This is a genomic window from Lacipirellulaceae bacterium, from assembly GCA_040218535.1.
Taxonomy (GTDB): Bacteria; Planctomycetota; Planctomycetia; order Pirellulales; family Lacipirellulaceae; genus Adhaeretor.
Window position 1 is genome coordinate 1,326,443 of sequence record JAVJRG010000005.1, and the last position, 57,671, is coordinate 1,384,113.

General features: G+C 55.4%; 48 protein-coding genes, 1 tRNA gene and 1 riboswitch (2 of these 50 running past the window's edge). Of the genes, 34 read left to right on the forward strand and 15 right to left on the reverse strand.

Translation table 11 applies throughout. The features are described from left to right. Together ileS and RIB44_05660 are read right to left on the reverse strand one after the other, a co-directional pair. Positions 1-135, reverse strand: partial view of an isoleucine--tRNA ligase gene (gene ileS, locus RIB44_05655; protein ID MEQ8616060.1) — the start only. It extends 3,327 nt beyond the left edge of the window; only the first 135 of its 3,462 coding nucleotides appear in the window; it begins with the start codon at positions 133-135; the stop codon falls past the left edge of the window. Between the two features lie 137 nt (positions 136-272). After that, complete coding sequence (locus tag RIB44_05660) at positions 273-1,343, reverse strand: lysylphosphatidylglycerol synthase transmembrane domain-containing protein (GenBank protein MEQ8616061.1); 1,071 nt, start codon at positions 1,341-1,343, stop codon at positions 273-275. 229 nt (positions 1,344-1,572) lie between these two features. Here RIB44_05660 and RIB44_05665 point away from each other — a divergent pair. The 3 genes from RIB44_05665 to RIB44_05675 all read left to right on the forward strand — a co-directional run bounded on the left by RIB44_05665 (position 1,573) and on the right by RIB44_05675 (position 4,048). Beyond that, positions 1,573-1,645, forward strand: a tRNA-Ala gene (locus tag RIB44_05665). Positions 1,646-1,670: 25 nt separating this feature from the next. Further along, complete coding sequence (locus tag RIB44_05670; GenBank protein ID MEQ8616062.1) at positions 1,671-3,044, forward strand: MFS transporter; 1,374 nt, start codon at positions 1,671-1,673, stop codon at positions 3,042-3,044. A gap of 422 nt (positions 3,045-3,466) precedes the next feature. Continuing rightward, complete coding sequence (locus RIB44_05675; GenBank protein ID MEQ8616063.1) at positions 3,467-4,048, forward strand: hypothetical protein; 582 nt, start codon at positions 3,467-3,469, stop codon at positions 4,046-4,048. Between the two features lie 311 nt (positions 4,049-4,359). Here the strand turns inward: RIB44_05675 and RIB44_05680 are convergent, their stop codons facing one another. Both RIB44_05680 and RIB44_05685 read right to left on the reverse strand, forming a co-directional pair. Next, on the reverse strand, positions 4,360-5,391 hold the full coding sequence (locus RIB44_05680; protein ID MEQ8616064.1) for a DUF362 domain-containing protein: 1,032 nt from the start codon (positions 5,389-5,391) through the stop codon (positions 4,360-4,362). Then, on the reverse strand, positions 5,388-6,296 hold the full coding sequence (locus tag RIB44_05685; protein ID MEQ8616065.1) for a hypothetical protein: 909 nt from the start codon (positions 6,294-6,296) through the stop codon (positions 5,388-5,390). The genes RIB44_05680 and RIB44_05685 overlap by 4 nt, the downstream gene beginning before the upstream one ends. Positions 6,297-6,695: 399 nt before the next feature. Next, positions 6,696-6,798, forward strand: a riboswitch (cyclic di-GMP riboswitch). Between the two features lie 224 nt (positions 6,799-7,022). Between RIB44_05685 and RIB44_05690 the strand changes: the two genes are divergently transcribed. The 8 genes from RIB44_05690 (at position 7,023) to RIB44_05725 (ending at position 16,825) form a co-directional block, all read left to right on the forward strand. Further along, positions 7,023-7,211 carry a Flp family type IVb pilin gene (locus RIB44_05690; GenBank protein ID MEQ8616066.1) on the forward strand — a complete coding sequence of 63 codons (189 nt, stop codon included), beginning with the start codon at positions 7,023-7,025 and terminating at the stop codon, positions 7,209-7,211. 408 nt (positions 7,212-7,619) lie between these two features. Continuing rightward, positions 7,620-8,195, forward strand: a complete 576-nt coding sequence (locus tag RIB44_05695) for an A24 family peptidase (protein MEQ8616067.1) — start codon at positions 7,620-7,622, stop codon at positions 8,193-8,195. A 309-nt stretch (positions 8,196-8,504) separates the two neighbouring features. Then, complete coding sequence (cpaB, locus tag RIB44_05700) at positions 8,505-9,518, forward strand: Flp pilus assembly protein CpaB (protein MEQ8616068.1); 1,014 nt, start codon at positions 8,505-8,507, stop codon at positions 9,516-9,518. A gap of 146 nt (positions 9,519-9,664) precedes the next feature. After that, the gene (locus RIB44_05705; GenBank protein ID MEQ8616069.1) at positions 9,665-11,686 is read left to right on the forward strand and encodes a pilus assembly protein N-terminal domain-containing protein; all 2,022 of its coding nucleotides are present in this window, start codon (positions 9,665-9,667) and stop codon (positions 11,684-11,686) included. Between the two features lie 169 nt (positions 11,687-11,855). Continuing rightward, positions 11,856-13,058, forward strand: a complete 1,203-nt coding sequence (locus RIB44_05710) for an AAA family ATPase (GenBank protein MEQ8616070.1) — start codon at positions 11,856-11,858, stop codon at positions 13,056-13,058. A 373-nt stretch (positions 13,059-13,431) separates the two neighbouring features. Continuing rightward, positions 13,432-14,754: a CpaF family protein gene (locus tag RIB44_05715; protein MEQ8616071.1), complete on the forward strand. Its 1,323-nt coding sequence runs from the start codon at positions 13,432-13,434 to the stop codon at positions 14,752-14,754. A 129-nt stretch (positions 14,755-14,883) separates the two neighbouring features. Further along, entirely contained in the window at positions 14,884-15,852 is a 969-nt protein-coding gene (locus RIB44_05720; GenBank protein MEQ8616072.1) for a type II secretion system F family protein, read from the forward strand. A gap of 1 nt (position 15,853) precedes the next feature. Continuing rightward, complete coding sequence (locus RIB44_05725) at positions 15,854-16,825, forward strand: type II secretion system F family protein (protein MEQ8616073.1); 972 nt, start codon at positions 15,854-15,856, stop codon at positions 16,823-16,825. Here RIB44_05725 and RIB44_05730 read toward each other — a convergent pair. Then, a complete protein-coding gene (locus RIB44_05730; protein MEQ8616074.1) occupies positions 16,811-16,981 on the reverse strand; it encodes a hypothetical protein in 171 nt (56 codons plus the stop codon). The genes RIB44_05725 and RIB44_05730 overlap by 15 nt on opposite strands. 77 nt (positions 16,982-17,058) lie before the next feature. Between RIB44_05730 and RIB44_05735 the strand changes: the two genes are divergently transcribed. Together RIB44_05735 and RIB44_05740 are read left to right on the forward strand one after the other, a co-directional pair. After that, positions 17,059-17,610, forward strand: a complete 552-nt coding sequence (locus tag RIB44_05735; protein ID MEQ8616075.1) for a hypothetical protein — start codon at positions 17,059-17,061, stop codon at positions 17,608-17,610. Between the two features lie 121 nt (positions 17,611-17,731). Further along, a complete protein-coding gene (locus tag RIB44_05740) occupies positions 17,732-18,835 on the forward strand; it encodes a tetratricopeptide repeat protein (protein ID MEQ8616076.1) in 1,104 nt (367 codons plus the stop codon). A gap of 21 nt (positions 18,836-18,856) precedes the next feature. Here the strand turns inward: RIB44_05740 and RIB44_05745 are convergent, their stop codons facing one another. The 3 genes from RIB44_05745 to RIB44_05755 form a co-directional block, all read right to left on the reverse strand. Continuing rightward, positions 18,857-19,183 (reverse strand): hypothetical protein, encoded by a 327-nt coding sequence (locus RIB44_05745; GenBank protein MEQ8616077.1) that lies wholly within the window; start codon positions 19,181-19,183, stop codon positions 18,857-18,859. An 11-nt stretch (positions 19,184-19,194) separates the two neighbouring features. Next, positions 19,195-20,076, reverse strand: a complete 882-nt coding sequence (gene rsmH / locus RIB44_05750; GenBank protein MEQ8616078.1) for a 16S rRNA (cytosine(1402)-N(4))-methyltransferase RsmH — start codon at positions 20,074-20,076, stop codon at positions 19,195-19,197. 332 nt (positions 20,077-20,408) lie between these two features. After that, positions 20,409-20,915 carry a division/cell wall cluster transcriptional repressor MraZ gene (locus RIB44_05755; GenBank protein MEQ8616079.1) on the reverse strand — a complete coding sequence of 169 codons (507 nt, stop codon included), beginning with the start codon at positions 20,913-20,915 and terminating at the stop codon, positions 20,409-20,411. Between the two features lie 285 nt (positions 20,916-21,200). Between RIB44_05755 and queA the strand changes: the two genes are divergently transcribed. Continuing rightward, complete coding sequence (gene queA, locus RIB44_05760) at positions 21,201-22,262, forward strand: tRNA preQ1(34) S-adenosylmethionine ribosyltransferase-isomerase QueA (protein MEQ8616080.1); 1,062 nt, start codon at positions 21,201-21,203, stop codon at positions 22,260-22,262. Between the two features lie 339 nt (positions 22,263-22,601). Here the strand turns inward: queA and RIB44_05765 are convergent, their stop codons facing one another. From RIB44_05765 to RIB44_05785, 5 genes are all read right to left on the reverse strand, one after another. Then, positions 22,602-22,781 (reverse strand): Flp family type IVb pilin, encoded by a 180-nt coding sequence (locus tag RIB44_05765; protein ID MEQ8616081.1) that lies wholly within the window; start codon positions 22,779-22,781, stop codon positions 22,602-22,604. 295 nt (positions 22,782-23,076) lie between these two features. After that, complete coding sequence (locus RIB44_05770; GenBank protein ID MEQ8616082.1) at positions 23,077-23,415, reverse strand: iron-sulfur cluster assembly accessory protein; 339 nt, start codon at positions 23,413-23,415, stop codon at positions 23,077-23,079. 156 nt (positions 23,416-23,571) lie between these two features. Continuing rightward, the gene (locus RIB44_05775; GenBank protein MEQ8616083.1) at positions 23,572-24,777 is read right to left on the reverse strand and encodes a cysteine desulfurase family protein; all 1,206 of its coding nucleotides are present in this window, start codon (positions 24,775-24,777) and stop codon (positions 23,572-23,574) included. A 53-nt stretch (positions 24,778-24,830) separates the two neighbouring features. Beyond that, complete coding sequence (locus tag RIB44_05780; protein ID MEQ8616084.1) at positions 24,831-25,466, reverse strand: phosphoesterase; 636 nt, start codon at positions 25,464-25,466, stop codon at positions 24,831-24,833. A gap of 112 nt (positions 25,467-25,578) precedes the next feature. Next, complete coding sequence (locus tag RIB44_05785; protein ID MEQ8616085.1) at positions 25,579-31,860, reverse strand: MG2 domain-containing protein; 6,282 nt, start codon at positions 31,858-31,860, stop codon at positions 25,579-25,581. A 323-nt stretch (positions 31,861-32,183) separates the two neighbouring features. Between RIB44_05785 and RIB44_05790 the strand changes: the two genes are divergently transcribed. After that, on the forward strand, positions 32,184-33,596 hold the full coding sequence (locus tag RIB44_05790; protein MEQ8616086.1) for an undecaprenyl-phosphate glucose phosphotransferase: 1,413 nt from the start codon (positions 32,184-32,186) through the stop codon (positions 33,594-33,596). 56 nt (positions 33,597-33,652) lie between these two features. Then, on the forward strand, positions 33,653-33,790 hold the full coding sequence (locus RIB44_05795; protein ID MEQ8616087.1) for a hypothetical protein: 138 nt from the start codon (positions 33,653-33,655) through the stop codon (positions 33,788-33,790). Positions 33,791-33,796: 6 nt separating this feature from the next. Here RIB44_05795 and RIB44_05800 read toward each other — a convergent pair whose 3' ends face one another. Then, complete coding sequence (locus RIB44_05800) at positions 33,797-34,681, reverse strand: GGDEF domain-containing protein (protein ID MEQ8616088.1); 885 nt, start codon at positions 34,679-34,681, stop codon at positions 33,797-33,799. A 645-nt stretch (positions 34,682-35,326) separates the two neighbouring features. On the opposite strand from RIB44_05800, the gene RIB44_05805 reads away from it, so the two are divergent. The 18 genes from RIB44_05805 to RIB44_05890 all read left to right on the forward strand — a co-directional run bounded on the left by RIB44_05805 (position 35,327) and on the right by RIB44_05890 (position 57,016). After that, complete coding sequence (locus RIB44_05805; protein ID MEQ8616089.1) at positions 35,327-36,424, forward strand: sugar transferase; 1,098 nt, start codon at positions 35,327-35,329, stop codon at positions 36,422-36,424. A 55-nt stretch (positions 36,425-36,479) separates the two neighbouring features. Then, positions 36,480-37,853, forward strand: a complete 1,374-nt coding sequence (locus RIB44_05810; protein ID MEQ8616090.1) for a glycosyltransferase — start codon at positions 36,480-36,482, stop codon at positions 37,851-37,853. 68 nt (positions 37,854-37,921) lie between these two features. Then, positions 37,922-39,499 (forward strand): Wzz/FepE/Etk N-terminal domain-containing protein, encoded by a 1,578-nt coding sequence (locus RIB44_05815; GenBank protein MEQ8616091.1) that lies wholly within the window; start codon positions 37,922-37,924, stop codon positions 39,497-39,499. A 315-nt stretch (positions 39,500-39,814) separates the two neighbouring features. Then, positions 39,815-40,555 (forward strand): hypothetical protein, encoded by a 741-nt coding sequence (locus tag RIB44_05820; protein MEQ8616092.1) that lies wholly within the window; start codon positions 39,815-39,817, stop codon positions 40,553-40,555. 88 nt (positions 40,556-40,643) lie between these two features. Continuing rightward, complete coding sequence (locus RIB44_05825; protein ID MEQ8616093.1) at positions 40,644-42,050, forward strand: hypothetical protein; 1,407 nt, start codon at positions 40,644-40,646, stop codon at positions 42,048-42,050. An 18-nt stretch (positions 42,051-42,068) separates the two neighbouring features. Further along, positions 42,069-43,508, forward strand: coding sequence for an O-antigen ligase family protein (locus RIB44_05830; protein ID MEQ8616094.1), 1,440 nt, complete (start codon positions 42,069-42,071; stop codon positions 43,506-43,508). Positions 43,509-43,536: 28 nt separating this feature from the next. After that, positions 43,537-44,595: a glycosyltransferase family A protein gene (locus tag RIB44_05835; protein MEQ8616095.1), complete on the forward strand. Its 1,059-nt coding sequence runs from the start codon at positions 43,537-43,539 to the stop codon at positions 44,593-44,595. Continuing rightward, complete coding sequence (locus RIB44_05840) at positions 44,592-45,869, forward strand: glycosyltransferase (protein ID MEQ8616096.1); 1,278 nt, start codon at positions 44,592-44,594, stop codon at positions 45,867-45,869. The genes RIB44_05835 and RIB44_05840 overlap by 4 nt, the downstream gene beginning before the upstream one ends. A gap of 51 nt (positions 45,870-45,920) precedes the next feature. After that, a complete protein-coding gene (locus tag RIB44_05845; protein MEQ8616097.1) occupies positions 45,921-47,000 on the forward strand; it encodes an NAD-dependent epimerase/dehydratase family protein in 1,080 nt (359 codons plus the stop codon). Then, on the forward strand, positions 46,997-47,803 hold the full coding sequence (locus RIB44_05850; protein ID MEQ8616098.1) for a WecB/TagA/CpsF family glycosyltransferase: 807 nt from the start codon (positions 46,997-46,999) through the stop codon (positions 47,801-47,803). The genes RIB44_05845 and RIB44_05850 overlap by 4 nt, the downstream gene beginning before the upstream one ends. Positions 47,804-47,805: 2 nt before the next feature. Then, positions 47,806-48,594 (forward strand): glycosyltransferase family 2 protein, encoded by a 789-nt coding sequence (locus RIB44_05855; protein MEQ8616099.1) that lies wholly within the window; start codon positions 47,806-47,808, stop codon positions 48,592-48,594. A gap of 62 nt (positions 48,595-48,656) precedes the next feature. Then, positions 48,657-49,889 (forward strand): DegT/DnrJ/EryC1/StrS family aminotransferase, encoded by a 1,233-nt coding sequence (locus tag RIB44_05860; protein ID MEQ8616100.1) that lies wholly within the window; start codon positions 48,657-48,659, stop codon positions 49,887-49,889. Between the two features lie 181 nt (positions 49,890-50,070). After that, positions 50,071-51,090, forward strand: coding sequence for a Gfo/Idh/MocA family oxidoreductase (locus tag RIB44_05865; GenBank protein ID MEQ8616101.1), 1,020 nt, complete (start codon positions 50,071-50,073; stop codon positions 51,088-51,090). A gap of 14 nt (positions 51,091-51,104) precedes the next feature. Then, positions 51,105-51,749 (forward strand): acyltransferase, encoded by a 645-nt coding sequence (locus RIB44_05870; protein ID MEQ8616102.1) that lies wholly within the window; start codon positions 51,105-51,107, stop codon positions 51,747-51,749. After that, a complete protein-coding gene (locus tag RIB44_05875; GenBank protein ID MEQ8616103.1) occupies positions 51,749-53,167 on the forward strand; it encodes an NAD(P)/FAD-dependent oxidoreductase in 1,419 nt (472 codons plus the stop codon). Before RIB44_05870 ends, RIB44_05875 begins: the two co-directional genes overlap by 1 nt. Before the next feature lie 113 nt (positions 53,168-53,280). Continuing rightward, on the forward strand, positions 53,281-54,276 hold the full coding sequence (locus RIB44_05880) for a polysaccharide deacetylase family protein (GenBank protein MEQ8616104.1): 996 nt from the start codon (positions 53,281-53,283) through the stop codon (positions 54,274-54,276). Beyond that, positions 54,273-55,415 carry a sulfotransferase gene (locus RIB44_05885; GenBank protein ID MEQ8616105.1) on the forward strand — a complete coding sequence of 381 codons (1,143 nt, stop codon included), beginning with the start codon at positions 54,273-54,275 and terminating at the stop codon, positions 55,413-55,415. Before RIB44_05880 ends, RIB44_05885 begins: the two co-directional genes overlap by 4 nt. After that, entirely contained in the window at positions 55,412-57,016 is a 1,605-nt protein-coding gene (locus RIB44_05890; GenBank protein ID MEQ8616106.1) for a glycosyltransferase family 39 protein, read from the forward strand. The genes RIB44_05885 and RIB44_05890 overlap by 4 nt, the downstream gene beginning before the upstream one ends. Before the next feature lie 242 nt (positions 57,017-57,258). Here RIB44_05890 and RIB44_05895 read toward each other — a convergent pair whose 3' ends face one another. After that, positions 57,259-57,671, reverse strand: partial view of a DUF1559 domain-containing protein gene (locus RIB44_05895; GenBank protein MEQ8616107.1) — the final stretch only. Its footprint extends 571 nt past the window's final position; 413 of the gene's 984 nt are visible here — the last part of the coding sequence; its start codon lies off the right edge, out of view — the gene reads right to left on this strand; its stop codon occupies positions 57,259-57,261.

Here is a 57,671-nt window from a genome sequence, read left to right on the forward strand (position 1 = left end):
TTCGTAGAACACAAAGGGCGGAGCATCGGCCCGCGCTTTCAAAGTCTTCTCGTAGATGCCATTCTCTTTCCAAAAGTCGAGGATGGCTTCTTCGCGTTGCGGAAAGGTTTTGTCTTTATCGACGGGGGGAAACATAGATTCGATGTCAAGGCGAGCAACCGCGACCTAACAGGTCGCCGAAGTACTCTTGAAGGGTTCATGAACTCAAAACGCTCAGCATAACGAGATTTCAGAGCGTTCCCCAGGGGTTCTGGTTCAGCGATGGGAGCTACTTAGAGCAATTCGCCGCTAGCCAGATCGGTTGGGTCGAGCTTGCCGCTTTCCGCGTCGAGCCCCTCTTCGACGTCTTGGAGCGTCGCGTCGATGGATTTTTTCGCGCTGAGGTAATAGACAGCCCCCACGGCCGCAACCACATAGGTCATCACTCGATAGGTGAGGGCGACTAGGGTGCCGTCTCCCTTCGCGGCTCCGGTCATCGTTAGTAGCGACTCGACCGTCGCCTCGAAGGTGCCCAAACCGCTGGGGGTAATTGGCAGTGCCCCGGCGAAAAGGCTGATGGGGCCAATCAGCAGCATCGTTGCAAAGTCAGGCGAACTGACCGGGAGACCTTTTCCGATCGACCAGAGCCCCGTAGCGAGCAAGAGATGGGTGCAGAGGCCAAGAAGAATCGTCAAAAAAACGGTCCGGCGTTGGTCGCGGTATAACCTTGCCGCGTCCACGAGTTGGGCAACGGTATCCCCGACGACGGGCCACTTCTCGACCGACTCGCGAACGGAGTCGCTGGTCGTCGCCGGGACAAACAGGGCAATCAGTCCAACAGTCCCAAAAACCGCGGCCACCGCCACGATCTGGGCCATCATGCGTAGGTCTTCCGAGCCTTCTCCGAGACCACCGGCGATCACGAGGCCCAAGCTGGCCATCAGGATCATTGCGTAAAGCCCTACGATTCGATCGATGACCACACTGGCCACCGCATGGGTCTGGTGATCGGGCTGCTCCTTGGCGATGACTAGCGCTTTAAACAGGTCGCCCCCGATGCTTCCAAGCGACACCTGACTGAGCAGGAATCCGAGCGATCCCAGCCGGAAGGCATCGCTCATGTGAAACTTGATCCCCAGAGCTTTCACTAAGAAGTACCAACGCACGCAACTAATCGAGAAAGCAGTGAGTATGGCGACTTGTGCTAGAACCAGCCTTTGCCAGTCTTTGGGCTCGTTGAGCAGGCGATTGAAGACATCCTCACCTTGCAGCCGGTAGAGCAGAAACGCCATAATCCCTACTGCGAGCAGCACCTTAGCGGCGGCTATCAAGCGATGTCGGCGTTTAGCGGCAGCATCTGACAATGTGAAAGTAGCGAATAGAAAGTTGAAAGTAGGCTATTGAGTCGCAAAGGCGAAGCTAGCCCGCGAGCCACGCCTCGCGCGGCCCAGCGTCTGCTTCGGGACACGTTGACAATCCTTAAACTCGGTGATAGTTTCACCTTTCGACTCAACGGCGTCCACGCCAAGAGCCGAATTATCCCAAGTGCTGTGTTTTGCTGAGTTTGCAGCCAGCGAAATGCAGCCTTCCCGCGGGGGATTAGCTCAGTTGGGAGAGCGTTTGGCTGGCAGCCAAAAGGTCACCGGTTCGAGCCCGGTATCCTCCACTTCTTGCAATGTCCTGGTCTTCCAATGGCCTCATCGAGTTCCGACGAGGCCACCTCTACATCGACAGGCACTGGGCCGACTGAGACTGGGCCGACTGAGACTGGGAAAACCAATCTTGGCACCGAGTCGGCAGTCCGCTGGAAGCTGTGTGCTGCGATGTTCTTGCAACACTACAGCCTCGGGCTCTGGGCGGTCACGCTAGGCAGCTACATCACAGCCAATACCGGGGAACTTGGTTCAGGCATGTTCCGTCCTGGATTTGCCGGATTTGCGATGGGCGCCTCGGCAATCGGTGCCTTGGTCTCTCCCTTCGTAAGTGGTTGGCTAGCAGATCGATATATCGCTGCCGAGCGGCTTCTCGTGCTGCTGCATTTTCTAGGTGGGGCAGCCTTGATGGGGGTCGTTCTAGCGAGAAGTCAGACGGCATTTTATCTAGGGCTTGTGGGTTTCTTTATTTGCTACAGCCCGACTTACTCTCTGACCAATTCGCTGGTTTTTTATCACCGAGCCAATAGTTCGCGAGAATTCCCCATCATCCGAGCTTGGGGCACTGTGGGTTGGGTGTGTGCGGGGATCAGCGTCGGTTGGGCCTGGAAAGCTGGTTTCGGCACTTCTATCGAAGACCAAATAACTCCGCTGAAACTAGGCATTGGGGCGGAAATCGTCGCTGGTCTCTTTTGCCTGTTCCTTCCCCATACACCACCCACGCTCTCCCAAACTGGTTCGAGGAATTTTCAGCAACTACCTAGAAAGAGCTTGCTAAGTAGGCTGTTTAGCAGCGAGTCCCTCGTCCTATTTCGACAACCTACGATGCTGATTTCCCTTGTGGTTGCTTTCCTGGCAGCTTTGCCAACTCAGTTCTATTACGGGTACGGCAATCCTTTCTTCAACAAGTACGGCTTGGAGCATGCCGCGGCAAAGATGACTCTAGGGCAGGTGGTCGAGATCGCCTGCATGTTGGTGCTTCCGGCTTTGCTACTTCGCCTGGGGCTTAAGCGAATCTTGTTAGTAGGGGTTGCTGCTTGGGTAGTTCGCTATGTCTGTATGGCCGCGCTCTCAACCTCGGTTGCTGGAGAAACTGGAGTTGGGCTGATGTATCTGGCGATTCTGCTACACGGTGCTGCCTACACGTTTGTCAGCATCTCGTTGCAAGTTCATGTGAATCGGGTGGCAGGATCCTCGCATCGGGCGACGGCGCAAGGGCTTCTCGTGATCGTTTCTTCGGGACTCGGCCACCTAGCGGGTTCGTTGTTGGCCGGCTTTGCTGAGGGGAAACTTCTCTCGTCAGATCTCTCCCAAGGGTGGGACTCATTCTGGGCGGTCCCGGCTGCAATCTCAGGGATATGTTGGATTCTGATAGCGATCGGCTTTCCAGCAGGCGAAAAGGTCTCAGACTAGGCGTTCTCTAGAACAGCAGCGAGTTTTTCGTCCAGAAGCAGAATTTTTTCTCCGCCCAGGGACATATTTACCCTGCCCTGGAAGGGACAGTGTCGGGGGCTGAGAATTGTCAGAATTGTCGACAAATACAGCCTTTTTCCCCTCCAGCGGAGGTTGTGTTCAATGTTCCTAGTGACTGTAATCTCGGAGGGTTAGGGAGGATTTAGCGAAAGATTCGCGACTTTTTTCAAGCAAATCGATTGCATACTCCGCAACACATGCTTATTCTGGGGCTGTGTGAGGGAATAATCCGCGAAAGCGTTAAGTGCTAGCTTCGTTCGCTCATGCATGATTTGGGGCAAATCGCTCCTCTTGGGCCAGAAGATACGAGTTATCACAAATCATCACGGAATCTGGATCTTAACTGGAGTTGGGGAAGTCTAATGAAGACCACAAAATTTGCAGTCCTCGCAACCTTTGCGCTCGCATTGTTTGTTTGTTCCGCTGCCCACGCAGCACCGATTTCTTATCCAAATGTAGCCATCCCGCCTGCCGGGATCGTCTTTACTGACATCGTTGAAGACTCGGGCACGGACCCGACTCCTCTCTACGGTGCACCAAGTCCGTTTCTCGTCGGCCTTGATTTTAACCCAACGGCAGCTTTCTCTGCATCCAGTGTTAATGGTGGTGCGGATCTAACCGATGGCCAACTTGATTTCTCGGTACGCACTCGCCCGGAGGTTGGCATTACGTCGATCTCGCTGAGTGAGTTTGGACAGTATTCTCTGACTGGTGTTGGCACTGCAGCGACGAATGCTTTCGTTGGTGCAACCATGTTCGTGACCGTGACCCACTTGGACGGTGCACCTATCGCTCCAGTCAACCTGCCACCCGTCTCCGGGTTTGAGTCTTTTGACTTGGCTACGACTGTTCCGCCTCTGGGACCGTGGAGCCTTGACCTGACCGCTGGCGTCGCTGGATTCTTCGGAAGCCAACTCGTGACTGGTGTAGATGTAGAGTTCTAAACAACACACTGGCTGCGGCCAGCGAAGCCGGCACAACCGCCTTCATTGACAAGAAGGGCTTTGACATCATCATCATTCCTGAGAATGATCCAAACGAGATTCCCGAACCAGCCTCTCTCGCTTTGTTCGGTCTCGCCCTCTGCGGCGTCGGTACCTACGGTCGCCGCCGATAAGAAGAATCCAGTTAAGAGCAGGCTTTGCTCGCACATCCAAGAAAGCCCTGCCTTCCCCGGCAGGGTTTTTTTGTGATCTCTTGGTGTCACGGACTACGTCTTCGCTTAAACACCATTCTCCAAAACCGCGATCCTTCGCTAGGTAAAGTCAGCACCAGCAGGACGGAGCTGGCGTAGATGGGGCTCATCGAGAATCTGAAATGGACTCGCGACGCTTTTGATCGATTCGCCCCGTTGGTCAATCTGTCGGGGAACGATCGTTCCTAGCGAACGGGGGGCAATTCGCAAGTAGCTCACGGCAGTTGGATCAAGGTGCATGATGCGAGCGGCAGTGGCATCAACCGCGGGAAGGGACTGGCTCACCAAAACGAGCCCCATCTTTTTTAGGCTGCCCATGATGGGGCCGTCTCCTTCCATGCAGTCGATCGCATCGACGATTGCCAACGTGTTTGGCAGGGTGCTGTTGATATCGACGACCGTCTGGGGAATGCCATTGTGGTGCAGTACGTTCTTGGGCCAGCCGTACTTGATGCCCGGCAGAACGCCGTAAAAGTTTTTCATGGCACAGGTGAGACCGACCCAATGGTGGGTCTTCATCTTTGGCATGGAGACGACGAGGTCTGCCGTGAGCACACTTTCGGGGAAGTAGATTTCTCGCAGTGCACTCAAGCCGCCGCGATTACGCTTTGCTTTCACGGCCTGATAATTCAGGTCGGCGAAATCAAGTCCGCCATCCCGTAGTGCTTCGCCAACTCCTGACTCGACGAGCGCCATTTGCGTATCTCGCACGTGGCCGGGTGCCTCGCCAACGGTAACGGTTGCCCCCCAGGCTCGGAAGACTTCGGCCGCGGCGATAATCATCGCAGGGTGGGTCGTCATATGACGACGCTCGCGAGACGGTTCAACGAGGTTGGGCTTCAGTAAGACGCGTTTGCCCCGGTAGCGTTTCCCATCAAAACCGCAGGCGTTGAGTCCGTCGCGAATGGTTTGCACGAGCGGGCCATCGTAGGACTGGCCGCGTGCGATGAACACTTCGGCGTTCGATCGGTCTTGGCTAGGAAGGTACTTGGCGGCAGCAACGCTAGCGACGCCTGCCGCACCAGTGGCTAAAACGGTTCGGCGGCACGGCTTCCAGCTAGTTGATTGGTTTTTCCTGGTAAGATCGCTCATTGAAGTGCCTCTGCGTAAGCCGTCTGTGCCTGAACTGCTAGGCTCGACAATGAAAAAGGTTGCCTGAGTGCGGCTAGTAGCAGCAGCGACTGATGGTAGGTGCCAGGATTGCTCTTCGATTCGAGGCGTCGGAAGTGATCGGCTACAAGTTGATCTGCGTTTTGAGGCCGGCGATTAAACGCGGTCAGTCCAAGCAGAGCGAATGAAAGCGAGTTGGGTGTCACCAGATTATCTGCGACCGAGCGTTCCAGGTACTCCAAGGTCTGCTCAATACGAGAGTCGCTGACTTGATGCTCAGCGATTGCCCACATGGCGATCCCCGAAGGTTGCAGGTGTGGGAGAAGTTGTTGCCCGAGAACAAACGTATTGCCGTAGTTACATCCTCCCTCTGGGAGCAGTCGATCAGCGATCATTTGTACGCCGACTTTCACGCGCGGATGATCAGCGTAGCCCAACGCGGTGAGCGCTCTGACGAAAAAACAGGTTGGTTCCAGCCAAGAGTGCGTGTCGGCTGCCCATGACCAACCAGCCAGGGTCGTATCGTGACCGGCCTGTCCACTTCTTGGTCCGGTGCGTCCGTAGTCGTTAAGTGACCACTGGGTTGCTAACTGGATATTGGTCTGAAACTGGTCTGTCTTGCTCTGCTGATCGGCAAAGGCCCAGGCCAACGTTGCAAGACTGGTCGGCCAGCGTGGGGTACTCTGTGTTTGGCTTGCCCCAACTGAGCCGTTTTTCTGCTGACATTTGGCGAGCCAACGGGCCGATCGCTTGACTGCGGGATGCCGGTGCATGGCGAGCGCTAGCGCTGCCCAAGCCGCTGGCTCAGTCGCAGATTCATGGGGATTCGCTGCATAGTTCCAACGGTCAGCCGCCGCGAGCTTTTCGAGATGGTCTGAAACTCTCACTGTGAGATCCTTACGAAACGGCTGACGTAGGCTGCTCTTCAAGGTCGGGAGAGGCGCAGTTTGCCCACTCAAACTTACGATGCAAGATTGCAACAAGCTCAGAAACCTGTTGCATTCTCTAATCATTACCTGCTCGCTAATCGCAATATTCCGACTTTAACGACTGCCAGACAGAGAAAGCATGAGGAGTTCGCAACAACGTTTTGACTAGGGCAGCATCTGACATAGGTTTCAAGTGAGGTCCAAGGTTGCTTGCAATTGAGGACTTCAACGGTGAACGCTTGCAGGTGTTTACCAATGTGAAACGTGCTTTTCTCCTTAGTCTCGTCATGCGAGTTCTATCACGGAAGTTAGAAGGCGAGAGGCTCCGCTCACACTTTGAGCCTGCTGCGTGACCATCCTCGATAAAGGCAATCAGGCCATTTGGCTTGTGCGCAAAGCTTGGGAGCGATCTTACTGGAGAATTTGATTCTCTCGTTAGGCCGTTAGCCCGGCTGCCGAAGGGATGCTTTGCTTTAGGGCAACGCAGCACTTAGGTGAGATGGGATGTAACGCAAACTTTAATTTTCCCGGCCTTGTCGCTCGAAGAGTGCAGGCTCGCGAATCCTGAGAGCCCTTGCTCTGAGGAGACGTTGCGAGAGACAGGTCGAACAACGGGAACACAAGTCCCGACAACCATGTAGGGTGCTGATCTTCGTGATCAGCATCGAAAACGGAGAATTTGCTATGAAGAAGTTTGCACAGAAGGTACAGAAGTTTTTGGCGTCGGAAGACGGCCCCACCGCCGTTGAGTACGCTGTGATGCTCGCCCTGATCATCATCGTTTGCTTGACTGCTATTCGCTCGATTGGTACCAACGCCAGCGCTACTTTCAACGCTGTCGCAGGTCAGTTGAGCACCACGACTGGTAGCTAAGCAACTGCCGACGCCCTACATGGATTGTTCTTGGGATAGAAAAACCGACCCCTGCGGCGCTGATTGCGTCGCAGGGGTTTTTTCGGTGCGATAAGTGAAAAGAATCCGAAAAAACGGCCTGTAAATTCTAGGCGAACTGCGCCTAGAGCTGATTTGTGGGCTATTTTTTCTTGGCGAACTCCCGACCCACCATCGCGTTAGGGAGTTTTCCGCGACTGTTACCTGAGGAGGATCAGCAAATGACCTCTCTACTACCTGAAGAACTTATTCGACTAGCCTGCCACACGATCTGTTTCGGAGTTGCTTCCGTCTCAGCCGTGATGGCCTGCCTGTTCATGCCTCGCTGGTAAGCAGCGAACACTCCCTAAACTTCACTCGCAATCAATTATCTAACGAAGGTTCCCCCTCATGTTCGACGCACAAGCATTCCTGGCCAACCTCGGTGAGAACTGGCCCGTTTGGGTCGTGACGATCACGTTGGTCGTGGCCGCTGTCATTGATGGCATCAAGCTTAAAGTGCCCAATGCCATCACCTTTCCCATGATCATCAGCGGCTGGGCCTACAGTGCGATGCTCACCGGATATCCCCCGATTGAAGGGCTGTGGTGGAGCATGGTTGGCACTGCCATCGGGCTAGGATTGCTGCTGCCGCTCTACGCGATTGGCGGTATGGGAGCTGGCGATGTCAAGCTGATGGCCGGTGTTGGAGCGTGGATGTGGAGCGAAACGACCTTTTACGCTTTCGCCTGGACGGCCATCGTTGGCGGCGTGATTGCTTTCGGGATGGTGCTCTATAAGCGACAGTGGAACAAGCACAAGGACCAGTTCTGGGGCATCCTCAATGAGATTGCTACGGTGAAAGACCCCGAGAAGCTAGCGGAAATCGCTGCTGAGAGAAAGCCACGCATGTTCCTGCTGCCTTACGGAATTCCCATTGCGATTGGCTCGATTGGCTACTTCGCCTGGGAAGGAATGCTGGTCTGATCCAGCGCTAGTTGCTCCAACTTAAAAGGTAGCAGCGAACCGATGATTTCTAGTCGTTTTGATTGGACCGATTATCCGGGCGATGCCGAAGATACCGACAAGGCGCGACCTCCCGCACGTAGGGTAGTTGCGCTAGCACGAATGAAAACACAGAGATGACGCCGCTGGCAAGGTAGCCCGCACTAAGAAGTGCAGGCGGCAGTTTCACTAGAACAGTTCAAACCAAGATTAGCAGAGAGACGAATAGCCAAACCGACGAGGAAGCGTCGGCCAAAACTGGAAACTCTCGCTTTACCCCGGGGGGGTGTGATGCGTCCCAAGTCACTTGTCCTGTTAGCTCTTGCGCTCGGTTGCGGCCTTGTTGCCTCGATCGGCATTAGCCAGGTCCTCGATAGCAAAGGCAAGCCTGCCCAAGTCGAGACGGTACCGATCTACGTTGCGGTCCAGACGATTAATTTGGGCGATCCGATCGACGAGACACTCGTCACGCTTGAAGAGTGGCCCAAGGAAAAGGTTCCCGTCGGAGCCATTGCCACTTGGGAAGATCTTGAAGACCGTCGCCCTCGCGCAACGATTCTGCAGGGTTCACCTCTGCTGGACAGCCACTTGCTGGCGAAGGGACAGCACATCGACACGCTCGGCGCCATTCCCGCCGACATGCGTATCAAGACCATCTCCGTGGATGCTCGCAAAAGTGCGGCTGGTCTGATACTGCCAGGTAACCGCGTTGACCTGCAGATCTTTATCTCGCGCAACGAACGCGAGGGGATTTATACCCCACGCACGAAAGTGTTCCTTCAGAATATCCGCGTCTTCGCAGTCGATCAAAAGGTCGAACGCTCTGCCGATGGTGAGGAATCGCGAACGGTCGCTAAAACCGTCTCGCTGGTCGTAACCCCGAAGCAAGCGAATACGATCACACTCGCCGAGAATTTGGGCGATGTCAGCCTGATTCCGCGTAACGCGGACGACGAATCGATTATCAGCGAGAATGAGGTCGATATCGAAACCATTCTCGGCACGGGCAAAGGGAACAATCGCGAGATGGAACGCACCGCAGTGGCCCAAGAAACCAGTCCTAATCTCGAAGCGATGAAGGCGGCGATTCAGCAGAATATTCCTGAGCCGCAGCCAGCCTTCCAGATGAAGATCATTTATCCTGACGAAGTCTCAACGATCGAGTTCACTGCCACTGGGGAACCCATTCTCACTAGTGGCACACAAGCCCCGCTCACCACGCCTGTCGTCACGAGCGACGAGACGAGTGAGCCCATTGAGAGCGATGAAGATGCAGATTTTCCCATTGACTTGAACATCAAGTAATCAGTGGGCAAGAAGTAACTGAGATCCAAAGTCTAGAGGACTTTTCAATTACCCTTTTCCGCGGTTAGGCACGAGGCCTCGCCTGCAAAAGCACCGACACCTGATCCCGCTCGGGAGTCGAACACGACCCACAAGGAAGTACAAGGATGTACCAATCTATTTCGCCACGGACTTGGCTTTTGCGACGTTCTCACTCCGCAGGCATGGTCGCCCTTCTTGCGATTGCCGCGTTGCTACCAGCTTCTCTTGCTCAGGGGCAAGCGTCAGTGATCCGTGAGATCACGCAGCCCAACGATCGCCTAGAGATGACGGTCAATACGAGCCGGATTCTCACACTCGAGACGCGTATCCCGCGGTTGGTGGTGACGAATCCTGAGCTGGTCACTGCGACGCCTATCAGTGAGAACCAGGTGCAGATCGCCGCCCGCAAGCCCGGCGTCACGCAGATCAACCTGTGGGACGAAAACGGAAAAGTCTATACCGTTGACTTGCTGATCTTCGGCGACGTGCGTGAGTTGGACATGACGCTCAAACGGATGTTCCCAGAGTCGTCGCTTAAGGTCGTGAAGCTCTCACAGAGCCTCGTGCTTGAAGGACAGGTCGATCGTCCGGAAATCGTCAGCACGATCCGCACGCTCGCTGAAGACTACGCACCTAAGGTCGTCAACAACATCAGTGTTGGCGGCGTTCAGCAAGTGTTGCTCAAGGTGAAGGTGATGGAAGTTTCGCGAACGAAGCTACGTCGCTTAGGGTTCGACTTTGCTCAGATCAGTGGTAGTAACGTGTTCGCCTCGAGTGCGGCAGGTATCCTGTCTGCGGTCTCCAGTGCGGGTGCGACTGGCTCGGTTCCCGGCCAAGGCCAAACTGTCGAGTTCAGTGTCGTTGACGGGGGCGACTCCTTCTTTGGCTTCCTCGACGCGTTGCAACAAAACAACATGGCGAAGATTCTCGCGGATCCAACGCTCGTAGCCGTCAGCGGGCGACCTGCCCACTTCAATGTCGGCGGTGAATTCCCAGTGATCATTCCACAGGGTCTTGGTCAAACAGCCGTCGAGTACAAAGCCTTCGGCACTCAGGTTGATTTCGTGCCTATCGTACTGGGCAATGGCCGGATTCGTCTCGAAGTACGCCCACGTGTTAGCGAAATTGACGATTCTCGGAGCGTGACGCTCAATACCTTTGAAGTTCCTGCACTCCGCGTTCGTGAGGTCGATACGGGCGTTGAAATGAACGCTGGCCAGACGCTCGCTCTCGCGGGTCTTATTCAGACTCGAATTGATGCGAGCCACCGTGGTTTGCCCTTCATCTCTGACCTGCCTTACATCGGAGCCCCATTCCGTCGGGTCGTTGAAGAAGTCAACGAGATTGAACTCTTGATCATGGTGACTCCTGAATTCGCCGATGGACTCGACCCCCATGAGGTGCCTCAGTGCGGACCCGGCATGGAAACCGTTTCTCCTTCGCATTGCGAACTTTACGGCAAGGGATACATCGAAGTTCCTTCCTGCGGCCCATGTGGCAGCATGGTAGGAGCATGTGGAGCTGATTGTTCCACGAGTAGCTGTGCTACAGGTGGTTGCACCACTGGCAATTGCAACGGTTGCTACAGCGACAATTGCACTGTGAACCTGCAGACTCCACTCGGTCATGAGACCGCCGGAGGTTATGCCGAAACTGGTCCCATTGGTATGCCTACACCCGGGGCGACTGAGTACGGACCTTCCTACGGATACGTCCAAGAAGGCGATCAACCAGCAACGCCAGCGGATCAGCCTGCGATGACTTTCGAGCAGGCACCGATTGAGCCGACTGCTGGAACCGCTCCAATTGAAACAGAGCAAGTTCCGCCAGCGGCACCGAAGCCTGCAGAGCTGCAGCTGAATAACCAACCTCGCGGGGCTGGTCAGTTAGGTGAAGAGCTTCCAGACCCTAGTGCAAGCCGCTATGGGGCACCCTGGGCTATGCCGCAAGCTGCCCAGCAACCGGGCTACCAGCAACCGGGACAGCTCCAATCACCCTACCAGAATCTGAAGGTGCCTCAGCAGAATAGTCAATACAACCCGCACTTTCGCACCGCACAGCAGCCTGCGGTTAATTCGGCTACGCCACCACGGACTACGTCAACGCCAGGACTGATTGGTCCAATCGGATACGATGTGCAGAAATAGGGCATTTTGTGAGCTACGATTGCTCACAGAGAAAAACCTAGAAATAGGTTCTGTCCCTATCGAATAACGTCCGAAGCAGAAGATTGAGAGTCTCGGCTACTGGCCCCGCGAAGGGGCATCCAGGTGCATAGCCTGGTTGCTTCCTTAGCGACTCGAACTGAATCATCGAATGGCAAACGTACTCCGCATCGCTGTTGTCGACCCCGCTGACGGGAGTCGAGAAACACTAAAAAACACATTGCTCGAACTAGACACGATCTGGCTCGAAGCAGAGTGCTCGCGGTATGACTTTTTCGTTGATGTTATCGAGCAAACCAAGCCCGATATCGCGCTCATTGCGATGGACAGCGATCCGGAGCGTGCGACGCTGCTAATCAGCGAGGTGCTGGAGAAAGCACCAGACTGTTCGGTCCTGGTCGCAAGTGCATCGACCGATGGACAGCTTATCCTCAAGTCGATGCGCGCCGGGGCGAAGGAGTTCCTGACCCAGCCGCTGAGCTCTGAAGACCTTACGAACGCGCTTCGTCGCGTGAAGAACCACATTGGTGGTTCGACTTCTGGTGGCAAGAGTGAAGGCTGCAAAATTTTCACCGTTGCCGGTGCCACGGGCGGTGTTGGCTCGACAAGTGTGGCGGTGAATCTGGGTTGTACCTTAGCAGCTGACCCAGAGAATCTTGTCGTGCTGCTCGACCTTGATTTGGCACTTGGTGACGCGGATGTTTTCTTGGATGCGATCCCCGAATACACGCTCGCTGATGTGGCAATGAACGTTGCCCGCTTAGATCTCACCTTGTTGAAAAAGTCCCTGACGAAGCACTCGTCAGGCGTGCATCTGTTGCCTCGTCCGATTCAGCTCGAAGACGTTCGCTCCATCACCGCCGATGACTTGCTGCGGGTGATTGGGCTTTTGAAATCGACCTTCACGCATATTGTGATTGACACGTCCAAGAGCTTTGGCGAACTTGACATACTGGCTCTGCGTCAAGCTGACGAAGTGCTGATGCTGACCCAGTTGGATCTGCCGTGCTTGAGAAATGTGGTTCGGCTGATGATGTCGTTTGATGCCGAAGCGGAACTACGAGACAAGGTCCGGATTGTGGTGAATCGTGTCGGCCAGGAGAGCGGCCAAATTAGCCTGAAGAAAGCTCAGGAAACACTCGGACGCGACATCTTTTGGCAGATCCCGAACGACTATCGCATTATGGTCGAGGTCCGCAACAATGGCGTGCCGCTTATTGAGCATGCCCCGAAGGCAAACATCACCCGCGCGATTGGCGACCTCGGAGATACCCTCTGCGGGAAAGAGCCTGTCGAAGAGGAAGCCGGCGAAAGCAAGGGCCGTGGGTGGCTCAACTTCTTACCGAAGCGATAGCTTCAAGCTGTGAGTTCTCCTAGCCCGCGAGCACGGCAATCCTCGCATTGGCTCGCACGGAAACCCTGCGAGGACTCTCCATGCGAGACGTAGCTCGCGTTATAGGGCATTCTCTTTCTCTCTCTGCCACCTTCGATTAGCGCAACCGTCATAACCGGCAGGCGCTGCTCTGCACTTGCCCGGACCGCATAAAAGCACGGCAAACGTTGCTAAATGTGAGCTATGTTTGCATGACGCAACATCTATTCGTTGTGCCTGAGTTTGCCGGTCTGCGAATCGGTATCGAGATTCCCCGACGAGGTTCCTAGGAACTGGGACCTCAATAGGGAATAGACCGAGAACCCCCCTCAGTCCCAGAGAAGAGAGATCTGAAATGTCTACGCTTTCGACTCCCCTCCCCAACGCTGGCGAAGATCGAGCTGCTGAGTTTGAGAAGCTGAAGCAGCGTATTCACTCGAAGCTTGTCGACAAGCTCGACATGTCGCACGTGAATGATCTGCAGGGCGATGTGCTTCGTCGTGAAATCCGGTTGGTGGTCGAGCACCTTTGCGACAGCGAAGATACCTTCCTGAATCGCAACGAGCGTGACAAGCTGATTGACGAGGTTCTCGATGAAACCTTTGGCCTTGGCCCACTAGAAATGCTGCTGAAAGAGCCGGCGATTAGCGAAATCATGATCAACGGCCCGAAAGCGGTGTTCGTTGAAAATGGTGGCAAGCTCGAAAAGGCAGACTGCAAGTTCCGCGATAATAAACACCTGATGCAGATCATCGACCGCATCGTCTCGAAAGTGGGACGACGGGTCGACGAAGTCTGCCCGATGGTCGACGCCCGTTTGCCGGACGGTTCACGTGTGAACGCGATTATCCCACCGTTGGCCCTGGATGGACCGAGCGTGACGATTCGCCGTTTCGGTTCCAATCCACTCAAGCTCGAAGACTTGCTCAACTACAAGAGTATGACGCCTGAGATGGTGATGCTGCTCGAGGGAGCAATGAAGAGCAAGCTGAACATTATCATCTCTGGTGGTACTGGCTCCGGTAAGACGACGCTGCTCAACACGCTTTCAAGCTTCATCTCCAACGACGATCGTATTGTCACCATCGAAGATGCGGCCGAATTGCAGCTTCAGCAAGATCACATCGTTCGTCTCGAAACTCGCCCACCGAATATTGAAGGGAAGGGCCGAATCTCGGCGACGGACCTGGTGCGAAACTCGCTGCGTATGCGTCCTGACCGGATCATCATCGGCGAATGCCGTGGACCGGAAACGTTGGACATGCTTCAGGCGATGAACACCGGTCACGACGGCTCGCTCACAACCTGCCATGCCAACACGCCGCGCGATGCGATTGCTCGTCTGGAAACGATGATCATGATGGCCGGCTTTGAAATGCCCATGCGTGCCATGCGTTCGCAGATTTCCAGTGCGGTAGACCTGATCGTTCAAGTCAACCGACTCTCTGGCGGGCCGCGTAAAGTAACCGCCATTACCGAAGTGATGGGTATGGAACAAGACACGATCATCATGCAGGACATATTCAAGTATGTCCAAGAGGGCGTGGATGAGAATAGTCGTGCGGTTGGTAACTTCATCTCAACGGGCGTCCGTCCGACATTCATCCCACGGATGGAGTCCAACGGCGTTCGCCTCCCAGCAAGTGCCTTCCGCGAACGTGTCATGCTAAGAGACTAAAACGAATAACGATTGCCTGCCGGGGGAACTGGAGGGGGACCCCGGTGGGCCTTTTATGACAAGACTAGAGTCTGCGGCTTAGCCAGCAGCTACCTGCCAACAGAGAACAGTTATTTCCCCGAGACAATCATGCTACCCACCTACGTCATCATTGCCCTGGTGTTCGTCTTCGTGACACTGATCTTCGTCGCGGTTGCGATGATGTTGCGTGACCGTGAGGTCTCGCAAATGGAAGATCGGCTCAGCTCGCTGACCGGCAAGAACGAAAAAGATGCGGGCAGCCTTTCGGAAGTTGCGAAGTTAATCGCCGAACAGCGTGGTCAAGGTAAGGGGATCGTTGAAGAGTTCTTCTCGAGGACCTTCAATCTCCCGCGTTTGTTTGAACAAGCGGACGTCACAATGAGCGTGACTTCGTTTCTCGCGGTGTCAGCAGCGATTGGTGCGGGAGCCGGTTTCCTAGTCGGCTTTGCTGGACTGAATCTCGGTCTCGCTCCGATTGTTGGCTTTTGTTTCGCGACCTTGCCGTTGTTCTGGCTCATGTTCCGTCGCAAGCGCCGCATGAAGAAGTTCGCCGCCCAACTGCCTGATGCCCTTGAATTGGTGGCACGTGCGTTGCGTGCTGGCCATAGTTTGGCAGCCGGTTTCCGCTTGGTTTCCTCGGAAGCCTCCGACCCGATCGCCTCGGAATTCGGAACCGTCTTCGAAGAGCAAAACCTCGGTATTCCATTTGAAGAGGCCCTTGAGAACCTCTGCGAACGTGTTCCTAACCTTGACTTGAAGTTCTTCGTCACCGCCGTTGTTCTCCAGCGACAGACCGGTGGTGACCTTGCTGAGATCCTCGACAAAATCGGCCGGCTGATTCGCGAGCGATTCAAGATTTGGGGGCAGGTCCAAGCTTTGACCGGTGAGGGGCGTCTCTCAGGCATTGTGCTTCTGGCGTTGCCGCCAATGCTGTTCGTTGCCGTATACCGCCTTAACCCTGAATACCTGATGGTGCTCTTTACCGACGACCTGGGCAAAAAGATGCTCATCGGTGGAATCCTGATGCAGCTCTTCGGAGCAATAGTAATTCGCAAGATTGTTAACATCCGAGTCTGACATGACGATACTCCTCGCCGGAGTCATAAGCTCCAAAACAGTTACCATCTTCGCTATCTTCGGTGCTGCCGCCGCAGGTGCGTGGTGCTTGCTCGACTTCTTTGCACGCCACAAGCCACGCGCAGAGGAGCGGCTTGATGAGTACCGCGAGCCCAACTCGCGCCGCGGTGATAAGCTTAGCGGTGCAAAGAAGGGCGGTATGAGTAAGGCGCTCGAGAACGTTGCCCCCGCACTTGCCAAACCCTTGCAGCCCAAGACAGAAGAAGAAGTCAGCAAGGCTCGCGAAAAGCTGAACACCGCCGGTTTCCGCAGCGAAGTTGCCCCACAGGTTTACTGGTCACTGAAAGTTGCCGGCCTAATTGCCGGTTTCGTCATCGGCGGCGGCGTGATCTGCATTACCAAGGGCTTCACGATCGACTCGCTCACTTACGCGGGCATGATCGCTGGCGTCTGCTTTTACTTGCCTGAAGTGGGCCTGTTCCTCGTTCGCAAAAGTCGACAAGACAATATCTTTTACGGCCTTCCCGACGCTCTCGACCTGATGGTTGTTTGTGTCGAAGCGGGGCTTGGTCTCGACCAGGCAATGCGTAAGGTCGCTGAGGAAATGCAGAAGAGCTACAAGGTGATTTCCGAGGAGTTCGCACTCAGCAACTTCCAGTTGCAAATGGGGCGGGCTCGTAATGACGTGCTTCATGAACTCGGCTCGCGTACCGGCGTGGACGATCTGAAGGCCCTCGCCGCGATCCTGATTCAGGCGGACAAGTTCGGTTCGAGCGTTGCCCAGGCACTCCGGGTGCAGAGCGACTCCATGCGGACCAAACGGAGCCAAATGGCCGAAGAGAAGGCCGCCAAAACTGCGGTGAAGCTGATCTTCCCGCTGGTGATCTTCATTTTCCCGGCCATTTTCGTGGTCCTCGTGGGCCCTGCCGCGATCACGATGATCAACGAGCTATTCCCCTCAATGAACGGCTAGCAGTGCTCTCCCTGAGCCGACAAGCGTAAGCCGTCGGGTAGCCCCGCCCTCAAGTGCTAGCGAAATGTGGGCAATCTGGGTCCACCCTGCCGGTTGCTCCAGAAGTTGGGCAGCCCCGAGCGCGGTCGCGCCGATACTAACGACGGTAAGGCCCATGATGGGCAGATACGGCGTCCACGCGCCGTCTCGTCGCCGCTTTGTTGACCCGCAAGCCTCGTTAGGACTCAGCCGTTATGAAGACGCAAGCCTTTCTTGCTTTTGCCCTCGTTGTTTCGTTCGGTTCGATGGCCAAAGCTCAATGTGGCAATTGCAGCGTGACGCAACACTACACGTTTAAGCAGTCCTACATGGCCAATAATATCTGGCCCTCGCAGTACATCGCAGCAGCTCGCTGTGGCGTGAACGCTCCGTTCGCTGGCATGGTGAACAACGGTTGGCGACGCCAGAACCTGATGGGGCAGTACCATTTCAATCCTGAAACCCAAGAGCTGACCGAAGCCGGCCGATTGAAGGCGTCGTGGACTTTGACGCAAGCTCCAATGCATCGTCGTAACCTCTTCGTGCAGCAGACGAACACGGAAGAGAAGACCGCCGAGCGAGTCCAGTCGCTCCAAGAGTTCGCTGCGAACCTGAATACAACCGGCGAGCAAGCACAGATCAATGAGACCGCAATCCAAGAGTATGAACATCCCGCGTCGCGTGTTGATGCCACCTTTGTTGGCTTCCGCGAAGCACAGCCAGCTCCCGTGCTCCCAGCGGCAACCGCGGGTACGGGATCAAACTAAGTTCGTTTAAAACAAGAGACACCGAAGGGTTTGCAGTCGCAACCCCTTGCAGTGGCATCGACTAGGTTATCGATTGCCTCACTTTTCACTGAGTCTTATTTCGGGGTGGGGGGAAATTGTTGTGCGTAAGCTTTCCTTGAGCGTTGTTGCCTTAGCGGGCTTGACTGTTGGCTGCACCAGCACCGGGAATCAACCTCCTGGAGGCTTCGCTGGCTTTGGTGGGAACCAACAACAGCCGTCAGCACTTTCCCAGGCACTTGGAAGTCAGCAAGCTGGCGCGGTTCAGCCGGTCACGTTCACCGAAAAGGTGACCAGCGCATTCACAACGAATCCTTTCGCAAGCAAGGCTCCAGCCAAGCAAGCAGTGGACCCAATCTCTCTGGGATACGAAACCGGCCCTCCAACACCGGCTCTGTTCGTTTCAATGGCGCAGATGGCCGACCGTGGAGGGAATACTCCACAGGCACGCCAGCTTTACGAGCGTGCTCTCCAGCTCGAGAAGAACAACATGGATGCTCTACTCGGCATTGCTCGCCTTGAGGATCGGGAAGGGCGACTTGATGAAGCGTTGCAGATTTACCAGCAAGCTGCCGCTGCTCATCCGAATAATCCAACCGCGCTCAACGATCTGGGCCTCTGCTTCGCCCGCCGAGGGGACCTCCAGACAGCGCTTCATGTTCTTGACCAATCGGTTCGGCTCGATCCAGCGAAACCCTTGTATCGGAACAACATTGCCAAAGTGCTGATCGAGTTGAATATGATTGAGCCCGCACTGGCACACATGTCCGCAGTCAATCCTCCGGCGGTTGCACAATACAACATCGGCTACTTGCTAAACGAGCGAGGACGCAAGGCCGAAGCTGCTCAGCACCTGACGATCGCAACGAAACTCGATCCGCAGATGCAACCGGCTCGTGATCTTCTGGCTTCGATCAATGGCACTCAACCGTCGGCACCTCGGGTAGCGACACCGCAGCCGGGAGCGGCTCAGCCTGGGACTCAGCAGAATCGATATCAGCAGCCAGCACAGGTGGCTCACATCACTGAACGGTCTTACTCGGTACCCACCGTACAGCAGCAGCCGGGCACCCCCGTGCAACAGGTCGCTGGTCTTCCGAACTACGGGCAGCAGCCGAGCAACCCTCAGCAAGCAGCCCCACAGCAGGCGGCAATGCCGGGGGTCTACAGCCCAACGCCTGTCGGCCAACAGCCCATTCGACGCTAGTAGTTGTTCCTTACAGATTGATTACTGCTTTGCTTCGAACGTTGCCGGCATGACTTCGGAATCCTCTTGCACGTCTTCAGATTGAAAGAGCGATTCTGCGGTGACTTGCTCGCCTTCGACCTCAGTTGGGCTCGCCGCCAATGTACCTGCGCTCACCTCTGAGGGGGTGGAAGCGATCTGAGGAGTTGGAAGAACGGTTGGACCTGTTGAGCGACCGCTCATTCGGTAACCGATCGTTCCGATGAAGGCTGCAGCCAAGATGCCTAGAAGGCTCAAGCCCCAAACCGCATCGCGGCGAGGGATTTCGACGATTTCCAAGTCGTCATCTTGAGTGATTGATTCGCTCATCTTGTTCTCGATTATTGGACTCGCTGGGAAACTCTTAACTTGGCACTTCTCGCCCGTGGGTTCACGGCAAGTTCTGCCTCGGTCGCTTCAACGGGCCGTTTGGTGATCACCTCAAGTCGCTCATCATCGCGAAAGGCCCACTTTACCATACGATCCTCAAGCGAGTGGAAGCTAATAATTGCCAGCCTACCACCCGGATTTAGGCAATTTGGCAGGTCACGGAGGGCGATTCTCAAGGCGTCAAGCTCTTCATTCACTGCAATCCGCAAAGCTTGAAAGGTACGCGTTGCCGGATCAATGTTGCTCTTCACGTTCTTGGGGATGCAGTTGCGGACGAGTTCGGCCAGTTCACTTGCCGTGCGGATCGGATTCTCCTCTCGCCGCTCGATAATCTTCTTCGCAATTCGACGACTAAAGCGTTCTTCGCCGTAGTCGTAAATCAAATCCGCAAGTGGTTCCTCGCGCAGTCGTGCGAGTAACTTCCACGCAGGCTCTCCCTCCTCAGTATTGAACCGTAAATCAAGCGGCCCATCGGCTTGAAAGCTGAAGCCCCGCTCTTCATCGGCCAATTGATCGCTGGAGAGGCCGAGATCGAGGAGGATGCCATCAACGCCTGAGATATCCTTTTCGCGAAGATACTCTGGTATGTCACAGTAGTTACCCACGGCGAACTGGACCGGAAACTCGTCGATGCCGTTGGGTCGTCGTTGCAGAGCGAGAGGATCGCGATCCAAGGCTATCACCTTTCCGCCCGGCTCAACCGCCTGAGCCAGCAGCATCGTATGCCCACCACCACCGTAGGTGCCGTCGATCAACAGCTTGCCAGGCTGAGGCGCAAGTCCGGCGACAACTTCGTCGGTGAGAACGGGGATGTGGCAGGTGGTTGGGGGCATTCAGGTCGGGGATCGCCAGTATTGGAACGCAAGCAACAGCGGTGCGTACCTGAATCTATCATAACCGACGCCTCAGCCGGAGCTGACGGTCCTTGTCGCTCCGGGGGTGAGGTCGGCTGGCCTGCGGACGGTGCTTTCGCAACGTCGCACTACAGCGGGGAGACTCTCAAGATATCCATAAGTCGAGTCGCCCCATAAAGGTTCTCCTCAGGAGGACATCAGACTGTGGCCGAGTCGGATGCTGTGAGCAGAACGAAAACTAGCAATGGCGGGATAAGAGGAAGTGTCTCCAGGGTGTGAATCCAGGGGGGCTTGCTGCTAGTCGCTCAGCCTTACTTCGGCTGAGTTGTAAATTCTTGTGGACTCTTATTGGTTGTAGGTTGCACGCTCGGCAAGGTCGTTGAGCCTTGAGCGAACGCGGTTACCGCCAGGTCTTCGTACTGCTGGTCACGGCTGGCGACAAACTCCTCCCAGCGTTCGAGAGCCCAAATCTCGAAATGGTCTCGCACGCCGACAACGATAACTTCGTCAGTCGCCTCGGCCCATTGCAGGAGCTCGGCGGGGATACGTAGCCGACTCTGCTTATCGAGCTCGACACACGCAGCCTGGGAGTAGAAAAGGCGGCTGTAATCTCGCACCTCGCGAGCTGCTGGTGAGCCTTGGTCGAGTTTCTCAGCCAGTGCCGCGAAAGCTGGCTCCGGATACACGGCAATACAGCCATCTAGCCCGGGAGTGACGTACAGGGGCTGGTCTGTTAAGTTATTGATTCGTAATGGTTTAGGGAGAGCGAGACGCTGTTTCTCGTCCAGAGTTCGGCGGTAATTCCCTGTTATTAGCATGATTAATCCGAATTCAGGAACTCTGCCCCAAAACGCCCCACTGTTCCCCACAGAACCCCAACATACGGATCGTTACCGGGGAGTCAACACGACGTTTTCACGCGATTCCACAGCCGCTCGTTTTATCTAATGAGCAGGTAACGACTTCGAGCGAATTGGCCGAATCTTCATTTTCTTTGGCTCCTATTTTGTCAGAAATAGTTGTTGCGGTTTTCGTAAGATCACGTTGCAAGCACCGCGGCGAAACGCTGCCTTTTGACACACCAATTACCAGCACGAGTAACTATGGAAGAGACCTGGATCGACTATGACCTCCCCGCTGAGCTGATCGCTCAGGAGCCGCCGCAGAACCGAATTGATGCGCGTCTGATGCTGATTGATCGAAAGCGAGAGAGCATCGAGCATTTCCACATTCGCGACTTGCCGGAACTGCTTCAGGCTGGCGATCGCTTGGTGTTCAACGACACGAAGGTCATCCCGGCCCAGTTGCGGGGGGTTCGGATCGAGACTGGCGGGCGTTGGCAGGGACTTTTTCTGGGAGAAACGGACTCAGGCGAGTGGAGGATCGTCTGTAAGACCCGTGGAAAACTCAAGGAACCTGAGCCCGTTATGCTGCTAGACCGTGACGGACGTGAGACGGCCAAATTGTGGCTCGTGCAGAGAGCGGGAGCAGGGGAGTGGCTCGCGAAGCCGGAGAGCGAGACGACAACCAGCGAACTGCTAGCAAAAGTGGGAAGGGTGCCGCTGCCTCCCTATATCCGCGGTGGTGCGATGGTGGACGATGATGTCCTCAGATATCAGACCGTCTTCGCCCGACGCCCAGGAGCTGTTGCCGCTCCAACGGCAGGTTTGCATTTTACGAAAGAATTACTGCAAGCTTTAGAGCAGCACGGGGTTCAGTCTTCGGCAATCACCCTGCACGTGGGCATGGGAACCTTCAAGCCCATCTCGACCGACGACCCGGCTGACCATGAGATGCACGCTGAATGGGGCGACCTAAGCGAAACGGCAGCCAAGGAGATCCAGGCGACACGCGAAAAGCAGGGCAGGGTGATCTCGGTGGGGACGACCTCCACACGCGTGTTGGAAAGCGTCGCAGCCGCTCAGCAGGAGACTTTAAGCGAATTGATCAAACCGTGGCAGGGCGACACCAACCTCTACATTCGCCCCCCCTACGAGTACAAGCTCGTCGATGCGTTGCTGACCAATTTCCACTTCCCACGCACCACGCTGCTGCTGCTCGTTCAAGCGTTCGGAGGATCGGAACTAATCCGCGAAGCCTACGAGCGGGCTGTCGCGGAAAGATATCGCTTCTACAGCTACGGCGACGCGATGCTGATCGTTTGAGTGAACAGGCATCATGTATTCAGAGCCGAGAAGCGTAAGCTTTCGGGCACCCAGTAAGCAAGCATGGATAAAGGCCCTCCCCGAGATTCTTAGAGTTGGGGCAGGTAACTCAATCGGGATCGAGGAGAGCCGTGTACGGTGTCAATCAATGGTGTTCGGTCAATGCTGCCCCAAGCGTTCTTGCAGTCTGTCACGATGGAATCATCATCAGCACGGAACTATCCATCGGATGCTTTTGAGCGACTCATTAGCGATAATTGCGTAGAACGGACAATTGGTTGCGACTTCCCGCACTCACGAGGGGTGAGTCTCCCATGAGACTGAATTAGCCACTCGTTCCTACGAACCAAACGCAGTAGTGAGCTGAGTTGCCGAATGATCGAAGCTGTCCGCCGTGCTGTTGGCGAGCGTATTTACGGCTCCAATACAAACGATCACGATGAGCGCAAGCAGAACAGCGTATTCTACGGCCGTCGGGCCGTCTTCCTCCCAGAGGAAGCGACGTAGGTGAGTCAGCATGGTTTTTCTGGTGATCGAGTTTGATATATGGAGATCGCTTCAAGGACGAAGCGTCACAGCATATTAGAAGCCTATGTCGCAAGGGCTTGGCTCGCCGTCAGAATCGGACGTGATCGCCGAGAATCAGCCCTAGGGCTCAACTGCTTTTCGGTTTGGATCACTCGTAAGTGATTTAACGGTTACTCCGAATGTGTCGAGAGTATTGGGCTAGTTGGCCTCTTCCCAGGATAAAAAAAGCCAGCATGCACGGGGCAAGCTGGCTAGTTCGAAGTTCGTTAGATGATTCTTTAGCGGCCTATGCCTGGAACGAGCTACCGCATCCGCAGCTCTTTACGGCATTGGGATTGTCGAAGGTGAAACCGCGCTTGTCGATGCCTTCGTAGAAATCAACGGTAGTTCCGTCTAAGTACAAAGCGCTCTTTTTATCAACAACAACTGGAATCCCATGGAAGTCCATCTTTGAGTCTGCGGCTGCGTCGTAGTTTTCGCTCTTATCGAAGCCGAGGGCGTAGCTAAAGCCGCTGCAACCACCGCCGGTGACTCCGACCCGTAGGAACGAGCCTTCGTCCATTTTCTGGTCCTCCATGATTCGCTTGACTTCGGAAGCTGCTTTTTCTGTGACGATGACGCTCATTTTCGGGTACCTCTTCGTTCAGGATCTCGTTGGCTGAATTGTATGCAACAGGCCATCAAAATGGACTGGTTGAGCTCGTTTGGGGATGATTTCATTTCCTTAAGAATATACCAAAGAAGCGACTGGGGAAAGTCGGGATTGGCGACTAATCCCCTGCTATAGCTGCTTCAAGCGGGTGACCGCTGTGATTATCTGGCTGGCGGCGAAGTCAATTTCTTCCTCCGTATTGAATCGCCCCAGCCCAAAGCGAACCGTGCTTCTCGCCAAGTCTTCACTCATGCCCAGCGCCAACAACACGTGGCTAGGCGAGCCATCGGTGGAGGAACAGGCGGCACCCGAGCTGACGGCCAGATCAGGCGTTTCCAGCATGATGGCTTCCCCGTCGAGCCCGGGAAACGCCACGTTCAGGTTGCCTGGCAAACGCAGCGGATTCCCCCGCCCGTCGTCAGCCTGGCAGTCAGGCCCGCAAAGAATTACTTGGCTAGGTCCCAGTGCTTCACGTAGTTGGTTGTCGAGACGCGAACGAAGTTGGCCCAATCGTTTCGACTCTTGGGCCATCCCGCTGAGGCTTAGCTGCACAGCTTTGGCAAAGCCGACGATTCCCGCGACGTTCAGAGTGCCGCTGCGGATTCCAGATTGTTGTCCGCCACCCGAGATCTGCGGCGAAAGTCGCAAGGCGGGGCGCTTCCGCCGGACGTAGAGCGCGCCGACGCCTTTTGGGCCGTGCAGCTTATGAGCGGTAAAGCTCATCAGATCCACGCCAAGCGTATTTACATCGACGGGGAGTTTTCCGACGGCTTGAGTCGCATCGCAGTGGAAGGGGACCTCTCGCTCGTGACAGTGACTAGCAATCTCTTCCAACGGCTGAATGACACCGATCTCGTTATTCGCCAGCATCACGCTTACGAGAGCGGTCTCCTGCTTGAGGGCGTCGAAGAGCTGTTCCATATCGACTTGGCCCGCATTCGCTTTCCCGTGAGCGGCCACGTCCAGCAGTTCGATTTGGAAGCCAATCCGGCCCAGCCGTGTCAGCGGCTCAAGCACTGCTGCGTGTTCAGTCTTCACGCTGATAATCTGCTTCGCCCGTTGACGGCGATGTTCCGCGATGCCTCGGATTGCTAGATTGTTGCTCTCTGTGGCCCCGCTGGTGAAGACGATTTCTTCAGGAGTGGCCCCGATGCTTTCCGCGATGACAGCCCGTGACGATTCGACGGCTTGCTCCGCCGCGCCGCCGAAACTGTGGATCTCGCTATTTGCGTTGCCGTAATCCTCCGTGAAGTAAGGCAGCATCGCTTCGACGACGCGCGGATCGACTCGCGTGGTCGCGTGATTGTCGAGATAGACGGGAAGTTCGAGGGCCATATCGCTATTCTAAGCAGAATCACGAATGTCCGCTTGCGGTTTAGCCGCTTTGTCTATTGGTACAACGCTTCCAGCACGATCTGCGACCACGATTCAAACTGCTCGATCTGAGCAAGCAGTTCTGGCACAGGCTTGAAGCCCGCATCGCGGAGGTCTTCCTCACGCTGGGCGACTTGTGGCGAATCGACTTCGCAGAGGTGCACCACGCCCAGGTGGACCTTGCCGACCTCTGTTTCGTCGTCGTTGATGAGGCCGACGCAAGTTTCGCGGTAGGCAGTATTGATATCGATCTCTTCTTCCAGTTCGCGACGCATGCCCTCGCGATAAACGTCGTCAGCGCTGTTTGATTGGGGACTGGCTGCTGAGGCATCGTCTGAGGAGATATGACCGCCTACGCCAACGCTCCGTTTGGCATGCAAACGCTTCTCGCCTCCACTGCCACCACGGGCATACTGAAACACCTGCTTCACGCCGTCAGTATTGGTGAACTGGAACACTACGTAAGGAATCAATTGCTTGAAACTGGGGTCCTCTTCCATTTCACCACGAGGGCGATAGGAGAGATCATCTCCCTCGAGCAGGGCCGGCAGGTAGCGGTCGAGATCGTTTGAAAAACCCTGAAAGTGCCCCAAATTATGAAACTTGGAGGTTGGGACAACGAGAATCTGTTCTTCGGCGACAGTGGGCATTCGAGTAGAATCCTTTCGATAACGTGAGTGCTAGCACGCAGTTTACTCCTTGAACCAGTGACTTCACAAGCCGCCAGTCATCGCTACTACGTGAGTGATCTCGAAATGCGAACTAATCGCTAATCCTCAGCTTGAATTCGTCTGAGTTCGCTTTCAACTCAGGTGCGTACATGGCGGAAACCTCGGTTGGCAACGCACTGAATTTGCCGGGGATTTCCGCTCGCAGGCGGTAGCTGACGCTATGCTTCCCGCGAGCCAGGCGACGAACGAACAAGTTCACGCGATCGTCACGGTACTCAACGTAGGCACCTAGGTCGTTGCCGTTGTAGCCGCTGCGGACTTCGAGCGCCTCGCAACCGGCCGGCTTACGGTCTTCGAGCATTAAGTACTCGTAGTCGTTCTTGCTTTCAACAACCAACTCGACCTCGACAAGGTCGCCGCTGGTCAGTTCTTCGAGATTGACGATCGGCTGACGGTCGTACTTTTCGACCCGCTGGCTAACCGCTTGACCTCGATTGCCTGCCACGTCGATCTCCTTCTTCACAGGCACCAGCTTGTAGTAGTTTCGCTTGACCTTGACTTCTAAGCCGGCGGCTTCGATAGGGTCTTTCAGGGTGAAATTCGTCAGGTAACCGTTCCAGTAGATCGGTCCCTCGCCGCGCTTGCGGAACTGGACGGTATGCTTCCCGGTGTCGAGCCCATTACCTTCGGGCCCTTCGCCTTCGAGTACCAGCTTGTTGTCAAAGGTGAAGAGATTCTCTGAATTGATGGTGACGGTTTTCTTCAGCTCACCGTCAATCAGAACTTCAAGCTCAACTTCACCTTGCCCTTCCTTGGTGGCGGCCAGGTAATCAGCGAAGGCCTCGACAACCAATGCCGTGTCCCGCGTGCTATTCCAGTAGGTGGCGTGTTTGCGATTGTTGAGAAGGTACTTCACGAGCCGCGGCGCAACTTCGCTTTCAGGATTCTCAGCGACCAATAGCTTCAGGTAGTAGGCCTGAGCTTCGTACTCGCTTCCGTACCAATACCACCAGTAGCCTCCGGGCAAGTCGAGCCATGCGGTCTGGTTTTCGTCGTCCTGTTTGACGTACTGGCTGAGGTTTTGCATGACCATCGCCAGTTTCTCTTCTTCGCCTTGCAGCTTCAGGGCCAAACCGAACACGGCTTTGGAGTAAACGGCGAGCGTCGTGCGATCTTGGTACAAGTAGTCACGCATGCTGGCGTTTTTCTTCTTGTTCTCGGCAAGAACCAAATACACGAGTGCGTCCAAGTTGTCGGCTCGCCGCTTCGCGGCTTTCTCTACATCGCGGGCTTTGTCCTTCTCTCGATCCCAATTGTCCAGCTTCGCCAGTTCCTGTTGCTGGTACCGTTCGAGCCACTGGACGCCTCGGTCAATCACGCCCGGAACGATGGCTACATCATTCCGCTGGGCGACCAAGAGCCCGCGGACAACGGTCGCCGTGGTGTGCGGTGAGCTGTGCTCGCCCCAACCGCTGAACCAACCCCAGCCACCGTCGGAGAGTTGCATTTCCGTCAGCCGGTTCACGCCCGCTTTGACCATCTTGTTGAGTTCCGCGTCGTCGAACACCGGGTTGCGGTCAAATCTTTGCCATTCCTTTGCACGCTCGACGTCATCGCCGATTTCTTGGGCGTTCAGGTTGGTGCGTTTCTTCTCGATGTCCGCTAGGTCAACGCCCATGCGGATGAGCGTTTGCTGCGTGAGCACCGTCGGCAGGAAGCGGTTGAGTGTTTGTTCCGTGCAGCCGTAGGGGTAATCAGCCAAGTAGGGCAGGGCATCAACCATGGCACCAGCGAGTGTGGGTGTGTAACGCAGCTCGAAACGAGTTTGCTCGGGTCGTCGCTCGGCGGGCACGGTGAAAGTGAACTCTCCACTGTTCTCATCGGGTTTGATGACGCCGGTGAAAGATTCCGTCTTGAGCATCCCATGCACGTAAGCCGGGAAGCTCATCTGCATCGCGTCAGACTCTTCGTCGGTGAGCGCACTCATGCGAACGACGGCAGTTCCTTCGCCGATGACCTTTACACGCCAATCGACACGTTTCTCGCCATCGGCGGGAATCTCGACCATCGTTTCCAGATTTTTCGGACCTTCCAACACGCCTCCCTCAAGCTCCAACTTCACACGCACCTCTTTCGACTCGGATAGATAGTTGTGGACGTTCGCTGAGAGGACAACCTCGTCCTTTTGGATAAAGAATCTTGGAGCTTGCAAGCGAAGGATGAGGTTCTTCCGCGTGACGACTTCCGCAGAAGATTGCCCAACCCGCGTGCCGTGCCCCATGCCCCACACAGCGACTTTCCAAGCCGTGAGGTTTTCTGGCATGTCGAACTCCACCTCGGTAAGACCGTCGGAGTTGGTCTCCAAGGCTGCATTCCAAAAGGCGGTGTCGGCGAAGTTCTCGCGAACGGTTGGGGCAACCAAATAAGTCTCATCACTCGACTGATCGCGGCCGCTACTGTCTTCACCTGAGCGCGAGAAACTATCTACGCGTGACTCATCCATGGGTGCGGCTGCTGCCATTGGCATCGCGTCGTCCATTTCCAAGGACCTGGCACGTGAGGATTTGCTAAGTCTTCCTCCGTAAAAACCACCACCGCCACCGAAGCCGCCGCCACGTCCACCGAATTCGCCTGCTTGTCCTTCCTGCCAGCTCTCGCCATCAACGGTGGATACGATAAGATCAACGATGCTCTCACCGAACACGCCGAGATTACCCATGCGGATTTCTTTGCGCTTCGCGATGGGTGACTCGTAGCGGCCTAAGTTGGTTTCGCTTTGAGGACGATGACTTCGTCGCCATTTCCAGAAGAACTCCTTAATCTCCGGCACGTTGGTTCCGCCGGAGATGTATTCCAAGCTCTTGTCGTAGACGGCAAGCACCGTGCTGCCGACGAATGCGTTGCCCTGGGTGTCCGTCAGTTTCAGTTGCACCTTCGCTTTTTGCCCAGGCTTGAAGGTTTCAGCCGAGGGGACAACCTCCACGTTGATCACACGGTCAGCGGGCGGGACATAAATCTCGCGGACCGTCTCATGCATTCGTCCGCCATGAACGGTGACCGCTTCGACGAAAAAGTTCGGCATGTCTTTGGCCGTCACGGGGACTTTCACCATATTGCTCTTGCCGCGCATGGTGACGAGCTTCGGCGGCAAGTAAACACCATTTGAGGGACGCAAGAACAGCAAGACGGCAGCGCCGGCTTTGTTGGTACTGATCTGTAGCTCGACCACCTCGCCGGGGGCGTAGTCCTTTTTGTTGGTGACGATCTCAACGTCGTTGAACTGAAAATCGCCGCTGTCGAAGTTGTCACCTCGAATGGTGAGGATCTGGGCCCCTTCATTCGACTTACCGTCCGCGCCCGTCACTTCGTAAGCGAGGCGGTACTGACCGGGCTCTGACGCGGCGATCTGCAGGCTGGCACGTCCTTGCTCGTCACTCGCCAGGTCCCAAGTGGCGACCTCGTTTTCGACAGGTTTTCCCTCTTCGTAGGCAATTCGCAAGAGGCGCAGCTTGCCTTCGCCGGCCACCGGCTTGCCGTCGAGTGTGCGTGCTGCGGCACTCACCTCGATCGTATCGCCCGAACGGTAGAAACCGCGGTGGGCCCAAAGGAAGACTTGGAACGGTTGACGGGCGACGAGTACCTCACCTTTGGCAACCACGGTACGCCGTGACTCGTCGACGACCTCCGCGGTGATCTCGTAGCGGTGGTCGGTGTCGGAGTGGAATTCTTTGGCCAGGGCCGTGTCGATGTCGACTTGGAGCGTGCCGTCTTCACCAATCTGAGCTTCGCGCTCGATGAGCAACTCCGGCGGCGTCGGCTGCCGCCAGACCCACCAAGGCCAAGGACGTCCGCAACCCCACCGCGCCCAGCCTGGGTACCAGTGATAGTCGGGCGTGAACCACCAGTATCCGCGGCCGTAAAGCCAGTCCCAACGCGATTCGGGGTACCACTGCTGATCGTAATCACTCCGGGTGACTTTCAGTTTCACCGTGGCATTGGTGACGGGGGAGCCGAAGTAGTACTTCGCGTTGATCTTCGCAGTGACTTTCTCGCCAAGCGAGACGGGCTCCGCCGGCGCTTCGATGGTCACCTCGTATTCAGGCTTCTTATACTCCTCGACACGAAAAGTGCCGCCGCCGTGATTGACGACCATCAAGTTGTACTGGCCGAGGGTGGCATCGTCAGGAAGCGTCCACTCGCCGACTAAGCCTCCGTAAGCGTCGGCGGTAGCTTGCCCGGTGTAAACTTTCTCGCCTTTGGGATTTCGGATTTCAATTTGGAAGCTCTGATTCGCGAAGCGAGAGGGTTGTTCGACACCGTCCTTTTTTCCGCCCTCGACCTCTTTGTCGTACTGCGCGTTCCTCACCCAGAACTTGAACTGCACCTTGTGGCCGGGCCGGTAAACGGGCCGGTCCGTAATCGCCAGAACTTTGACTTGTTTGTATTGCTGGTCATGGTAGTTGGCCCGCCAAATTCCGCTGTAGCCAAGGTAGGCGAAGCGGCCCACGCCAGCTTTCTCTGTGTCATCCGTTGCCGTGGCTATCCATTGATAGTTGTTCCGGTTCCCATCGGCGGGCAATTCGACCATGCCATGCTCATTGGTGAACTCGGCGAATTGTTTGATGTCAGTGACCCGGCGACCACTCTTGATGCGTCGATGCCAATAGCCGAAGAACTCAACGTTCATCTTGGGAAGTGGCTTGCCGGTGACGGAATCGGCAACGTAGTAGAGAGCTTTTCCCTCCAGCGGCTTCTTCACGATCGCCGTATCGGTCAGCCAAACGATCACGCGGTCCTCGTTGCCATCGCGCATCTTGGCGGTGACGAAATAGGCCCCGGCTTTCGAGAGAGGAGTGGAGATGCGTTCCAGTTTGTCGAAATGGTTGTCGCGCGGCTTGAGGTCAACCGACCAGCGAGCCACCTCCTCGCCGAGGTACTTCTTCTGATTCTCTTCGACGATGCGATAGCCCAGATTGCCGAGCTGTATTTGATTCCAATCGAGTTCGCGTGGGTTGCTCTTGAGGTGTTGCTTGACATCGTTGAGAAGCTGTTTGACGTTCAGCTTGTGGGCGGTGAACTCCACCTGCTCACCATTACGGAAGCGAAGCTCAAGAGTCGCGCCTTTTCCGGCGGGTTGCATCACGGTGTAACCAAACCGTCCCCACGGTTTGACGATTTGCTCGTACTTGTCGCGATAGTGGTTGCGCGGTTGTGGCTGCGCCTGCTCGGCCAACACTTTCAGCAACTTGGCCGCTTCGGAGTATTGCCGACGATTAGAGAAAACGTCCGCGAGGGCGTCTGCTGCGGAAGCATAGTTGCCGCCACGATGCTCCGCATCCAGTTCCATGACCTTTCGATAAAGAGCAACGTGGTTGTGCTCTTCCGGCAGCTCGAAACGCTTTACGCCCGTGGCGAGTTGCGCGATCGTTTCATTCTCAGCCAGTGTGTGTAGGGCGTAGGTCCCTTTCACGGTGTCCGCGTCTTGTCCACGCCCAAACCAGCCGTAGCGGGCCATCGTCTGCACCCCAAATTGCGATTGCAGGAATGCCGCACGCTCAAGCAGGACATCACCGGCAGTCAGCGGTGCCCAGCGGACTCTTTCTGCAAGCAACCACCGCCAACGCTCACCGTCGTTCTTGGCTGCCTCCCAGCTTTCGGGCTCGTCGTAGTACAGCGGCTCTCCTGCGGCGTCGACGGGGGCGTCGCCGCTGTTGCCGTAGCCATAGTAGCCTTGTTCATAGTCGGGCAACGTTCCCAGATCAGTCAGTTGTTGCATCCGCCAGCGTTGGGGTGGCATCATCGCCTCGGCATAACGCTGGATGAATAGCAGGCCCTCCTGCTGACCTTGGGCCTGCTCAGCGTCGTCGCTAGCCTTCAGCCGTTCCAGCGCTTGCCCATAGAGTTGCAACTGGCGGACGCGGTCGCGCTGCTGGGCGTTCATCCACCGTCCGCCGCCCCGGTGTTGCCCTCGGCGGAACTCGCCGGCGATCATGTAGCCGTAGTGCTCGACCCACCGATAGCTCTCCGCCACGGCAGCGAGAACACGCCAGTCTTCTTGATGCTGCTTGGCGACCGCTTCGCGATAGGAGTCAATCTCGTGGGTTTGGTTCAGCTCTCGGTAGCAGCGGAGGGCATCGTTGAAGGCCTCGACAATTTGTCGCGACTGGGCTTGTCGAAATTGGGCGTCGGTGCCCGACTTGTTGCTCAAGGTGTTCTTGCGAAATGCCGCGAGCGCTTCCTTGTAATTGCCATCCTGCATGAGCTTTTTCGCCGCGGGGAAGTCAGGGGTGTCCTCGGCGACCAGGTGCGAGAGTGCGGTCAGACCGATCATCATTACCAGAAGGCTCGAAAAGAGCCTGCGTGAAGAATTCATATTCTGTGTGCCTACTTCTTCTGCCTGGAAGTTGCCTTGGAGAGGTTCGTTTTACGCCGGAGAGCTGGGAAACGTCTAGCCGAGCTCGTTCTCCGGCCTACGAAAGTAGACGAAACCAGAGGTGAGAAAGTTCCTTCGTAAGCGAGGAGGCGACCTGACCCTCCATTTAGCCCGATTATGCCAGTTCCACCAATTAAGACGAGTACCAAACAACTGGCCGTGGGTGCTTCAGCACCCCGGCACCAGCGAGCCAATCCTACACTTGCGGAGAAACGAGATTCCGCCCTCCCACTTTCGCCCTCCCATTCTCGTACTCGCACGCCGTGTTCAGCTCCAACCAATTCCAAGTCCGCCAGCATCGTTCGCTCGTCGACGTCGCGTATCGTTTGCTTGATGCAGCAGCGATCTTCGCAGCGACCTTCGCGGCTACGCGATACTCTGAGTTGGAGCCCGTTGATGGCCTGTTGGTCGTTGGTGCCACCACATGGCTGCTCCACATGGTGGCGGTCGAGATCAGCGGGCTCTACCGGAATTGGCGTGGAGCGCGACTGACCAACGAGTTGTGGTGCGTGCTGATCAACTGGCTTTACCTAGCACCGGCGGTGCTAGGAGTCGGTCTGCTCACGCGATACAACGTCGACTTCAGCTATCAGACTAAAGTCGTCTGGCTCGTTCTCACGCCGATCGTCATGGCCAGCGGACGCGTGCTGCTACGATTGGTGCTTCGCAACTTGCGTCGCCGAGGATTGAATACCCGTCGCTTCGCTATCTGCGGCGTGAACAAGCTGGGTGTTCAACTCGCGACGAACATCAATAACTCACCGGAACTTGGACTTGATTTCGCTGGCTACTACGACGATCGCCCCGAAAGCCGCACTGCTGATCAACTTGATGAGGCCCGACAACACCGGGGCGACTTGAGCGAACTGGTCAATGCGGCTCGCGGAGGTGAGATTGATATCATCTTTATCACCTTTCCGATGCGTGCCGAAGACCGCATTCGCCAATATCTTGATCGACTCGGTGACACGACGGCGAGCGTGTACATCGTGCCAGACTTCTTTGTCTTCCAGATGTTACACGCGCGTTGGAGTCAAATCGATGGCTTGCCGGTAGTCAGTGTCTTCGAGACGCCGATCACGGGGATTGATGGTGTGATTAAACGGGGATTCGACCTCGTTGCGGCGAGCATCCTCCTCGTGCTGCTGGCAGTGCCGATGCTGGCTGTCGCGCTAATGGTGAAGCTCTCCTCGCCAGGCCCGATCTTCTTCCGTCAAAAACGATACGGTCTAAGCGGCGAAGAAATCTACGTCTGGAAATTCCGCAGCATGCGTGTCCATGAAGAGCATGACACAGTGACCCAAGCCACGAAGGGCGATAGTCGGATCACTTCCGTTGGAGAAGTCATCCGCCAGACCTCACTTGATGAACTGCCCCAGTTATTCAACGTGATCGAAGGTAGCATGTCGTTAGTCGGACCGCGGCCTCATGCGACGGCTCATAACGAACAGTACCGATCGCTCATCGACGGCTACATGCTCCGGCACAAAGTGAAGCCGGGGATCACTGGTCTGGCCCAAGTGAATGGCTGGCGCGGTGAGACCGAAACGCTCGAAAAAATGCAGAAACGTGTTGAGTTCGACCACCGATACATTCGCGAGTGGTCGCTGTGGATGGACATCAAGATCTTGGTAAAGACCGCACTGGTCGTCCTGAAACAAGAAAACGCCTACTAGGGAAAGACATTCATGAGCCGAGAGGCGTAAGCCCTCGGCTAATCGTGGCAAGAATCATGAAGCCCGAAGACTCACTCTCCGACGATCTCCCTTTGCACTGGCAAGCTTTTCTCGTCGTGGCTTGCCTATGCCACGCCATTGCGACCGTACTAGCCAGCGATCTCGTCCATCAGTCGGGTGGCGACTGGTGGTAGCCAGAGCTACCGAGGCAAACGCTTGCTGGCGTACATCGCACGGTCGGCTTCCTGAATCAGATCAGCCAACGAAATCGTCTTCACATTGGCAATTGCCGCCCCGATTGCCACACTTACCTGAACTGAATTGTACTCGAGTTGAATCGGATGCTCGGTGACACGCTGGAGACGTTCGACAATTGGCTTCGTTGCTTCGAGTGTGCTGATTTTCGGAAGAAGGAAGACAAACTCGTCTCCACCGTAACGGACAACAAGATCACCAGCGCGGACCGTCTGCTGCCAGCGGCTTGCAATCTCCTGTAGTACGGAATCTCCGGCAGCATGCCCGTGGGCGTCGTTAATCGCCTTGAATCCATTAAGATCAGCGAACAAGACGGCGTGTGTCTCTTGTCGAAGGCGCTGGAACTCTTGAGCAAGGGCTGCCCTATCCGGCAACCCCGTTAATGGATCCGTTGAGTACGAGGAGTCGATCGCTGATCCGTCGCAGAAGGTCGCCAGGATGTAACCTTCTGCCGCAGGGGATGCTGCACGACTTACTTCCTCACTGGGTGAGCTGTGCAACACGCCGAACCCAAAGATCGGTCGTAAGCAGATAGATAGGTTCGGCTTGTCGCCTCCCCCCGTCGCGATGTGAAACGCGGTGTTGCTGGTGGTTTCCGATTGAATGGAGGCTAGGCAGTTCTGGTAGGCCTGTTGGGCCTGCTCTTCTGGGAACAGCAGGCAGAATTCATAGTTCACTGCCTCGTGTGGGTCGAAGTTCAGCCTCTGAGCTGCCCCACTATTTAGCCCAAGAAGCCGGCCTGAGAGGGCCTCGAAGAGACAGTAGCCTTGAGAAAGCCCCTCTTGCGTCAGATGCGCCTTCATAGGGTCAGTTCTGGACTCGAGTGGCATTGTAAACTCTTGCTGCGTAATTGGTTAGGTTGTTGAAGCGGGACAGTGCTTGGCGATGAGGTCCAGAAATGTGCAACTTGTACTCAAAAAGCGTAGCTGCCCCCTATCATTTTGCTGTGCGTTACAACCTCTAAAACCGCCAATTCTTCTAGAAAGCGTTCGACCAAAGTGAAACCCGTATTATAATCGCACTTTGCCTCAGTGGGCAAAATACTCCCCAGAGGGCGATGCACCTTTCGAATTTCTGACGCAGCTGCTGCACGCTGCGAACGGAGTCGTTGCAGACAGGGCCACCCAAGTGTTGGCTGTGTTTCTGAGACGAGAAGGCGCTCACCTCTTGTGCAGTCCCTCCACCCCCAGCCATTTCGCAGACAAGATTCCCTCGATCATCTCTTCTTCATCATTGAAGAGGGAAATGGTTTGGGATGAAACCAATGGTAGGTCATGAATTCCAAAAGTGTGAATTCGCCTGTTGGGGGGCTATGTAACTAAAGGTCGTAGAACCGGCCCGACCCATTCGCAATAGATTAGGCGAGAGATCGGACTGTTTCCTACGGACGGCAAGTTTTCACCAGGCCTAGACACGACGCAGTTGCCAGACGACAGACGCAAGAAGCAAGACCCCTCTCTGATATAAGCACCACAATGAAAACGCCAAACCAGGCACTGAAATTCCACAATCGGATTCTGCGTCGCCGACGTAAAGCCGATGTTTTCTTACTTAATGAAGCCGATTTCCGTTTTGCCGCTGACTGCGAACGCATGCGTGTTGATCGTAACCGTTCCGTGCTCTCGCTGCTATTAATCCGGCTTCCGAAGAAACGTTCCGCCGAAAAGGACATCGCGTTCCTCGCGCGAATTTTAGAAGGGCGTTTACGGATCACTGACACGCCCGGCCTGTACGACGACGATTGCGTCGGAGTGCTTCTGCCAGACACGCCGGCGGAAGGGGCTTGGAAAGTAGCTGAGGATGTCAGTGAAGTTTATCCCCCTGGCCCAGACCGCCCTGAGTGTCAGGTATTAACGTACCCTGATCAGCATCCGCCCCGAAAAGAAGAAATCGGGGATGATGAGGGCGCCGCCGTCGGGGTGCGTGAGACAAGGTTAGCCGATGAAGAAACCTCTGATTGGTTCTTCTCCGTAGCGACCCCACTTTGGAAACGGGCAATCGACGTTACCGGTGCCACGGTTGGTTTGATGCTGACGGCTCCGTTGATTTTGACTGCGGCAGCGGCAATTAAGGCGACCTCAAAGGGGCCCGTTTTCTTCCTGCAGGAGCGTGAAGGTCGCGGCGGAAAGCGTTTTAAGATCTTGAAACTCCGTACCATGCGCACCGACGCGGAGAAGAAAAAAGCCGACCTTCGCCCGCTCAGTCAGCAGGATGGCCCAGCCTTCAAGCTACGACGCGACCCCAGGACGACCAGGGTCGGGCGCTTTCTGCGCTGGACCAGCATGGACGAGCTTCCCCAATTCTGGAATGTGCTCCGCGGAGAAATGTCGCTTGTCGGTCCACGCCCCCTGCCAGTCGATGAGTCGCAGGCGTGCCTTGGCTGGCAGCGTAGGCGATTGAGCGTCGCTCCAGGAATGACCTGCACCTGGCAAGTTAGTGCTCGCGGTAATGTCATGTTTGATGATTGGGTGCGAATGGATTTGAACTATGCCGACAAAAAGTCACTGCTCAAGGACGCCAAGCTCATTGTCATGACGCTCCCCTCGTTGCTCTTGAATAAAGGCATGCGATAGGGGAGTCGGAGCACATGAAGAGTCATTATCGAGTGAAAACGATTTACCATAAGCCATGAACGATCGTGATACGACAACTAGCGAAGCTCGCCGTGCGTTGCTGCTGACGTATCACTACGATCATGCTGCCACGATGGAGTCGCGTTTGAGTTGGCGGCGCGCGCAGCATGCGGCTGAGCAATTCGACACGACGGTGGTTTGTGCTTTCGGAGACAAGCAAGAGCCATCTCTGGAGACAAGTGCTGCAGAATCGCAGGTGCGATTCATTGCCATTCCACACAATCGCTTGGAACAGATGGTAATGCGACTGCCGTGGGGCTTCTATCTGGCCTATCGTCTCTGGCACCGCCGGGTTCTCAAGCGGGTTTCGCAGCTTCACCGTGAGCAGCCGTTCGATTTGGTCCATCACGTCAGTTTCTGTGGTTATCGCGAGCCCAGCGACGGGTGGCGGCTGGATGCACCGTTCGTTTGGGGTCCAATTGGCGGAACACACAACTTTCCCACACGGTTTTTGACGCAACTCAATTTTCTTGGAGCCGTCCGCGAGCTTTCGCGCAACACACTCAACTCATGGCAACTTCGTCGTAGTCGGCTGGTCAAGAATGCTATGCGTTCAGCAGAAGTGGTTGCTGTGGCGTCTGAAAGTGCTAAAGAGGCTCTGAGTGGTCTGGCTGAACGGACTCCGCAAGTACTGCTCGAGACCGGGATTGATCCAATCAAGTCGGAGCGAAAACTGCGCCATCTGAACCAGCCACTCAAGATACTTTGGTCTGGCCGATTGCAATGCTGGAAGGCTCTGCCGTTATTGCTTCGTGCAATGGCACAGCTTCCTAGTTCGTGCCGAGTCCAGCTGCGGGTCATGGGTGAAGGCCCATGCGAGACCTCGTGGAAGAAACTAGCGAAGAAGCTGGGAATCGAGGATCAGATCGAGTGGATCGGTTGGCCTAGCTACGACTGGCAACTTCCTCAGTATGAGTGGGCCGATTGCTTTGCATTCACCAGCCTGCGCGACACATCAGGAACAGGGCTCCTTGAAGCCCTTGCTGCGGGTGCTCCAATCATCGGAGTGAACCACCAGGGAGCCGCTGATATTCTGACAGAGCAGTGTGCCATTCCAGTCTCGGTCGAAGCACCGAAACAGGCAATCGCAGGTTTTCGCGAGGCAATCGTTCAGCTCGCCAGAGAACCTGAAACCTTGCTTAGCCTAAGCCGCGGTGCTGCGGCTCGCGCCCAGGCGTTCTCCTGGCAAAAGCAACGCGAGGCAATGAACGGGCTTTATGAGGAAGCCCTTCTAGAGGCTCGATCTCCGGTAACAGCTGAATCAGAAAGTTACGCCTCAGGTGCCGAGCCAGGCGATACACAGGCGGCGGATTCCGCTGAGAACTTTAAGCAACAATCGGTCGCTAGACAGCCGGTCCTAAGTAGTTGAAGACATAATCAATTAAAGGAAACTCCCTAATGGGAGCACTCGTCACAGGATAGTTCATCGAGGTAGTCATGGCACAATCATTCACCAAAGGCGGTCTACGTCAGATCGTCGAAACGCTTTTTCGACATAAGAAAAAGGCTTGCACGCTTGCGCTCGTCGCTCTAGCCGTTGGGACGCTTGCTGTTTTCTTCTATCCCCGTAAATATCGGTCGGAGGCGAAGGTCTTTTTGCAGGTCGGTCGTGAAACCGTTGGCATCGACCCAACCGCAACGACCGGGCAGACGATGTCGCTAATGCAGAATGGTCGTGATGAGGAGATCCAAAGCGCGAAAGATGTGATTAGCAGCCGCGGTCTCATCGAAAAGGTTGTTGATCGTGTTAGCCCTGATCTCGTCCTTGGGAAACTTGCCGTTGGCGATGCAAAACCAAACCCGATTACCGAGTGGATGAAGGGGTTACTTGGTTCTGCGCTCGAAACTGCTCAGTCAATCGACCCCGTTTCTACTCGCGAGAGGGCTGTCATCAAAGTTGAGAAGAACCTAGAGGTCGATGCCGAGCGTAGTTCAACGGTCTTGGTGATGACCTACGATGCAAAGACACCTGAGCTTGCACAAACGATTCTTGATGAGGTTGTTGAGGTCTACAAGGAGGAGCACCTCAGGATCCATCGCAACCAAAAGTCGAGCCAGTTCTTTGACGAGCAGAACGAGATTCTGCGTGAACGACTCGTTAAAGCGGAGCAGAGACTGCGCGATGCGAAAAGCGAGCTTGGATTGGCTTCTGTCGAATCGCGAGCGACCACTCTTGAAGGCCAAATCCGCAATATCGATCAGGATCGCTACGCAACGGAGCAGGAACTGGCGACCTCGCGAGCTAGAATGGCTGACTTGACCAACCAGCTCGAAGAAACGCCTGAGCGACTTGTCTCTTCCAAGACAAGTAAGCCCAACGAGGGGGCCGACCTGTTGCGTGATCAGCTCTATCAGCTTCAAGTCAAGAAAATCGACTTAGAGGCTCGTTACAGCGAAGAACACCCGCTGGTGAAGGCAATCAACGATCAAGTCAAACAGGCCGAAGCGATCGTCAACAAGCAGGAGGCGAGTCGCGAAGAGACGATCGATGACGTGAATCCCATTCATCGCCAGTTGCTGCTCGACTACAAGCAGCAGCAGGCAGCCGTCGCGGGATTCGAGTCACGATTGGAAAAGCTCTCGAACCAGCGAGAGCAACTTCGCAAGCAGTTGGTAAAACTCAACGCGGATGAGATACGGCTGGCAGAACTGTCACGCGAAGTGCAGATTGCCAACAGCAAAGTCTTTCAATACGAGGACAAATTCGAGCAAGCTCGATTCGACAAAGAGCTGGAGAGCGAAAAGGTATCCAACGTCAGCATCGTGCAAGATGCCACCCTGGCCGAAAAGCCGATTAGCCCTTCGAAGGTTCTGATCGGTCTGGCAACGATTCTTTTTAGCACGGCGGCACCGCTCGCCCTTGCCCTGGGGCTCGAACGCTCCGACGATCGCTTAAGACAGGAGTCTGACATCGAAGAACTGCTGGACCTGCCTGTGTTGGCATCGGTCCCAGAGTCGTCACTCCATAGCCGTCTGTTGCCAACCACTGGAGTGGTCAGCGGCACGGATTATTGACATTTATTACTAGCCCCGGGATTTATCCCGGGAGATTTGTTTCCATCAAATATCGGTCGAGAAAAAGGGATAACAATGATCGGAGTATTGCCGAGACCGAAATATTCCGTGGACTGTTTCGACCTCGGCAACGATCGTCGGCAAAACTGCTACATAGCTCGGTCGAGAACCAGAGGCATGCACTGGACCCCGGGATAAATCCCGGGGCTATTAAGCGTACTGCTTCAACCAAGCTTTAGCCTAAAACAGATACCAGGATTTATACGTGACTGCATGACGAACGTCGTCACAACTTCTTTAGCGAGTAAAAATATCATGGCCGAACAACTATATGGTGGCTCAACGACAATGGAGACGAACGAAGAGCCGATCACCCGCAACGAATCCGCGCTAAGTTCACAGCTTGCTGCAGAAGTTCCGCATCGTCGTGGTTCCGAAGTTTACGACGCAGCACTCATGCGACTTCGCGTACGAATGAACTCAGACGACGGCATGGGCTACGCGCTAGGATTGACCAGTTGCGAGCGAGGCTCGGGAGTCAGCACGTTCGCAGCCAACCTGGCAATCCGTGCCGCCGACTTACAGCTTGGCCCCGTGTTGCTGGTGGATGCCCATCCGGGGAGAAGTACCGTTGCCTCAGCGTTTGGTGTTGAGGCGGGGCCCGGCTTGGGCGAAGTCCTCTCGGGGCGGGCGCCTTTGGAAAACGGCATCCAGCAATCGGCAGTTGCAGGATTGGACCTCATGACGCTCGGTGGAAAAGGATTGCTTGAGCGAGCCAGCGTTGAAACGGAGCGAATTGGGAATCTCATCAAGCAGTTGCGTGCTGAGTACCCGATTATCTTGTTCGACTTCCCAGATGCGCAGCACATGATGCACACGTTGTTGCTCGGGCAGTTGATGGACGGGTTACTCCTAGTTGTGCGTTCAGAAAGAGTCCGCAGCCGACGGGCCGTTGATTCACTCCGCCAACTTCGCTCCGACGGCATGAATGTCATCGGTTCGGTCATGACACGACGCCGTAGCTACTTGCCTACATGGGTCGATCGTCGGCTGTAGTCCAGAGTGCAGGATGATTTTATGGCTGTAGGGGTGCAGCCTGTTTGGGGAATCGCAGAGTTACAAAGCAAAGAGTCAGGCTGTTTTCTTGTCCGCTACCGTAAAAACACCGCCGAAGACGGCGTCGTCTCTGACGAGCGATCTTGCTGCGCCCCCAGCGATTGATGTAGCTCACGACGAACCTGTCCAGCCCGCCGAAGAATCACGCCGTTTCTGGCAACGCGTTTCCTTGGGGGTGGCTGCACTGCCGATGCTGGCGCTGATTGATCAGGGCATTGTCAGTGGCGGAAACTTCCTCACCTCGGCCATCATCGGTAACGCCTGCTCGGAAGCCGACTTGGGAATCTATGGCAAAGGAATGACGATCGTCGTCATGCTCATCAGCTTGCCGATGGCTCTCATTTGGACTCCCTACAATGTCTACAGTTCAGACATGTCAAAACGGCGTCATGCCGGTTATCAGGCGAGTTCCTTAGTGCACTTGCTGCTGATCGTTGCGGTCGCTGCTGCGTCACTTTGCACGGTCGCACTGTTTTCAGCCTCTCAAATCAGTGCGCTCCTCTTTGCACTTGCCGGGGCTGCCGGTTTTCTCTTGGTCAGGGAGCACGCTCGGCGTCTCAGTTTTGCTCGGATGGATATGGCGTCCGCCATCAAGCTAGACGTGCTTGTAACCGCGCTGCATCTGACGTTACTAGGAACTGCTGCGTGGATGGGATGGTTGACCGGTGCTCGTGCATTCCTCGTGATTGGTTTGGCTTGCTTGCTCGGTATCGCGGTGATGTCACATCAGTGGTTGCCGCAGGCTTGGCCGCGTCGTCGCGGAGTGAAGCTCGACTTTCTCCGGAATTGGAATATGTCGAAATATGTATTCGCAGGAGCGGTGATGTTCACCTGCAGCAACGGAGCCTATCCGTGGGTGCTTGGTTACTTTGAGGGAGATGCCGCCGTGGGACGGCTTACAGCGGCTGCTGGAGCTATTTTCCTGGCGAATCCCTTGCTTATCGCTGCGACGAACTACTTCGGCCCTTCGATGGTTCGCACGAAACAGCGTGCTGGTGTTGCCGGCGTGTATCGAACCTCGCTGCAATGCATGGGTGGCATCGCGGTTTTGATGCTTGGCTTCTGTGGTGCCATGTATTTCTTCGGCGGCTGGTTTGTTGAGAGTGTCTACAGCGATAAATACGCAGGGCTTGGGGCTGTTGTTATGTCCTTGGCATTTGCCCAAGTTGCTACGGCGATGCTGATCCCGCTTCGCAGCGGATTGTTTGCCTTGGATCAAGGTCATTTAATGCTGCGGGGCGGCGTACTGCGATTGCTCTGCCTCGCAACGATCGGCATCTACGCTGTGAGAACTTGGGGACCCGTGGGCGTAGGCATCGGGATGCTCAGCGGTGACATGGCCGCTCTGCTGATGAAGACCTATTACCTTCGCAAGCTCGTTGCTGAGCAGGCAGGGGAAATTGGCTCAAGCAGCGAAGGCTTCGCTTCCACTTAGAGAACTTCCAAAACAAAGATGCAATCTCGCTACTACAGCTCGAGCACTGAAAAGCCCCAGGATGGCAAGCCTGGCCGGCCCTGGCTGTTCATGGTGTTGCTTGCGGGGATTTTCTTCACGACTCATCCGCATCATCTCGATGAGAGCGTGCTGTTCAACTACAAAGCGGTCGCCGGCGACGGAAGTGAAGAGGACCGCGCGGACACCAACGCCACGGCAGTAGCGGCGGGCAGTCCTGAACGTCGCATCGGCTTGAGCCTGCTGGGGCTGGCAGCGATCGCGACGCTTGTCACCTTCGAAGGGCCGAAGCTACGCATCAACGGCACGCTTGGTGTGCTTTGCGTCTGCTTCCTGGCCCTTATGCTCTTGAGTCCGCTTTGGTCGCAGGTTACGTTTCTTGCGATCCGTCGGGTCGTTGCTGTCGGGCTCTTGGTCTTGGGGGCGATTGCCGTCGCCCGGCGGTTCAGCGTTGAAGACATCATGCTTCTCGTTGTTCTTGCGACCGGAAGCTTCCTTGCGATCGGCATTCTGGCTGAGATCTACTACGGAAACTTCCGCCCCTGGGTTGGCGGCTATCGTTTTGGCGGAACCTTGCATCCTAATCGCCAGGGGATGAACTGCGCGATGCTGGCCCTTTCCTCAATTGCTTACGCAACGCAGGTGCAACGGGGCAAGCAATTGCTTCTCGCCACGGCCGGCGCTGCGGTGTGCTGCCTGATCCTCACCGGCTCGCGAACCTCATTGGCGAGTGCTTGCTTCGGGTTCCTTGTCTTTTCGCTCCTTTGGTTTCCTTTGGCTGACACACTTCGGTATGTGACGATTGCTGCTACCTTTGGCGCTTTGATGCTTGGCATCGGTGCAATGGTGGCTGGAGATCGCCTCGACGAGGAAGTCTCGTCCGTTCTGCTGCTGGGCCGCGAATCCGACAAGTCAAGCGCTGGTTCCGGTTCGCTGACAGGTCGCATCCCGCTCTGGGAGGAGTGCGCCGGCCAGCTTGCCGAGCGACCCTGGCTTGGTTTTGGTTACAAGAGCTTCTGGACCCCGCAGCGAATCTTGAAAATCTCCCACCACCAAGGATGGAGCATCATGCAGGCCCACAACGGCTACTTGGAGATGGCTCTGAATGTTGGCCTGATTGGTGCAGGGTTGTTCATTGCAATCATCGTGCTGTCCATCAAACACGCCTTGGCCTTGTTTGCTGAAACCAAGTCCGTTGGGGCCGCCTACGCAGTGGCGGTGCTTTCATGGCTCGTGTTGAACACCTTGCTGGAGTCTTGGATCGACGAACCACTCTTGCCCTCGTTCGTTTCCCTCACCTTGATCGTTTCACTTGCATGTCTGGAACAGCCACTCTGGCAACGAAACGATCTCAAGCAGATTGCCGACGGCCAGGAACGCATACCTGCCAAGTTGACGGTTAGCACTCCTCGATTGTCGCGCCCTTCCCTTGTGAACTGAAAACTGACAACTGAACACTGAAAACTCGATGGACCCTTTGATCTCGATCCTCATGCCGACCTACAACCGGGCCGATTGGCTCGCGGAGGCTCTGCGCACCGCGATTGCGCAGGAGTCGCAGGGGAAGTTCGATTTCGAGGTCGTCGTGATCGACAACAACTCACCCGACCACACGCGGGAGACCATTGAGCGAATTGCCGCTGATTCTCCCGTCCCTGTGAAATACATCCATTCGATTCCTCCCGGCGATGCTCAGACCCGCAATGCCGGACTGCCGCACTGTGAAGGTGACTGGATCGCCTTCATGGACGATGACGAGTTGGCTGAGCCGACTTGGTTGTTGAACCTTTACGAGACGGCTACTAGAAACAACGCTCAACTCGTCGGCGGAGCGGTACTTCTTGACCTTCCTCAAGAAGAGGTTGAAAAGCTGAGCCTCGACGTTAGGCGATCGCTTCGCGAACGCAGTCCTGCAACTTGTGAAGGAATCGAACGGCCTTTTGTAGATCGTGAATACCCTGGTACCGACAACCTTTTCATTGCTCGCGAGGTGCTGGAGGCACTTGGAGAGTTCGATACCACGGTGATCAGCGGTTCAGCAGATTACGATTTCTCCGTGCGGGCACGCGAGGCTGGGTTCCGCTGTTGGTACTCGCCCGAGGCAATCGTTCGTCATCGAACCCCTGCAAACCGTCTCACCCAAGAGTTTATCGACTGGGACTCTTATCGCTCAGGCGTCATGCTTGCCTTTTACGACAATAAGTTTGGAGGTAAGTTCCAAGTTGCAAAGTGGCTCGCTGCACGGTGGGGGCAAGGGTTGCTCATAACACTCCCAAGATTCTTTAAAGCGAAGCTCACTGGAGATCAACAAACTTCGGATGACGTCCGCATCCGCTGGAAACGGCTCGCTGGTTTCACACGCAGTGCGCTGACGTTGCTTGCCCCGATATTCTTTTCAAGCCATTCGCTGCAGGAGCAAATCGACTTCGCCCGAGGTCGCGAGATCGGCAAGTCGAAGCACAAAGCTCCGAAGCCAAGCCAGGTTCAGCCTGAGAATCCGCCAGTTACTGAGGAGGTAACCGTATGAAGGTCCTCCAACTCTACAATCAGTACAGGAGCTTGCACGGTGGCGAAGAGACGGTCGTGCTGATGACGGATGAACTGATCAAGAAGTACGGCGGCCAGGCAAAGCTGCTGATGCGCTCCAGCCGAGGGTTGGACGAATCCTTCTGGGGCAAGGCCAAAGCCTTTGCCGGAGCGTTCTACAACAAGAGTGCCTATCGCGAAGTGAAGGCAGAACTCGCAGCGGACCGGCCCGATGTGGTCCACGTCCATAATCTTTACCCGCTGTTCTCCCCTTCGGTGCTTGTCGCTTGTAAAGAGGCAGGCGTACCTGTGGTGATGAGCAACCACAACTACGTACTGACCTGCCCGACGACTCATCATTTGCGTCGCGGCACGGTTTGCGAGAAGTGCTTTGGCGGCAAAGAGTATCATTGCGTGCTCACGAATTGTCGTGGCAACGTAGCGGAGAGCGTAGCGTACGCAGCGCGAAGCGCTTATGCCCGTCGCAAAGGCTTCTTCCGTGGCGGCGTCTCGCAGTATATTGTGCTGACGGAGTTCGCCAAGCGACAACTGCTGCGTGATGGTTACCACGAAGAGCAAATTCACGTCTTGCCGAACATGGTGGAACTCGACCACCAAAGCGTTGATGCTTCCCAAGGCGATTACGTTGCGTTCTCTGGACGGATGAGTCCCGAGAAAGGCGTTGAGACGCTTCTTGCAGCGGCCCGGATGTTACCCGAAGTTCCTTTTAGGCTAGCCGGCCACGGACCGTTGCTGGAAGATTTGAAAACCAATGCTCCCGAGAATTGTGAGTTCCTCGGCCAGCTCACCGCGGAGGAAATGAAAAGTTTCTATCGCGGCGCGCGGATGGTTGTGATCCCCAGCCATTGGTACGAAGGATGCCCCCTGGTGGTTTCAGAAACGATGAGCCACGGCGTGCCGTTGGTTGTCTCTCAAATTGGCGGCCTGCCCGACTTAATTGGCGAAGGGACCGAGGAGCCTTGCGGCAAAACCTTCCCGGTACGAGATGCCGCGCAACTGGCTGACCAGGTGAGTTCGCTGTGGGAGAGTCCAGAACTCTGCGGAGAACTGGGATCTGCCGGTCGTCGGAGGGCGCTCCGCGAGTACAGTGAGGAGACCTACTACCAGCGTCTCATGAGCGTCTACGAAGCGGCGATGGGCCGAACGGCTGGAGAACGCAAGCTGCCTACGAAAGAAACAGCAAAAACTGAGTCAACTCGCGAGGAAGTTTCTGAGCCAAAGGAATTGGTAGGAAGTGCACCTCGTACCGATTGATATTGCGTCTGATTGAGATCAGAAAACCCTTTTCAACAAAGAAGGAAGATTATGAGCGTAGCCATTGTCACCGGATCGGCAGGTTTGATTGGATCGGAAGCCTCGAAATACTTTGCCAATGCTGGCATGGATATTGTCGGAATCGACAATGACATGCGTGCCGAGTTTTTTGGCGAAGAAGCTTCAACTCGTTGGAATCGTGATCGTCTGAAGAACGAGCTGGGCGATCGCTACACGCACGAATCGATTGATATTCGTGATGAAGCTGCCATCGAGTCGCTGTTTAAGCGTTACGGAAACGACATCAAGTTAGTGGTCCACACAGCCGCTCAGCCCTCGCATGACTGGGCAGCGCGTGATCCGAAGAAGGACTTCACCGTCAATGCGAACGGCACCTTGAACCTCCTGCAGGCCGTACGCGAAATCTGCCCCGAGGCAGTATTCATCTTTACTTCGACAAACAAAGTCTACGGCGACACACCCAACCGCCTGCCTTTGATCGAACAGGAAACGCGGTGGGAAATCGACCCCTCCCATGAGTACGCCGGGGGTATCCCAGAAACAATGTCGATCGACCACACCATGCACAGCTTATTCGGCGCCTCAAAAGTAGCCGCGGATGTTTTGGTGCAAGAGTATGGTCGCTACTTCGACATGAGGACCGCGTGCTTCCGTGGCGGCTGCCTGACGGGGCCGAGTCACTCGGGCACCAAGCTCCATGGTTTTCTCGCCTATCTGATGAAGTGTGCCGTGACCGGCGATCACTACACCGTGTTTGGCTACAAGGGGAAGCAGGTCCGCGACAACATCCACAGTCACGATTTGATCCGTGCTTTCGATGCCTTCTACCAGAACCCGAAGTCGGCAGCCGTCTATAACCTTGGGGGTGGTCGTCATAGCAATTGCTCGATGCTCGAAGCGATCTCGCTCTGCGAAGAAATCGCGGGCCGCAAAATGCAGCATAGCTATGAGGAGCAGAACCGCGCCGGTGACCACATTTGGTGGATCAGCGACCTAACATGTTTCCAGACCGACTATCCCGACTACCAACTGAAGTACGACGTTCCAGAGATTCTCAAGCAGATCTATGAAGCGAATGTCGACCGCTGGATGGAGACCGCCGAAGCATGATCGATCAAGGGAAGCACAATGTTCTGGGAATCGATGTCAGCGCTGTCGACTACGACGGTGCGGTCGATCGCATCGTTGAGGCGGCACGCAACCGACAGCCATTGGCGGTTTCCGCCCTGGCGGTGCACGGCGTGATGACTGGGGTTTCCGATCCAGAGCATCGTTACCGCTTGAATCAGTTCGATTTGATTTGCCCGGATGGGCAGCCGGTTCGCTGGGCACTCAAGGGGCTGCATGGGGTCGGGCTCGCCGATCGGGTTTATGGCCCTCGCCTCATGCTAGAAACTTGCGAAGCAGCGGCTGAGAACGGCTTGCCAATCTTTCTGTTTGGTGGCAGCGAGGAACTGCTCGACAAGCTACAGACAGAGTTGCGGAAGAAGTTCCCTGAGTTGCAAATTGCTGGTCGCAGGGCTTCGAAGTTTCGCAAACTAGACTCCGTCGAGTGGGAAGAGCTGGTTGAAGAGGTCAACAACAGCGGTGCTTCGGTACTGTTTGTCGGCCTCGGCTGCCCTCGCCAGGAAGTGTTCACTTACGAGATCCGCGATGCGGTCTCCATGCCAACGTTAGCGGTTGGTGCTGCGTTCAACTTCCATGCCGGAGACCTACCACAGGCTCCTCCTCGAATGCAGCGGCTCGGCTTGGAATGGCTCTATCGCCTCATTCAGGAACCGCGTCGCCTGTGGCGTCGCTACTTACTGCTGAACCCCGCGTACGTCTCGTTGCTGGCACTGCAGAAGCTAGGAGTCTACAGCGTGCAGCGCGACAACCTCCAACCTCCCCAGAATCAGGTTTTGTACGGCTAAGTATGGCTCTCTCGGCAACCATCCCTGATAAATCTTCGAACGCGGCAGGTTCACATGCTGACGCGGCTGCAGAGTATGCAGTCTCGGTGGTGGTGCCGATCTATAACGAACGTGAGTGCCTCGATGCGATGTTGGAATCCCTCGTGGATCTCCAGGAAGAATGCGGCGAAGCCTACGACTTCGAGTTTCTACTTATCGACGACGGAAGTAGCGACGGCACGAGCCAGATGCTCAGCGAAAGAGCAGAGAGTCGTGCAAACTTTCGTGTCATCCATCACGAACAGAACCTAGGCATTGCCGCGGCGATCCAAACTGGAATTCACAATGCCAGCCGCGAGATCGTGGCCTCGATCGATGCGGATGGCTCCTACGACCCGAGCTTGCTTGGCTCCATGGTTCCGCTGCTAACCGAGGGGGTCGATGTCGTGACAGCCTCTCCGTACCACCCGGAAGGGGCGGTCGAAGGCGTTTCTGCCTGGCGGATTGGGCTCTCCAAAGTCGCTTCGCGGCTCTATCGAGTTGCTACAGGCCGGAAGCTCTTCTGCGCAACGAGCTGCTTCCGCATCTATCGCCGGTCGTCGGTGATCGACTGTCCGCCTAAGAATCGTGGATATGTGGGCGTGGCTGAATTATTGTGGAATGTTCAACATGCTGGCGGAGCCGTCGTTGAGCATCCGGCAACTTTGCGTGTGCGAACGGCCGGCCAATCGAAAATGAAAATCGCCAAGGCAGCCCGTGGGCATTTAAGGCTTATGGGCAGCATTGTGAAACAGAGGATGATGAAAAGGTAATCGTAACGAACCATTGATAGCTGCATTAACATCTATTTGATTTTGGAAGTAAAGGTAAACCCGTGGCAACTGATTTGAAGCAACCTGTGAAGAAGATGGATCTGCCTTCGGACCAAGACTACACCGGACGCGAGATGGGCGACGAGGAAATGCTCCTCTTGGGTGAAGCGATCGCCAGTGGAACGCTCACTAGCACCAAAGGCAAGTTCGTCAAAAAGCTTGAGGAACAGTTTGCCAAGTATGTCGGCATGGACAAGTGCTATGCCGTGAACTCGGGGACCGGCGGCCTGCACACAGCTATCGCCGCGATTGATCCCGAGCCGGGTGACGAGATCATCACGACTTCGATCACCGACATGGGGGGGCTGACGCCAATCATTTATCAGTCGGCGATCCCCGTCTTTGCTGACGTTGACCCTCTCACCTACAACGTCACGCCCGAGTCGATCGAGGCCGTGATTAGCGAGCGGACCAAGGCCATCATGGTCACGCATCTGTTCGGTAATCCCTGCCGAATGAATGAGATCATGGAAATCGCTCGCAGTCGCAATATCCCCGTGATCGAAGATTGTGCCCAAGCCTTTGGGGCAACCATCGATAGCAAGATGATTGGCACCTTCGGCGACATCGGTTGTTTTAGCCTCCAGCAGGGGAAGCATATCACCTCGGGTGAAGGCGGCCTGGTTGTTTCCAACGATGAAGCCCTGGCGCGACGGATGTACTTGTTCATCAACAAGGCGTGGGGTTATGGCGATCCGAAGCCAGATCATTACTTCTTGGCTCTGAACTATCGTATGAACGAGTTGACGGGAGCGGTCGCGCTAGCGCAATTGCAAAAACTGGCTGACTTTGTCGAACGACGCACAGCCATCGCTGCGGCAATGACCGAAGGTCTCGCTGACTTGCCAGGGGTTCATCCTCCGGCGGTTGACCCTGGCATGAAGCACACCTACTGGAAGTACTGCCTGCGGGTCGAAAGCGATAAGCTTGAAGGCGGACTCGATGAGCTCGCAAAGCGACTCAAGGATCGCGGTATTTTCTGCGGTCCTCGCTACATTCAAAAGCCGGCTTTCGAGTGCGAAGTGTTGCGAGATCAGCGTACTTTCGGGAACAGCCGATTCCCCTTCACGCTAGCCCGCCCTGAGGCGGTTGACTACAGCCGTGAAAAGTTCCCCGGGACTTATGAGGCGTTGGCGAATGTGTTGGTGCTGGCACTGAATGAGAAGTACGAGTCTCAGCACGTTGACTACGTCGTGCAAAACATCCGCGAAGTGACGCACGAAATCGCTTTGTAAAACTATTTCGTCGGGTATGCCGAGGCACGAGGCGTACTTGAAATATGGTCTAACAGTCGAAAGGTCGAAGTGTCAGAGAGTCTCAAATGGAGCCTTGTCTTCGACTCTTCGACCTTTCGACATTTTGACTCAGTTCTGGTATGCCTCGTGCCTCGGCATACCCTACAAGAAGGTTTCTCAGATGAGTGAAGCTCAAACCCCTGTCCGTTTCGGACTCGTCGGAGCAGGCGCGATTGCGCAGGCCTACGCTCAGGCGTTTGCCATTTCAGATCAGGTGAAACTGGTCGCGGTCGCCGATTGTCGGATCGAAGCTGCAGAAGCTCTGGCGGAAACTGCCGGAGCTGCATCTTTCCCAAGCGTTGAGACAATGGTCGAAGAGATGGATCTCGATGCGGTCATCGTTTCCACACCACCGGTAACGCACGATGAAGTCTGCAAGGTGCTTTTCAACCGCGGCATCAATGTGCTGTGCGAGAAGCCACTGGCCATCGATTCAGAAACTGCAGGCGAAATGGCGAAGCAGGCCCAAGAAGCTGGAGTCATTTTCACAATGGCTTCGAAGTTTCGATATGTCGCTGACGTTGCTCAAGCGAAGTCGATCATCGCCTCGGGAGTTCTCGGCGAGGTAGTGCTTTTTGAGAATGTATTTACCGGTCGCGTAGATATGACCCATCGCTGGAACTCCGATCCGACCATTTCCGGCGGTGGAGTACTGATTGATAACGGTACGCACTCCGTGGATATCACCCGGTACTTCCTAGGTGAGTTGACCGAGATTCAGGCCATGGAAGGTAACCGGATTCAAGAACTTCCCGTCGAGGATACCGCCAAGATGTTCGTCCGCGGCAAGAGCGGCGTCGTGGCGAGCATTGATCTCTCCTGGAGTGTCAGTAAAGAGTTGCCCTACTTTATTGCCGTCTACGGCAGTGCCGGCACGCTACTCGTCGGTTGGCAGGAGTCGAAGTACCGACGCAGCAGTGACAAAGAGTGGACTGTGTTCGGCAAGGGTTACCAGAAGGTTGCAGCTTTTCAGCGACAACTTGAAAACTTCGCTGGGGCCATTCGTGGTACGGAATCACTTCTCGTCGAACCAGCAGACGCCTTGGCATCGGTGAGTGTGATCGAAGCCGCCTACCGTTCGCTCGCTAAAGGTGACTGGGAGCCGATCGCGGAGTCCTCAGCAACACCGGTAACTGCCTAACTTCGATCTTCGGTATGTCAGACATTTCTCCATCGTTCGTTCACCCTACCGCGATTGTTGAGGATGGGGTGCGTCTTGGCAGTGGCACGAGCGTCTGGGACTCGGTGCATATTCGTCGAGACGCCGTTCTGGGCGACGAGTGCATCGTGGGCGGAAAGTCGACGATCGCCTACGAAGTGAAGATCGGCCATCGGGTGAAAATCAACTCGATGGTTTACATCTGCTACGGCGTCACGATAGAAGATGGGGTGATGATTTCAGCCGGTACGATTTTTACAAACGATGTTTTCCCTCGCGCAACGACCCCCGACCTCCAGCAGCTTCGCGGCTCTGACCCAGACGAAGAAACGCAAGAAACCCTGGTTGCCGAAGGTGCGACTATTGGTGCGGGCTGCATCATTGGGAGCAATCTACGCATCGGGAGATTTGCGATGGTTGGCATGGGGAGCGTGGTAACTCGTGACATTGAAGATTTCCATTTGGTCGTGGGCAACCCGGCCCGCTCGGTCGGGTGCGTTTGTCGTTGTGGTCAGCCGTTGCTGAAGTGGCCCGAGGGCGTTCCAAGCGGAGAAGTTGATTCTGTATGCGGAAAGTGCGCTCGGGAATATGTCATCATCGATGGCAAGGTCAGTGAGCAGCAGCCCAGCGGGGTGAGTTGATGTCAACCGACCAATCAAGAGATTTCCCAAGCAGAAAATGGGCAGTCATCGGCGGCGGCATGCTGGGCCTTACCACCGCTCGCGGCTTAGCCGAGGCAGGTCAGCAAGTCACCCTCTACGAATCCGCCCCCGAAATCGGCGGCTTAGCCGGTGCCTGGCAACTAGGCGATTGCACGTGGGACCGGCATTACCACGTGACTTTGCTTTCAGATCTTCGAATTAGAGCTTTGCTCGCGGAACTTGGCCTGGAAGAAGAGATGCGTTGGGTCGAAACAAAGACCGGCTTCTTCACCGACGGCAAGCTCTACTCGATGTCGAGTACCCCTGAGTTTTTGAAGTTTCCGCCGTTGCGTTTGATCGACAAACTACGACTTGGCGGCACGATCTTTATGGCTTCCAAGCGTAAGGATTGGCAAGCGTTAGAGAAAGTCCCAGTTGCCGATTGGCTTTCGAAGTGGTCGGGCCGACGCACCTTTGAGAAGATTTGGCTGCCACTGCTGAAAGCAAAGCTCGGTGAAACCTACCAGCGTTGCTCAGCCTCGTTCATTTGGGCAACGATTGCTCGCATGTATAAAGCACGGCAGAGTGGTCTAAAAAAGGAAATGTTCGGTTACGTCCCCGGAGGATACGCCAGAATCCTAGAACGTTTCGCGGCTTCGCTTGAGATGCGCAGCGTCGAGTTGCGAACAAGTTCCCCCATCAAGAGAATCACGACCGAAGGTGCTGCCAAGGTTCAAGTCGAAACCGAGGAAGGCATACAGGAGTATGATCGTGTCGTTTTGACAACGCCTTCATCGCTCATTCCAAAGCTGTGCCCGCAGCTATCGCATGAAGAGCAAGAACAGCACGAAGCAATCGAGTACCTGGGTATCCTTTGTCCTTCAGTCGTATTGAAGAAGCCGCTCGCCGAGTATTACGTAACCAACATTACCGACTCGGGCATTCCCTTTACAGCAGTCATCGAGATGACGACTCTGGTCGACACCGCGGAATTCGGCGGCAACTCGCTTGTTTACCTTCCACGCTACGCGGCGCACGACGACGAGGCCTGGGGATGGAGCGACGAACAGATCGAGGAGAAGTTTCTCTCGGCGCTTGATAAGATGTATCCTGATTTCAGTCGCGAAGATGTTCTGGCGTTTCGCGTTTCGCGAGCAAAACACGTCATGGCGTTACCAACACTTGAATACTCGACGAAGCTACCGCCCATGAAAACGAGCGTACCCAACGTCTTTGCCGTGAACTCAGCACACATCGTCAAAGGCACACTGAACGTCAACGAAGTCGTCGAACTCGCCGAAGCGGCACTCGAAGAAGTACTGCTGCCCTCGCTCAATCATGAACACCTATCAGCCGAGAATTCAACCTTCCCAAAGACCGAGAAGAACCGACACAAACCTGCATTAAGCCACGGATGACACGGATTCTATTCGGATGAAATGTAATACCCTACATACTCGATCCGTGAAATCCGTGTCATCCGTGGCAAAAAAACTAGAGTCACCACACCAGCAACTTTCTGAAACTGGACATGCCTAAACGTCTCGCCAGCCTCTCGCTCGACCTCGATAATAAGTGGTCGTATATGAAAACCCACGGCGACGCTGGTTGGGAAGCGTTTCCGTCGTATCTCGACGTCGTCGTGCCACGAGTGCTAAAGTTTCTAGAACAGAGGAACCTCAAGATCACCTTCTTCGTGGTCGGGCAAGATGCTGCTCTGCCAGAAAACACCAAGGCGTTGCGGTCGCTCGCCGATGCAGGGCACGAAATTGGAAATCACTCGTTTCACCACGAGCCATGGCTCCACCTCTATTCGCCAGAGCAGATTGAGGAAGAGTTACAACGGGCAGAAGAAGCGATCGAGGCAGCAACAGGGCAACGACCAACCGGTTTCCGCGGCCCCGGCTTTAGCTTCTCCCAGCAACTCCTGCAGACGCTCTCGAAGCGAGGTTACGAATATGACGGTTCGACGTTTCCCACCTTTCTCGGGCCACTCGCTCGCTTGTACTACTTCTTCACTTCAGATCTGACGCCTGAGGAGAAAGCTGACCGCAAGCAGCTCTTCGGAAAGTTCAGCGAGGGTTTCCGCTCGCTCAAACCTTATCGATGGCCCGGCATCCTGCCGGAATTGCTCGAGATTCCTGTCACGACGATGCCCCTGTTCAAGGTGCCCATCCACGTTAGTTACTTGCTTTACCTTGGGCAGTACTCGCAAGTCCTGGCGATGACGCATTTCCGCCTGGCACTACGACTTTGCCAACTAGCACGGGTTGAACCTTCGCTACTGTTGCATCCTTTGGATTTCATGGGGAAGGAAGACGATAGCGACTTGGCGTTCTTTCCCGCCATGGGGAGATCCGCCAAAGAGAAAATCGAACTGGTCGGTAAGGCGGTCGACCTGATGGCTTCGCGTTGGCAAGTCGTGACTATGCGTGATCATGCGCAGGCAATCCTTTCACGACAATCGTCGAACGTGACAAAGCATGCCTCGAAATTGTCGAACGCAACCGAGGCGGCTTCACCATGAGTGAGCAGCAAAGCAAGCCGTCGCAAGCCGATGAAAAAGGCCTTAGTTACGGCAATTTTGCCGATCCCATAGGTTTGGTCTGGCGAATGTTGATCGAGGGGGGCCGTATCGGTCGCTCGACGCTTGCCATTGAAGCACTTTCGAAAATCGTGACTCCGCTCGATTGGATGCTCTCAGGAAAAGAGCAACGCCTCCGCAAAGAGGCGGCCGCTTCCGATCTTCCAATTGTGCTGATCGTCGGACCGCCCCGCAGTGGAACGACACTCCTTTATCAGGTGCTCGCGAACCACTGGGAAGTGAGCTACTTCACCAATTGCAACGCCATGTTCCCGCGTAGTCCGGTGATGGCGGCGAAGCTCTTCGAGAAAAGTTTCGTTCCCCCAGCAAGCAAGAAACAGGGGACTAAGTACAATAGTCTTTATGGGAACACGGCGGGACTTCGAGGCCCCAACGACGGATTTCACATCTGGAATCAGTTCTTTGGCGAAGATCGCTATGACATTCCCGAACGGTTATCCGACGAGCTTCAAACAGAAATGCAACGGCTCTTTGCGGCTTGGTTAGAGATTACCAAGAGGCCGTTGCTGAACAAGAATAATCGCAATACCGTCTGTTGTGCGACGATCGCCAATGCGCTGCCCAACGCACGTTTTGTGATCGTCGAGCGTCGGCCTTGGTTTGTAGCACAGTCGTTGATCAAAGCACGGAAGTGGGTCCAGGGAAGTAAAAAGCTTGGCTGGGGGCTGGGTGCTGAGTCCGTCCAACAGGGGACCGACCACCTGGCCTATGTTGAAGCAGTTTGCAAACAAGTCGCCAACCATCAGAAACAGCTACATATTCAGATGCAAGCGATTCAGCCAGAGCGAGTTCTCTACACCACCTACGAGTCCTTCTGCTCAGATCCTGCAGAATTCGTTGAGCAAGCAATGGCTTGGTTGCCAGAGATAAGCATGCGTGACGGCCGTACCTTGGAATCGCTCTCACCTTTTAGGTGCTCAGATAAGTGGTCACTGCCGGCTGAAACGGTTGACCGCATCCAATCACTCCTGCCAGAGTCGATTGATGGAAAAGCTGAAGTCCCCAGACCACATTTCTCCCAAGCGACAGAAGTAGCGAGAAGGGAGCCTCCTCGCCCTTGATCGATCGTTCTAAGAACGCAGATTTTTCGGTGAATGGGAGTCTTCGAAATCTTCTAGCAATCAGCCTGGTTCTGATTGTCGCATTCGCATTACGCGCTTACCGGCTCGACCATCAAAGCTACAGCATGGATGAAGTGATCGAGCTTTCGATCGCGAGCTTGCCAATATCCGACATAGTCGTCGAGCCCGACGGCTTTCCGCCCTTGTATCACTTGGTGCTCAAGGCTTGGGTTACCGTATGGGGATCTGAACACGCCAGCCGCTGGTTGTCTGTCCTTGTCGGATGCTTGACTGTCTTCTTCACCTACCAACTAGGCAAACGAATCGCCAACTTCACCGTCGGCTTAGCCGCCGCCGCAACGCTTGCGGTTTCGCCACTGCACATCTATTTCTCACAAGAAACTAGAGCCTACGCGACCTACATTTCGCTTGTCTCGCTAGCCTTGTACCTCTTTTTTGCAGCCTGGAAATCAAACAAGCCGCTGTACTGGATCGGCTTTGGCGTGGCGATCACTGCATCGGTTTACACGCACTATTATTCCGCTCTGCTGGCGGCATTCTTAGGACTGGCGTTTCTCGCTAGTCGACCGCCCTTGAGAGACAAGGCAAGAGGCTTAGTGGCTCTGTCTCTGGCGGCATGTGCATGTGCGCCGGCCGTGCTCTTAATGCGTGGCGACCACAGCTTTCAGACGGAAGGATGCATGTACACGCCCTTCAACTGGCAAGGCTGGGGCTATACGGTCTTCACTTCCCTGGGGGGATTCTCTCTCGGACCTTCTCCTAGCGAGATGCACGCCGCAGAGCAGAGCGAAATCATCAGTCAATCGCTTCCTTGGATTGCCTTGTTAGGTATCGCGGCTGGATGGCTCGGTTGGCATGGTTTCCTGCGAATTCAGAAACTGCCCAAAGGCTGGACATTGATACTACTCGCCCTACTTGCTGCGCCAATGATCGGCATGATTGGAGAAACCGCAGGTGTCGGCTACAAGGTGCGATACGTCAGTTGGACGATTGTTCCGCTGAGTGTTTTGCTCGGGGCTGGTGCCGTCGCCGGTCTGAAGTTCTCTCGCGGTGCAGGGATCCTTGCCATTTCACTCTTCTTGAGTGTTCAGGCCTACGCGATCTATCAACGTCAACACGTCCCCCGTTACGCGAACGAAGATATTCGTGCTTTAGCCGCGACGCTTAACTCAGGCGATTACACTCCCGGCCCTGTGTTTGTCGTCTCCGACTATATGATTGGACCCGTGAAGTATTATCTCAACGGCACGCTGATCCATCAGGAAGATTCGGAGAAAGCTTGGCAGGTTTATGAGTTGCCCAAGTCCGAACAGGGTCGAGCGTCGTTCCTAGAGGACGAGGCCGTAGAGCGGGCTTTTGAGAGGATTAGCCAACGAGTGGCACAAGACGTCTTTTGGCTCATTTACACACGTAGCTATCACGGCGACCCCGAAGGACTCTTTCTGGAAGCATTTGAAGAGAGGTTTGAAGTGATCAACAGAATCGACTCTACTGGTGCATTACTAATACGCGCGAGAAGGACTAATCAACAAAGAGACGCGCAGTCAGCATTACATACAACGGGATCCGAAAAGAGATGAGTAAAACATGGTCGGATCGCTTTTTGGCGACAGGTGCATTCATGTGCGTCTTTAGCGCTTATCTCATTATTGGTCGAGGACCTGCTGCCAATAAATTGCAACTCGTCTTTCGAATGGGACTAGCCATACTTGGCCTGATCTTCGTAGCTGTCGGAAGGGTGCTGAAGGCAAGGCAAGACCACGAGGGCTGATTTATGAGCACGTAAGGCAAATCGAAACTTCTACTTCTTGACCGCAATAAATCACTGCTGCAAGACTTCCGCACCTGCCACGGTACTCAGCGCCCCCAGCCAGAGCCACTCGTCGTCGATACGAATGTCCTCAACATTCCCGGGGTTCACTCCTGACGCTGAGCTACGGCTCGTCGAAGAGAGCGCTTCGGCATGCCCATCGAGAAAGACGAACAACGTAACACCGGGGTGCAAACTGCCGAAGACTTCGTTGTCGTCATCGTCAGGACCAGTCGCCAAGCCGTCCTCAGTCCCCCGCATCACGGTCTTCAAATTGTCGGAGGCCAGGAAGCAAGTGTCACCCTGGCGTGCATGGATTCGGCCGGTTTCCCAATCCGACCGCGGCGGTGGGATGTGGCGTTCGCCGATGGCCAAAGTGTTTGAAAGGCCATCAGTCACTTGGCGTGCAGCGATTCGTGAGCCGC

Bases quoted from the DNA above. Each gene is read 5' to 3' on its own strand.
- RIB44_05670 (MEQ8616062.1), top strand. From the start codon at position 1,671: ATGGCCTCATCGAGTTCCGACGAGGCCACCTCTACATCGACAGGCACT.
- RIB44_05675 (MEQ8616063.1), top strand. From the start codon at position 3,467: ATGAAGACCACAAAATTTGCAGTCCTCGCAACCTTTGCGCTCGCATTG.
- RIB44_05680 (MEQ8616064.1), bottom strand. From the start codon at position 5,391: ATGAGCGATCTTACCAGGAAAAACCAATCAACTAGCTGGAAGCCGTGC.
- RIB44_05690 (MEQ8616066.1), top strand. From the start codon at position 7,023: ATGAAGAAGTTTGCACAGAAGGTACAGAAGTTTTTGGCGTCGGAAGAC.
- RIB44_05695 (MEQ8616067.1), top strand. From the start codon at position 7,620: ATGTTCGACGCACAAGCATTCCTGGCCAACCTCGGTGAGAACTGGCCC.
- cpaB (MEQ8616068.1), top strand. From the start codon at position 8,505: ATGCGTCCCAAGTCACTTGTCCTGTTAGCTCTTGCGCTCGGTTGCGGC.
- RIB44_05705 (MEQ8616069.1), top strand. From the start codon at position 9,665: ATGTACCAATCTATTTCGCCACGGACTTGGCTTTTGCGACGTTCTCAC.
- RIB44_05710 (MEQ8616070.1), top strand. From the start codon at position 11,856: ATGGCAAACGTACTCCGCATCGCTGTTGTCGACCCCGCTGACGGGAGT.
- RIB44_05715 (MEQ8616071.1), top strand. From the start codon at position 13,432: ATGTCTACGCTTTCGACTCCCCTCCCCAACGCTGGCGAAGATCGAGCT.
- RIB44_05720 (MEQ8616072.1), top strand. From the start codon at position 14,884: ATGCTACCCACCTACGTCATCATTGCCCTGGTGTTCGTCTTCGTGACA.
- RIB44_05725 (MEQ8616073.1), top strand. From the start codon at position 15,854: ATGACGATACTCCTCGCCGGAGTCATAAGCTCCAAAACAGTTACCATC.
- RIB44_05730 (MEQ8616074.1), bottom strand. From the start codon at position 16,981: ATGGGCCTTACCGTCGTTAGTATCGGCGCGACCGCGCTCGGGGCTGCC.
- RIB44_05735 (MEQ8616075.1), top strand. From the start codon at position 17,059: ATGAAGACGCAAGCCTTTCTTGCTTTTGCCCTCGTTGTTTCGTTCGGT.
- RIB44_05745 (MEQ8616077.1), bottom strand. From the start codon at position 19,183: ATGAGCGAATCAATCACTCAAGATGACGACTTGGAAATCGTCGAAATC.
- rsmH (MEQ8616078.1), bottom strand. From the start codon at position 20,076: ATGCCCCCAACCACCTGCCACATCCCCGTTCTCACCGACGAAGTTGTC.
- RIB44_05755 (MEQ8616079.1), bottom strand. From the start codon at position 20,915: ATGCTAATAACAGGGAATTACCGCCGAACTCTGGACGAGAAACAGCGT.
- queA (MEQ8616080.1), top strand. From the start codon at position 21,201: ATGGAAGAGACCTGGATCGACTATGACCTCCCCGCTGAGCTGATCGCT.
- RIB44_05765 (MEQ8616081.1), bottom strand. From the start codon at position 22,781: ATGCTGACTCACCTACGTCGCTTCCTCTGGGAGGAAGACGGCCCGACG.
- RIB44_05770 (MEQ8616082.1), bottom strand. From the start codon at position 23,415: ATGAGCGTCATCGTCACAGAAAAAGCAGCTTCCGAAGTCAAGCGAATC.
- RIB44_05775 (MEQ8616083.1), bottom strand. From the start codon at position 24,777: ATGGCCCTCGAACTTCCCGTCTATCTCGACAATCACGCGACCACGCGA.
- RIB44_05780 (MEQ8616084.1), bottom strand. From the start codon at position 25,466: ATGCCCACTGTCGCCGAAGAACAGATTCTCGTTGTCCCAACCTCCAAG.
- RIB44_05785 (MEQ8616085.1), bottom strand. From the start codon at position 31,860: ATGAATTCTTCACGCAGGCTCTTTTCGAGCCTTCTGGTAATGATGATC.
- RIB44_05795 (MEQ8616087.1), top strand. From the start codon at position 33,653: ATGAAGCCCGAAGACTCACTCTCCGACGATCTCCCTTTGCACTGGCAA.
- RIB44_05800 (MEQ8616088.1), bottom strand. From the start codon at position 34,681: ATGCCACTCGAGTCCAGAACTGACCCTATGAAGGCGCATCTGACGCAA.
- RIB44_05805 (MEQ8616089.1), top strand. From the start codon at position 35,327: ATGAAAACGCCAAACCAGGCACTGAAATTCCACAATCGGATTCTGCGT.
- RIB44_05810 (MEQ8616090.1), top strand. From the start codon at position 36,480: ATGAACGATCGTGATACGACAACTAGCGAAGCTCGCCGTGCGTTGCTG.
- RIB44_05815 (MEQ8616091.1), top strand. From the start codon at position 37,922: ATGGCACAATCATTCACCAAAGGCGGTCTACGTCAGATCGTCGAAACG.
- RIB44_05820 (MEQ8616092.1), top strand. From the start codon at position 39,815: ATGGCCGAACAACTATATGGTGGCTCAACGACAATGGAGACGAACGAA.
- RIB44_05830 (MEQ8616094.1), top strand. From the start codon at position 42,069: ATGCAATCTCGCTACTACAGCTCGAGCACTGAAAAGCCCCAGGATGGC.
- RIB44_05835 (MEQ8616095.1), top strand. From the start codon at position 43,537: ATGGACCCTTTGATCTCGATCCTCATGCCGACCTACAACCGGGCCGAT.
- RIB44_05840 (MEQ8616096.1), top strand. From the start codon at position 44,592: ATGAAGGTCCTCCAACTCTACAATCAGTACAGGAGCTTGCACGGTGGC.
- RIB44_05845 (MEQ8616097.1), top strand. From the start codon at position 45,921: ATGAGCGTAGCCATTGTCACCGGATCGGCAGGTTTGATTGGATCGGAA.
- RIB44_05850 (MEQ8616098.1), top strand. From the start codon at position 46,997: ATGATCGATCAAGGGAAGCACAATGTTCTGGGAATCGATGTCAGCGCT.
- RIB44_05855 (MEQ8616099.1), top strand. From the start codon at position 47,806: ATGGCTCTCTCGGCAACCATCCCTGATAAATCTTCGAACGCGGCAGGT.
- RIB44_05865 (MEQ8616101.1), top strand. From the start codon at position 50,071: ATGAGTGAAGCTCAAACCCCTGTCCGTTTCGGACTCGTCGGAGCAGGC.
- RIB44_05870 (MEQ8616102.1), top strand. From the start codon at position 51,105: ATGTCAGACATTTCTCCATCGTTCGTTCACCCTACCGCGATTGTTGAG.
- RIB44_05875 (MEQ8616103.1), top strand. From the start codon at position 51,749: ATGTCAACCGACCAATCAAGAGATTTCCCAAGCAGAAAATGGGCAGTC.
- RIB44_05880 (MEQ8616104.1), top strand. From the start codon at position 53,281: ATGCCTAAACGTCTCGCCAGCCTCTCGCTCGACCTCGATAATAAGTGG.
- RIB44_05885 (MEQ8616105.1), top strand. From the start codon at position 54,273: ATGAGTGAGCAGCAAAGCAAGCCGTCGCAAGCCGATGAAAAAGGCCTT.